This is a genomic window from Lysinibacillus composti, assembly GCF_016908465.1.
In the GTDB taxonomy this organism is placed as follows: domain Bacteria; phylum Bacillota; class Bacilli; order Bacillales_A; family Planococcaceae; genus Ureibacillus; species Ureibacillus composti_A.
Genome location: NZ_JAFBDY010000005.1, coordinates 115,344 through 173,014, shown reverse-complemented (window position 1 = coordinate 173,014; position 57,671 = coordinate 115,344). Strand labels below are relative to the sequence as shown.

The following is a 57,671-nucleotide window of genomic DNA, read 5'->3' as shown; positions in this document are numbered from 1 at the left end:
GGACTCCCACTGAATAAGAATCAAACCTTGTGCGGATGTCACAGATTATAGCTTATTCAAATCCGGACTCAGCTTAACCAAGGCGTAATTGTTTACTTCTTGAAAAATAGGGAACACGTGATTGTGCTCCCTACTTTAAACCATTGTGGTTTACACAATGAAATGTATTATTGTCCTTTAACTTGGTTCATAACTTCTTCAGCGAAGTTGTCTTCACGTTTTTCAATACCTTCACCAACAGCGAAGCGTACGAATGAAGTAATGTTACCACCAGTTGTTTTTACAAAGTCACGTACTTTTTGATCTGAGTTTTTAACAAAAGTTTGATCAAGTAAGCAAACTTCTTCGAAGAATTTGCCAAGGCGACCTTCAACCATTTTCGCAACGATGTTTTCTGGTTTACCTTCGTTAAGTGCTTGTTCAGTTAAAACTTTGCGTTCACGTTCTACTACATCAGCAGATACTTCATCACGAGATACATATTGTGGGTTGATTGCAGCGATGTGCATAGCTACGTCTTTAGCAGCATCTGCATCAGTTGAACCTTCAAGAACTACTAATACGCCAATTCTTCCGCCCATATGTAGGTAAGAACCGAAAGCGTCTGCATCAGTTTTAGTTTTTAATTCGAAGCGACGAAGAGTGATTTTTTCACCGATTGTTGCTACAGCTGTAGAAATTTGATCAGAAATTTTTACACCTTCAGCGTTTGTTAATTCTAATGCAGCTTCTACTGATTCTGGTTTACCAGCTAATAATTGTTTTGCTAATTCAGAAACTAAAACTTGGAATTTTTCGTTTTTCGCTACGAAGTCAGTTTCAGCGTTAACTTCTAATAGAATTGCTTCATTTCCTTCAACTAAAACATAAGTTGTACCTTCAGCAGCGATACGGTCAGCTTTCTTAGCAGCAGAAGAAAGACCTTTTTCACGTAAGAAGTCGATTGCAGCATCGATGTTACCATCAGTTTCTACTAACGCTTTTTTACAGTCCATCATACCTGCGCCTGTTTTTTCACGAAGTTCTTTTACTAATTGAGCAGTAATTGCCATTTGGAAGTTCCTCCTTGAGTAGATATTATTCTATTTATATTTGCCATTTTAGACATAGTACAAACACTTGTTTTCAAGTTTGTCGAAACATCACTGTATTTAACCAGAAAGTTAATTGGCGAACGACAAATTCTAACAACCATCTACATAAGTCTAAAAAGTTCTTAAAAAAAGGTGATAAGAGGGGTCATCCACTTATCACCTTTTGTTGCAGTGAATTACTCAGCAACTACTTCTTCAGCTGGAGCTTCTGACTCACCTTGTTTTGACTCGATAAGAGCATCAGCCATTTTAGCAGTTAATAATTTAACAGCACGGATTGCATCGTCGTTTGCTGGAATTACGTAGTCAATTTCATCTGGATCACAGTTAGTATCAACAATACCAACGATCGGAATGTTTAATTTACGTGCTTCAGCTACAGCGATACGTTCTTTACGTGGGTCAACCACGAACATAACGTCTGGAATATCTGCCATATCACGGATACCGCCTAAGAATTTAACTAGACGTTCGTGTTCTTTTTTAAGTTGGATTACTTCTTTTTTAGGAAGGACTTCGAAAGTACCGTCTTCTTCCATTTTTTCGATAGCTTTTAAACGTGCAACACGTTTTTGAATTGTACCGAAGTTTGTTAAAGTACCACCTAACCAACGTTGGTTGATGTAGTAGTTACCAGAGCGCTCAGCTTCTTCTTTAATAGCGTCTTGAGCTTGTTTTTTAGTTCCTACGAAAAGAACTTTACCGCCATCTTGGCCAACTTGACGCATGAAGTCATAAGCTTCCTCTAATTTTTTAACTGTTTTTTGTAAATCGATAATGTAGATACCGTTACGCTCAACAAAAATGTATTTTTTCATTTTTGGGTTCCAACGGCGAGTTTGGTGTCCGAAATGTACACCAGCTTCAAGTAATTGTTTCATTGAAATTACTGACATGAATATTTCCTCCTAATTTTGGTTTTGTTCCTCCGCATTTTTCATCTGAAATAAGCAACTTTTGTAGAAGCACCACTTATTACATCGAAATGCGTGTGTATTATTAACACCATTTGAAAATATAACATAATTACCTAACGTCTGCAATAAATTTACACATGAAATTTTAATAATAATTCAATTTCTGTTTTACCTTTTTGCGTAATTTTCGCAATTTCTTCAATAGACTTGCCATCATGATGAAGTTTTATGACTTGTTGTTCAAAACTTTTTTCACTTTCATCGACCAGCAGATGGTCTAGTGATCCCTTGTTTCTATCTTCTTTTTGTGGTTGATTTCCGGCAGTTTCAGCCTTAGCAGGTTGAGTTTTTTGTCGATTGTAAGCATTTTTCACAATACTTTTTGGTACTGCAATTTTAGGGGCGTGGGTAATTTCATTTTCTTGCGTTTCCTTTTGTACTTTTTGTTGTACAACTTCTGGCAATCCGACAATCTGCTCATTGTTAAATGGTTGCATAGATTGTTGACCATTTTTACTTTTCACTTTAGTAAGTTCCTGAATTAACCGATTATTTTCTTCGCGCATTTCCATTAAATAGACACTAATGGCATCGTCCATTTCACGAATTAGTTTGTCTTGACGAACTTCTAACTCCTTGAACTTCGCCACTTTTGTATTTAATAATATAATGAAATAAAACGAAATCAGCTGTGAAATGATGAGTAAAACAATTAAAATTGCGACCATTCGATCCAGTTCTCCTATCCACTATAGTCAATAATATTTCCTTTAAACGGATGATGCGCTCGACTTTGCTTTGATGAATTCCTTTGTTTGTTTTTTGAAGACTCTTCATCGTGTTCGTGATGTTGGTTTTCATCTTTTACCTTGTCGACTTTTTCCGTATCATTTACAGTTAACGCTTTCCGCTCAACTTCTTTTTTTAACGCTTCATTTGCATGAAGTTGCTGATGAATGACATGTTGTTGATGCTGCTCTACTGTTTTTCCAACATCAAAGGTTTTAGGAATGGCAATTTGTAACTCCACACCTTTTAAGCTCACAAAATCCCCTCCTTATAAGAAAAGCGAAGAACGCCCGTTTAGCTCCGCGACGGCAAAAACGCGACGTCCTGTCGCATTGCCGTCATGACTCACATCGTGTGAGCCTCAACAACTGGAGAAACCGACAAAAGGGTTTTTGCGCCTGTCGTTTCACTTTCGACGCAGAAAATTGTGTGTTTCATTGAAACTACACAATTTTTGCCCTTGAAGGCGGTTTTGAAGTTGTCGAGGAGCTGGCGTTCGTAGCTAGACACTGTTCTAACTTAAAATTTATATTTTCCTATTTATCACAAATACTCCTCGGTATAGTTGCGGAGGGTTAATTTTATTAAGATTCTTTTCATTCGTTCAAAAAACGATTTCGTCCGGATAGCAGAACTTTTCGTCCGTTTAACAGATTTTTCGTCCGCATCGTATGAGATTGCGTCCGTTCAGTTGACCTTTTTGTCCGCTTAGTATGACATTTCGTCCGTTCATCACAATTTACTGTCTACCTTGTTGACTGAAAAAAAGCCCGTCTAGGACTTGATCAGCTTAGACGAGCACTTCTTGAGTAAGTAGTTTTCTTAATTTAAATAATGCTTTGGAGTGAATTTGTGATATTCGTGATGTGGATAGCTCTAGCATTTCTCCAATTTCTGTTAACGTCAATTCTTCTGTATAAAATAAACTTAGGACAAGTTGTTCTTTTTCATTCAACTTTTTTATGTTTTCTGCTAAATCTGCAATTAATTCCACATGAACCGCTTCTTCTTCAGGCGTTCTTGTATTGTCGTCTCGAATGACAAAGGATTTCCCCTCTGCCTCTTCTTGATCAGGTGATTGCTCATTAATAGACAGTACATTTGAAAAGAAATGTTCTTGTATGGTTTGATAGACTTCATCTACTGGTAAATTGAGCGATTCTGCCAGTTCTTCAGGCGAAGGTTGGCGCATGAGTTGCTGCTCTAACTTCTCAATTTCCGCTTCCATTTTCTTTGCTTTCTCCCGTGCAGAACGTGGTAACCAGTCTTCTTTTCTTAATCCATCAATTATAGCACCACGTACACGGAAAGATGCATATGTATCAAATTTCAAGTCTCGATTAATATCAAATTTATTGAGTGCATCAAATAGGCCCATCATTCCTAGGCTCATTAAATCATCTCGTGAAACGTTTTTCGGTAAACCTGTACCGATTCGTTGTACATGATAAGTTACAAGTGGTTTGTACTTTTTTACTAATACATTTCCTGCATGAGGATCGCGATTATTTATCCAGCTATTCCAAATATTTTGTTCCTCTGTAAGCATCGACTGAACCACCGAATCCACCTCTCTCATTACTCGACATCATTTTACTTCATTCTAAGTGTCTACCAATTCTATATTTGTAAGTTGAAAGCCAAAGGAATTTACAATTCAAAAAGGGTAAACCTAGACTGAATGAAGTATGCCTCTGGCGGATGACACAGATTTTCAAAGGAAATTTAACGAGCTTACTCGGTAAAATCTGGGCCACATGTTTTGACTGAGACGAAAGCCTGCGACAGTCACAAATACGGCAAGCGCATTTGATTTTATTATACCAATATCGACAAAATATCGCATTGTTCGATAGGACTAAAATAATTATTTCTTATAGAAAAATTCCTGAAAAAATAAGAAAAAAGAGCCGTTTTTCGACTCTAGCAAGACTTTCACCCTACTTATGAAGGTTTTGTGACAGGTTCATCGTCATTACTCATCATCGATCTAACAACCTTGGCAATTTCTTCGGAAGCCTCATCATTAAATTCAACAGTTGATTGTTGTTGTCCTGAATTAGCCTCACCTCGGTTTAGTTCTTCAGACTCCATTCCTTCAACATATAGGAATAATTCATCATTTGGTGTGTACCATATGTATCCGACTAAAAAACGAATGCCAAACATCGCAACAAACGTAAGGATCCCGACGACAAATGACCAAAGTAATATTTGAAAAGGGAATAATGATTGTTGCAACACCATCACAACAAAGGTAATGGTAAATGTTATCAATGACGCCCAACAATTATAAAAAATTGAGCCCATCATCATATTTCGGTCACTCCTTGATTCACTGTTCGAATGCTTAGTTTACTAGTAGCAGGATCAAATTCAATGGTTCTGCCACTATTTCCGCCTGTATCTTCCGCAACAATTGATATGCCATTCTTCTTGAGCATATTTTTAACTGCTTCGACATTTCTTGGCCCAATTCTCATGGAATTTTTGTCTGATGTAAATTTAAACATTTGTGCCCCACCTGCAATTTTTGCTTTTAGCCTAAAGGGATGTGCACCTTCTCGCTTTAACCGTTGAATTAACTCTTCTATCCCAGTATCCGCGAACTTTGCAACGTTTATGGATTCTTTCCGTGCTAAGCTTGAATCCGGAAGCATCACATGCACCAAACCCGCGATATTCTTTGTTTCATCGTATAACACGACGCCGACACAGGAACCTAACCCTGATGTTCGAATCGTGTTTGGTGTTTTCACAATATCCATTTGAGCGATACCGACTTTCACCGTCTTATCTACATTAGAAGATTGCATTTACATAACTCCTAACGCTTTAAAAATGGAATCAAAGGAATCAGGATCTGGCAACAGTAAAAATTGTCCATGAACGGCATTACTTAAATCCTGATCTTCTTCAAATATCGATGTATTAATGACCATCACCTGATCACTAACTTGTGATATTTCAATTAAGCCAGTACTCACAATGGCACCAAACATGTCGACACTCAACCCAGGAACGGTTGGAAAAATATTTAACCCTGTAAAATCAGAAAGGGCTGAAAGATAGGAACCAGATAAAATATTCCCCATTTCTTGCATAGCGGATAAACCTAGCTCAGATATATCTGGACCATTAAAATCAAAGGTTTCATCTTGAATTAATCGGCGGATAAAGCGATTAGCTTGTTCAATCGGTAAAATGAAAAACATGCTACCTTGCGTTTCACCTTCTAGTCGGAGATAAACCCCCACCACAACGGTTTCCGAACCACCTGCAAGTTCCATCATTTCATGGAATGGGACCATTTCTACTTTTGGAACTTTCATATCAATCTTCTTACCAAGTAAATCTGAAAGTGCTGTCGCAGCATGGGCAGCACCGATATTGCCAATTTCTTTTAGCACATCTAAATGAAATGAAGTGATTTTTGAATTGTCATTCATACTCATCCCTACTTTTAAGGTTCTTGAATTGCTTTCCGTTACATCTTAAAAATTTCTACGGGTAACCGCAAGAGAGCAGAAGGAGGCGCATTCAGATTGCCCCCGCCTCCGCTTTTCTTTATTGTCTAGCTGCGGCGGCTACACCCTCGAGGTCACTTCGACAATACCAGCGAAGGCAAAAAGCGCCTTCACCGGTATTGTCTCCAGTGCTTGTCGGGTGTGGACGAGCCGCCTCCGCTTTTCTTTATTGTCTAGCTGCGAACGCCAGCTCCTCGACAACTTCAAAACCGCCTTCAAGGGCAAAAATTGTGTAGTTTCAAAGAAACACACAATTTTCTGCACCGAAAGTGTAACGACAGGCGCAAAAACGCTTTTGTCGGTTTCTCCAGTTGTTGGGGCTCACAGGAAGTGAGTCATGTCGACTATGCCACACGATGTGGCGTTTTAGTCGACGCGGAGCTAAACAGGCGTTCTCCGCTTTTCTTTGTTGTCTAGCTTCGGCGGCTAGGCTCTCGCGTCGCTTCGACTCCTCCTACGAAGGCAAAAAGCGCCTTCTTCTCGGAGTCTCCGCAGTACATGGATGTACAAGTGCCGACAATGCCACAGGACGTGGCGTAATTGTCGGCCAGCGCGTGAGGCTCACACGATGTGAGTCATGTCGTCGTTGCAACACGATGTTGCGTTCTCGACGACGCGAGCCTGGACGAGCCGCCTCCGCTTTTCTCTATTGTCTAGCTGCGGCGGCTAGGCTCTCGCGTCGCTTCGACTCCTCCTACGAAGGCAAAAAGCGCCTTCTTCTCGGAGTCTCCAGCGCGTGTCGAGCCTGGACGAGCCGCCTCCGCTTTTCTTGTTGTCTAGCTGCGGCGGCTAGCTGCTCGACAACTTCGAAAACCCCTTCGAGGACAAAAAGCGTCCTCTTGTGGTTTTCTCCAGTTGTTGTCGCAGCTGGACGAGCCGCCTCCGCTTTTCTTTATTGTCTAGCTGCGGCGGCTAGGCTCTCGCGTCGCTTCGACTCCTCCTACGAAGGCAAAAAGCGCCTTCTTCTCGGAGTCTCCAGCGCGTGTCGAGCCTTGACGAGCCGCCTCCGCTTTTCTTTATGGATTTAATACTTTTTCTAAGTGTAGAAGAATTAATAGGCGATTTTCGATTTTGGCAACGCCAGAAATAAATTCTTCTTCCGCTGTTCCTACTACTTCTGGTTGTTGTTCGATTGCGCTCACAGGGATATCCATTACGTCGTTTGCCGAATCTACCACAAATCCAACTTCTTTATCGTCAAATGTAATGATAATAATACGGGCAGTATCACCGTTATGGTTTACAGGTAACTCAAATCGTTCACGTAAATCAATGATTGGCGTAATGACCCCGCGCAAATTGATTACACCTTTTACATACTTTTCCGTTTTCGGCACACGCGTTATATGCATTAATTTTTCAATTCCTTGTACATTGGAAACGGGAATTGCGTATTCTTTGTCTGCTAATTGAAAGACAATCACTTTTACTTGTTCAAGTGCAGTTGTCATATTTTACACCTCTTATCAGTCATGTTTACTTCATTAATGCATTACAGTCCACAATTAATGCAACTTGACCATTTCCTAATATTGTCGCACCTGAAATGGCAAAAATATTTGTTAAATAGTTCCCAAGCGACTTCAGGACAATTTCTTGTTGGCCGATGAATGAATCCACGACTAAACCAGCAAGTTTGTCGCCTTTTCTCACGATGACAACTGATAAGAACTCATCGTCTATTTCTTGCTGACGTGGGACTTCAAAGATTTCATCTAAGAAAATTAATGGTACAATTTTTCCTCGGAAGTCGATTACTTTTTGTTTATGTGCATTTAGAATGTCCGATCTTTTAATAATCGAAGTCTCGATAATTGATGATAGAGGGACTGCATAAATCTCTGTTTCTATTTCCACTAACATAACGGAAATAATAGATAATGTTAAAGGTAATTGAATAGAGAAAATCGAACCAACATCTTGCGTCGATTCAATGGAAATACTACCACCTAATGATTCAATAGTTGATTTGACCACATCTAGTCCAACGCCACGGCCAGAGATATCCGAGATTTGATCTGCTGTCGAGAAACCAGAAGCAAGAATAAGTTCATTAATTTCCTTATCTGATAATCTCAGTGCAGCATCTTTCGTTACAATGCCTTTATCAATGGCTTTTTTCAGTACTTTATCACGATTAATTCCTGCACCATCATCTTCAATTTCAATGAAGACATAGTTTCCACTATGGTAGGCACGTAAAATGACCGTACCTTCTTCTGGTTTTCCTTTCGCTGCGCGCACTTCTGGACTTTCAATTCCATGGTCAAGGGAGTTTCGAATTAAGTGAACGAGTGGATCACCAATTTCATCAATCACTGTGCGATCAAGTTCTGTTTCTGCACCAATAATTTCAAGGTTAATTTTCTTATGTAAGTCACGAGATAGCGAGCGAACCATTTTAGGGAATCGATTGAATACTGTTTCAACAGGAACCATGCGCATTGTCAGAACAATATTTTGCAGATCTCCCATTACTCGACTCATCCGTTCAACCGTTTCGGTTAATTCTGAATGGTTCACCTCAGTCGAAATCGATTGAAGACGTCCTCTATCAATGACAAGCTCTTCAAATAGATTCATTAAAATATCTAAACGTTCAATACTTACACGAATCGTTTTACTTGAAGCATGTTTCTTTTCAGAAACTTGAGCTTTTGCTGGTGTTTCAGATTTTTGAGATATTACAGCATTACTAGAATTGGCACTTTGTGATGGTTCATTCACTTCTTGTAATGTTGGTGTTGATGGCGCAGTTTGAACTGTTTCTTCTGTAGTCGAAGGTTTTAATGTTTCTTGTGATAATTGTACAACGGTCACTTTATCTACTTCGGACACTTTCATGATTTTCTTTTGAAGTTCCTCAGCTGGTTCTTTTGTAATAAACGCTACATAAAAATCTTGATCAAACTGTTCTTCTTCTAGCTTGTCGACCGTTGGGTTTGATTTAATAACGTCCCCACTTTTTTCTAAAATATCAAATACCATATAGACACGGGCTGCTTTTAATAAACAATCCGCGCGAAGTGATATGGCAATTTCAATCGCATTAAAGCCTTGATCGATCGATTGAATTAAAACTGTTTTTTCAAAGTCGTCATATTCAAGTTTTGGAGCACTAGCTACAACGGTTGTTGCAGCAACTTCAGTATCCACTTTTTTGGGCTCTTGCTGTGTTGGAGTGACTGGATTACCTGATTCAATATTTTTTAATTTCTCTACCGTTTCTGCCACATTTCGTTTCCCGTCCCCACCATCGGCAATATCAAAAACCATCGCTTCTAAATGGTCAACCGATTCAAAAACGACGTCTAATATCTCTGGTGTAACATGAATCTTTTCATTTCGAATGGCATCTAATACATTCTCCATTTTGTGTGTTAAATCTGCTAAGTCTTCATAACCCATTGTTGCAGACATACCTTTTAACGTGTGTGCAGAACGGAAAATCTCATTTACCACGCTTAAGTCTTGGGGATTTTTTTCTAGTTCTAATAAATGTTCACTACATGCTTGTAAATGCTCTTTACTTTCTTCAATGAACATCTCTAAATATTGGTTCATGTCCATACGAGAACACTCCTTTTACGGCAAATATTTCATAATCGCTTGTGCAATTTCATCAACTTCTACAATTTCATCTACAAGCTCTGTTTCCACTGCAGCTTTAGGCATTCCGTAAACGATACAAGTCTCTTGGGATTCTGCAATCGCTATTGTGTTGCCAGTTTGCTTTAATGCAACTAAACCTTTTGACCCATCCTGGCCCATTCCAGTCATAATGACAGCAATTTTATCAACATGTTCAAATTGACTAACTGCTTCAAACAGCACATCTACTGCGGGTCGGTGCCCTGAACGAGGTGGCTCTTGACTATCTAATTCAATTTCAAATGCCGTACCTACTTTTTTAAGTTTTAAATGATAGCCTCCTGGTGCAATATAAGCCGTCCCATTTTGTAAAATTTCACCCTGTTCAGCTTCTTTTACTTGGATTTTACTTAAATTATTTAGCCGTTCTGCTAAAGATTTTGTGAACCCTGCAGGCATATGCTGGACAATTAAAATAGGTGCTTGAATTGTTGCAGGCAATTGGGTCACTACTTCTTGTAATGCTCGTGGCCCTCCAGTTGATGTACCAATACAAACAATTTTCTTCGATGTCGGTGACCAATCGTTTTTCACCTTACTTGTGTGACTTACGAGTTCTCTCTTTCTTTTAGATTGAATCAAAAAGTCAGCCGAAGAAGAAGTTTCTCTTACTAGATTCGTAGTTTTAACGTCAGGTGTTGTAAAACGCTTCTCTACAGACGCTGACTGTTTTTTTAATTTTGCAACTGATACGTGTACAGCTTGTTCAACTTTATGGACTAGTTCTTCTTTCACTTTGTGTAATTCAAGTGAAATCGTGCCACCAGGTTTCGTCACAAAATCTACTGCTCCATTTTCCATTGCAGCTAATGTACTTTCTGCCCCCTGTTTCGTTGAACTTGATAGCATAATGATTGGTAGAGGTTTAACTTCCATAATTTCTTTTAATGCATCAAGTCCATTTAGTTCAGGCATTTCAACATCCATTGTAACGATATCAGGGTTTAATTCTTCAATTTTCTTTAATGCATCTTTTCCGTTACGGGCAGTTCCAACGACTTCAATTGTTTTATTGCCATCGAAAAAGTCTCGAATCAGTTTTCTCATAAATGCAGAATCATCAACAATTAACAATTTACTTTTTTTAGGACTTACCAATTAATCACGTCCTTTCGAAAAGATCCTTCTTAATTTAGACAAAAACGGTTGATGATGAATTGGTGCGTGAACTTCTTCCATTTGTTGATGAATAAAACGGTCAACAATTGTTTGAAGTGTTTTGGTGATGGGCGCATTCGGATAAGAAATTGAAAAAGGAACTTGCTCCCTTACTGCTTTTCGAACCGATAAATCTTCTGGTAGGGACCCTAGGACGATTACATCTTTTGATAAAAACTTCATCATCGTATTTCTTAAACGACCTAAAGTCTCTTGTCCTTCTTCAGGAGAGATGACCCGGTTACATAGTAAATAGAAGGTTTTTTGTTGGTCTCGTAGATGAATATACTTCATCATTGAATACGCATCAGTAATGGAAGTTGGTTCTGCTGTAGTAATCACCATAATTTCGTCGATGGATGTTAATAAATCAATCGTCCAATTCGATGCTCCAGCACCCATATCAAATAAAATATAGTCGAAGTTTTTTTGTAAATGTTCAAATGCTTGAATTAAGGAATCGAACATTTCTTCTGTCCATTCCATGACTGAAGACATTCCAGAACCACCGGCAATATATTTTAAATCAAATGGCCCATCCAGCATGACATCCTCTAGTAAAACGTCACCTACTAAATAGTCTTTTAAATTGGAAGAAGCTGTTTTTCCAATTAAAATATTGATATTGCCCATACCAATATCCATATCAAGAATAACGACTTTTTTTCCAAGTTTCGCAAGTGTAATGGCAAAGTTGGTAGTAAAGTTACTTTTCCCTACTCCACCTTTCCCACTTACAACAGCGATGGCTCTTCCCAAAATACCTTGGCTCTCCAACATTTTTAATCTTAGTTTTTCAGCTTGGTCTCTCATTCGAATTCTCCTTGAAAGAACAATTCAAGTAATTTTTCTATTTTTGCCTCTTCAATATCTTCCGGGACTTCTTGACCATTCGTATAGTAAGCAAGTCCTTTATTATATTTAATCATTAAATTAAACATGGTGCCAATAGTATTTGTTTCGTCGATTTTGGTAAAGATGAACTTTTCGATTGGAATCTCCTCGAATTGCTCAGTAATTGTTTCCATATCTTTTTCTTTGGCAGTTAAGGATAGAACTAAGAACGACTCCACTTCCTCATCGAATTCGATTAATTTCTTTAAATCATTTACATATTTCGCTTCTTTATAATTGCGACCTGCAGTATCAATAAAGATGAGATCAAGGTGTTCAAATTTCTTAATTGCCGCCTTATAATCATCTGCATTGTAAACAATTTCAACGGGTGCCTGTAACAGATTGGCATAGGTCTTTAGTTGCTCAATTGCCGCAATTCGATAAGTATCAGTGGTGATGAATCCAATTTTTTTCTTTTTCTCTAAAACTGCTCGAGCAGCCATCTTCGCAATGGTTGTCGTTTTTCCTACACCTGTTGGTCCAAGTAAATTAATGTATTTTCTTTTATAAGAGAGTCCACCAATTGGAAGTGACATCATTTTTTCTTTTAAATATTGCTCTGCCACTTCTTTTATGTCTAGATTTAAAAGTGTCCCTTGTTTTTTATATAGCTGAAAAAGCTCATCACTTATAGCGGTGATGAGCTCTTCGTTTAGCTCTTGGCGCTTTAAAAAGTCGAGAAATGGTTTCATTTCCTGAGGGATTTGCGACTCCACTGACTGTCTTTGCATGGACTGTAGCATTGCTTTTAAATCCGCAATCTCACTTTTCAATTCACTTGTTAAAAGGGTATTTTCGCTATGTACCTCTTCTTGCACAGTTGACCGAGAAGGTTGGAAGTGATCAGGTTGTAGGTCCGGGAACATCGACCCGGTAGTTGGTTTTGTCTCAATTTGATCCACTCCGGCTAGCACTTCAAAGTTTTTATGTTTAATAAGCCCGAAGAGTTTTTTCGTTACCACTACTTTTGAGCTGATTATGACCGCATCTTCACCAAGGTCAGCTCGTATTCGCTTCATTGCTTCTGCGATTGAAGGTGCAGTATATTTTTTCATCTTCATTCTACATTCACCACTCCAACACTTTGGATTTCAACGTTTGAATCTAACTCATTATAAGAAAGTATAGGAATTTGCGGGAAATACCGTTCTGTTAACTGTCTTAAATACATGCGAATTGCAGGCGAGCAGAGAATAATTGGTGATTGTTCCATAAAGGACACCCGTTCCACTTCTTTTGCTACTGCTTCTAAAAGCTCCTGGGATTCTTGCGGATTCATAGCTAAGTAGTTTCCATGTTCCGTTTGTTGAATACTGTCTGCAATTAACTTTTCAATTTTCGCCGGAACCGTAATGACTTTTAAAGCAGGTTGTCCAGATACATATTGTGATGTGATTTGTCTCGCAAGTCCTTGACGAACATATTCCGTTAAAATATCCGGATCACTTGTAAGTTTTGAATAATCGGCTAATGTCTCAAAAATAATCGGCAAATTACGAATTGATACATTTTCTTGTAATAGTTTGGCCAATACTTTTTGAATTTCACCAATCGATAATGGTGTTGGCGTTAATTCCTCCACTAAGATTGGATAACTCTCACGTAGATGATCAATTAATTGTTTCGTTTCTTGACGGCCTAGTAATTCATGAGCATTCATGCGAATAATTTCTGTTAAATGTGTCGACACAACACTTGGCGGGTCAACAACTGTGTAACCTAAAATTTCGGCCTCTTCTTTTGTTTGTTCTGTAATCCATTTAGCAGGTAATCCGAATGAAGGTTCGATCGTATCAATCCCCTCAATTGAATTATCATCACTTGGACTCATCGCTAAATAATGGTCTAGCAAAAGCTCTCCCTTTGCCATTTCATTTCCTTTTATTTTGATACGATATTCGTTTGGTTGCAGTTGAATATTATCTCGAATACGTACTACTGGGATGACAATTCCAAGTTCTAACGCAAGCTGACGACGAATCATGACAACGCGATCTAGTAAGTCCCCACCTTGTCCTGCATCCACTAATGGAATTAACCCATACCCAAATTCAAATTCGATTGGATCGACATTCAGTAGGTTAATGACATTTTCAGGACTCTTCATCGTGTCAGTTGCTTCTTCCTCTTCCATCTCAAGCAGTTCTTCTGGGTCTTCGGGTTTCTTGCGATCCATGAAGTATGCTCCCGTAATTAATGAAGCTCCAATTGGAATTGTAATCCAATCAGGAATCGGTGTGAACAGACCTAGAAGAATCATTGTACCCCCTGCAACATATAAAAGCTTAGATTGAGCGAATAATTGGTTCACAATGTCTTCGCCAAGATTTCCTTCCGAAGCAGCACGTGTTACAACAATCCCTGTTGCTGTCGAAACAAGCAATGCTGGAATTTGTGCAACAAGTCCGTCACCAACTGTTAGCGTTGAGAAGTGAGATGCAGCATCTGCAAACGCATAGTCAAGTTGAAGCATCCCAATAACAATCCCAAATAAAAGGTTAATAAATACCATAATAATGGATGCAATGGCATCTCCTTTTACGAATTTCGTCGCACCATCCATTGCCCCGTAAAAATCTGATTCTCTTGATACTTTTTCTCGGCGAGTACGTGCTTCTTTTTCCGAAATCATGCCGGCATTTAAATCGGCATCGATACTCATTTGTTTCCCTGGCATTGCATCTAATGTGAATCGAGCAGCAACTTCAGCCACACGTTCCGAACCTTTTGTTATAACAATGAAGTTAATAACTACTAATAACAAGAAGATTACTAAACCTACTAAAATATTTCCGCCGGTAACAAACTGACCAAAAGTTTCAACAACATCTCCCGCATCTCCTTTTGCTAAAATCGCACGGGTTGTGGAAATACTTAGTCCAAGCCTGAACAAAGTTAATAACAAAATGACGGAAGGGAAAATAGCAAAATCTAATGCTTCTTTCATATTCATCGCCGTTAGTAAAACGATTAAAGATAACGTGATATTGATAATAATTAAAAAACTTAATAACCAAGTTGGTAGAGGGATGATCAGCATCGCTACTATTAATATGACTGCACCTAATACCCCTAAGTCGCGAAATTTCATGTAATACCCCCGTTTTTTTAAAGATTAGAAAATATAAATTTCGAGGTTAAAATAGTGTCTAGCTACGGCGGCTACACCCTCGAGGTCACTTCGACAATACCAGCGAAGGCAAAAAGCGCCTTCACCGGTATTGTCTCCAGTGCTTGTCGGGTGTGAACGAGCCGCCTCCGCTTTTCTTTGTTAAATTTTACGTTTTATACGATAAACATACGCAAGGATTTCGGCCACTGCTTTAAAAAATTCCTCTGGCACTTGATCACCAATTTCTACTTGGTCGTACATTGCTCGCGCTAACGGTCGATTTTCCACCATTACGACATTATTTTCTTTCGCAATTAATTTAATTTTTTGTGCAACATAATCGGTACCCTTGGCAACGACCTTTGGTGCATCCATACTTGTATCATCATATTTTAAGCAAATCGCAAAGTGCGTCGGGTTGGTAATGACTACGTCTGCATATGGTACATCTTGCATCATCCGGCGCATAGCCATTTCACGTTGACGTTGCTTAATCTTTGATTTAATGAGAGGGTCACCCTCACTATTTTTATATTCATCCTTAATGTCTTGCTTTGACATTTTCAGTTGTTTTTCATATTCAAATTTCTCATACATATAATCCAGGAGCGCAATTACGATCAATACTGCGGAAGCCGCAATACCCATTAATCCAGTTAATTGTGCCACCGTACTTAATGTAGAGAAAGGTTCTTGTACCGCTAGTGACAGAACATCTTCTAAATTGGTCCATATGACAATCGTTGTTACCGTACTAATAAATGCAACTTTTAAAAGTGACTTTAAAAGGTTAACAATGGCACGGACAGATATGATTTTTTTTATCCCTTTAATGGGATCCATTTTTTTTAAGTCTATTTTTAAGGATTCAGTCGTAAATAAAAATCCAAATTGAAAAAAGTTCGCTCCAACACTTGCAACAACGGTTACAGCTAGAATAGGTAGCAAAATAACAGCCATTTCTTTTAGCGAGTCCGTGTACATTTGCATAACTGTATCAGTTGTGAGCGTTTCAATAAGCATATTTTTTTCAAATGCTTGTATTAAAAAAGAAAAAAGGCCTTCTTGCATTAATGGTGCAGCAAAGATTAGAAATAAGAAGCTAAGTAAAAGAACAAATGCGGCCGAAACGTCTTGGCTCTTTAAAACTTGTCCTTTTTTCCTAGCATCTTGACGTTTTTTAGGAGTCGCTTTTTCCGTCTTTTCCCCTGCAAAGAGTTGTATATCTAACGTTAGTAATAACTTCATGTTAAGAACCACCTAAGTACTGCATCAAATCCCGCATTGCTAAAATCATCATCTCCACCACATTTTCCATTACCGTAATCATCAGCCCCATTACGATAAATAAAACAAGAAAGGCAACGGCGATATTAATAGGAAAACCAACAACGAAAATATTAAGTTGTGGCACTGTTTTCCCTGTAATCCCTAACGCTATGGTTACTAAAAATATCGTTGCAACTACTGGAGCAGACATTTGAAATGCAACCGCAAAAGCGTACGCAAATAACTTTGCAATAAACTCTACAGTATTTGCATCACCGAAGTTCGGTGTAAGTTGATCGATGGGGACAAATTGATAACTATAAAAGATTCCATCTAAAATGAGATGATGTCCATTTGTAGAAAGTAATACAAATAATAATAGGAAATTAAAAAATTGCCCCATTAATGGGCTTTGAGCACCTGTTTGTGGGTCAATAATATTAGCTAAGGCAAAACCCGTTTGAAAATCAATAAATCCTCCTGCAATTTGCACGGCAGAAGTAACTATGTACGCTACTAGTCCAATCGAAAGTCCAATAATCGCTTCTTTCATGATCAGTAGTAAATACTCACCATCAATTGGAAACGGCTCTACATTTAACGTGTAATACATCATCCACGATAAAATTAGGGCTAAAGCAATCCTTAATTGCGCTGGAATCGTTCGATAAGATAAAAAAGGGACTGATACAAAAAAAGCAGAAACTCTGACTAAAATTAATAATAATACGGATAGATCAGGAATAAGTTCTGTCATCTAATCACCCGATATATCGAGTCAGGTTATTAAAAATATCGTAAAGATAGTCTGTCAATTTAGTAATCATAAATGGCCCGAAGAAAATTATTGCAACGAATACCGCAATGATTTTCGGTACAAACGCCAGTGTCTGTTCTTGAATTGATGTTGTGGCTTGAAATATACTGACAATCAATCCTGTTATTAATGCTACTAACAATAAGGGCCCTGAAACTAAAAGGACGGTCCATATCGCTCTTTCTGCTATTGAAATGACCATTTCTTGACTCATTTGTATCAACCCCTAAAAACTTTGAAGTAAAGATTTAATTACTAAATACCAACCATCAACAAGGACGAATAATAGTATTTTAAACGGTAATGAAATCATAACAGGCGGTAGCATCATCATCCCCATCGACATCAGGACACTTGCTACTACCATATCAATGACTAAAAATGGAATAAAAATCATAAAGCCCATTTGGAATGCTGTCTTTATTTCACTTAATGCAAAAGCAGGGACAAGCATCGTTAATGGGATCTCTTCTACAGTATCAGGACGCTCAGCCTGGTTATAACTTAGAAACAGCTCTAAATCTTTTTGTCTCGTATGACTTGCCATGAACTCTTTAAATGGGATCGTTGCTCTGTTATATGCTTCATCTAGGTCGATTTCCTCTGCAAATAACGGTTGTAATGCTTCTTCATTTACCTCATTAAATGTTGGTGCCATAACGAAAAACGATAAAAACAACGCTAACCCAATGATCACTTGGTTCGGTGGCATCTGGTTTGTAGCAAGTGCAGTTCGCGTAAACGATAATACAATCACAATTCGCGTAAACGAGGTCATTAATATTAGAATACTTGGTGCTAATGACAATACTGTTAATACTAAAAGTAATTTAACAGAAGTAGAGACGTTCGTTGGATCACTGTCAGAAAAGAATGAGATAAAGTCTTGCATTATTTATCGTGCTCCTTTTCCTTCCATTTTTCCAATTCCTCGTGTCGCTCTTTATTTATTTCAGATAAACGATTTTTTAAGATTGCTCCAAAATCAGATTGTGACTCAGTTTCTTCAACACTTGGCTTCTTTTTAAGCTTTTTGAATAATTCAGTAATGTAAGGCGATGTAGAAACGATTGTTTGCTGCTTGTCTTGATAAATTTTGATAAGCTGTTCGATTTCTTCAGGGTCCTGAATTTCTTTGAGCAGCTGCACATCTTCACCAACTCCAACAATATAAAGAGAATTACCAATATGAAGGAGTTGAACAGATTTTTGTGAACCAACTGAAATCCCGCCAATATTTTTCACGACATTATTTTGCTGGTAGTTCGAGCTTTTTTTATTCAAGAACTTTAATACGAAAACCAATAAACCAAGGACAAACAGTAAAGATAACAACATCTTGATGTAATCCCCAGGTCCGAGGCCAACATTCTGGTTGTCAACCTCTTTTACGTCTGGGGATTCATCTGTGTTTGTGTCCGGATTTTGAAGGTATTCATCACTGATCATTTGATTACTTTGTGAAGCAGAAACTAGTTGTGTTGGCAATGTTAGAGCCATCATAACAAGTAATACAAAAACAATCGCTTTCTTATTTAAATGAATCCCTTGCATCTCATCAACCCAATGCTTTTTGGATGGCTTCAATTACACGATCCGCTTGGAATGGTTTTACAATAAAATCCTTTGCACCTGCTTGGATTGCATCGATTACCATTGCTTGTTGCCCCATCGCAGAGCACATAATAACAACTGCGTTAGGATTTGTTGATTTGATTGCTTTTAAAGCTGCAATTCCATCCATCTCTGGCATCGTAATATCCATTGTGACTAAATCCGGGTTTAATTCCGCATATTTTTCTACTGCTTGTTGGCCATCAGCAGCTTCTCCTACTACCTCGTAACCATTTTTCGTTAAGATGTCTTTAATCATCATTCTCATAAATGCAGCGTCGTCCACGATTAAAATTCTTTTTGACATTGTGTATTCCCCCAATAGATTATTTCAAATTATTTAAGCGTTCAGCTTGACTGATGATGTCCGTAATACGAACTCCGAAGTTTTCTTCAATAACCACAACTTCCCCTTTAGCGATTAAACGGCTATTGACTAAAATGTCAACCGGTTCACCAGCAAGTTTGTCTAATTCAATAATTGAACCAGAAGCTAATTGTAGTATATCTTTTACCGAATGTTTTGTTCTTCCGAGCTCTACTGTAACTTGTAATGGAATATCTAATAACATATTCAAATTTCGGGCTTCAGCAGGTGTAATGTTCGCTTGCTCAAACGATGTAAATTGTGCTTGTTGTACATTTACTGGTGGCTGTTGTTTTTGCCCGTGCGGTGCTTGATAATAAGGCATCGCATGTACAGGTGGTTCTTGATATGTCGTCGCCGCTTGTTGTTGGTACGTTGGCGGCTGTTGATACATCGGTTGTTGAACCATTTGTTGTTGAACCATTGGCGGTGCTTGTGGCATCGATTGTTGTTGCGCCATAGGATTTGCGTAACTCGATTGCTCAATAGGCGGCTCATAAACTGGTTGTTGTACTTGTGTAGTTTGTGGTACTACTTCCGGTACAACGTTTTGAATTGGTTGTTCCACAATTGTTTCTTCTTCTTCGCCAAGAAGTGTTTTAGCAATACCATGCGCAAACTTTAACGGCAGTAATTGCATAATATTTGAGTCAATTAATTCACCAATTTTCAATCTAAAGGATACTTTGATTAGTAAATCTTCATCAGGTATGTAGTCACGGCCTTCATCTTGTAAAATATTTAATAAGTCAATGGATGGTGGTGAAATATCTACCTTTTTATTAAAGACCGTTGACATAGATGTGGCAGCTGAACCCATCATTTGATTCATGGCTTCTTGTACCGCGCTTAATTGAATCTCGCCTAAATCCATATTTGGATGTAAGCCATCTCCACCTAACATAATATCTGCAATAATTGAAGCATCCGATTGTTTTATAACTAACAGGTTCATACCGTTAATCCCTGCTGTATATTCCACTTTTACAGCTACATATGGATGTGGAAATTCCTCTTCTAATTTATTGCGGTTAATCATTGAAACGACAGGTGTTGTGATCTCTACTTTTTGGTTTAATAAAGTGGAAAGGGCGGTAGCAGAACTTCCAAATGAAATATTTCCAATTTCACCTAACGCGGATTGTTCCATCAAATCTAAATAATCATCAATATTAATTGTTACTTCATTTGTTGATTGATCTAACTCATTAATTCGATCTTCTAAAGTTTCGCCTCTTAATAGAGCTTCAATTTCTTCTTGGGAGAGCATACCATCACTCATCTTCGTCTCCTCCTTTCACAGGTTCGATAATCTGAATTGCCATTTTTTTATTTAATTTACCTGGTTGAACCGTAAACTTCGGTATATTCCCCACTCTTAAAGTTAGTGGGTCATTAATATTTTGATCTAATTGAATGACATCACCAATGTTCATATAAAGAAAATCTTCAATGGTAATGTCCGATGTACCTAATTCGGCAACAAGATCAATCTGAGCCTGTTTAACGCGATTTTCAAGCATTTTCGTTTGTTCTGGAGTAGCTTCTTTCGTATTGGACTGCATCCAATATTGAACAGACAAATTGCGAATGATTGGTTCGAGTACAACATGTGGAATACAAATATTGATCATACCTGTATTTTCACCAATAATCGTATTTAATGAAATCACTACGACCGTTTCATTCGGTGAAATCATTTGTAGGAACTGTGGATTCACTTCAAGTTCGACGAGCATCGGGTCAATTTCAGCAACATTTTGCCAAGCCTCTCTTAAGTTGTCGAATGAACGCTCAAATAAATTGGTCATTATTTTTTGTTCAATTTCAGTTAAGTTATCCACGTTGCTATAGCTTGAGCCTTTTCCCCCCATTAAACGGTCTAGCATGGAGTACGCGATGTTAGGATTAATCTCCATTAAGATATTACCATCTAGAGGTGGTACTTCAAATATATTAATTAATGTCATTTTGGGAATTGAACGTACAAATTCTTCAAACGGGATTTGGTCCACAGAAACAACCGTTATTTGAACATAAGTTCTCAATTGAGCTGAGAAAAATGTTGTTAGTAGTCTGGCAAAATTCTCATGTATTCGAGTCAAACTTCGGATTTGATCTTTTGAGAAACGAAGCGCACGTTTAAAGTCATAGTTTTTAATCTTTTTAGTTTCTTCTTCTTTCTTGATTTCATCCGCTGACATTTCACCAGTGGAAATTGCAGATAGAAGAGCATCAATCTCGGATTGGGATAATACATCTCCTGCCATTTGCCCACCTCCATTTCACGTGTTACACATTGTTGTTCCGACTGTTACTGAATGACGTAGGAGGTAATGTAGATTTGTTCAACTTCGCCCTCTTGCATCAAATCATTTAGCTGAGCTTTAATAGTAGACTCAAATAATATTTTGCCTTCCTTACCCGCTAAGTCTTCCTCTGTCATTTCTGAAAGTTCACCGATGACAATATGATTGACTTGGAAATTACGCTTTTCTAATTCCTCAGCAGCTTTTTTACTTGTTGTCTGAATTTTTAATGTCAGTTTTACATAGCTATCATCTGCTAAATTAGTCATAATTTCAGGAACATCAACCGAAGCTTCTACTATTTGATCTATGGTTGGTTCATTTGCTGTAGATTGTTTATTGAATTGTGTTAAAAGGACAAAAATTACAATCCCAATTAACAGGATTGTCACTAGTATTATGAGCATTATTGTTAGCAATTTATTATTTTTCATCTAGATCACCTCTTAAGTGCGGGTTCGATAAAACCTGAATCGTTCTGTAGAAACTCATCACTCTTTTTCGCACTTCTTCTTCAGATTCTAACACAATAAATTTACGCCCAGTCGTCAGCGTAATGGTCGTATCAGGAAATGCCTCAACTGTCTCTATGTATAGTGCGTTTATTGAAAAAGGTTTCCCATTTAACCGTGTAAGTTCAATCATTGAAATAGGGCCGAGAATCCCAAGAGCCGGCCCGACCCTCCTTTCAAGAAAAGCTGAGCGCGTACGTTCAGCAGCGACAAGCGCTGGAACTAAAACTGGTGAGGGCGCTTTTTGCCCTCGACAGTTTTAGTGAAGCGTCTCGAGCTGCTAACGCGCGAAGCTAGACACTGTTCAAACTTCAAAATTTATCGATCTTCATTCAATTATCGTTTTAAGTTTACAAGCTCTTGAAGAATTTCATCGGATGTTGTAATAATACGAGAGTTTGCTTGGAAACCACGTTGCGCAACGATCATTTCAGTAAATTCTTCTGAAAGGTCTACGTTAGACATTTCTAAGAAACCAGATTGAATCGAACCTTTACCTGCTGCTTGTGGTGTAACATTATTGTTTGGTTCACCTGATGCAGGTGATTCCTTGAAATAATTCGAACCGACTTTTTCTAAACCTTCACTATTAGGGAATTTCGCTAAACTGATTTTTTGAGATGAACTTAAACTACCATTTTCTGAAACGATATTTACGCTACCATCTTGACCGATTGACATACTTTGAGAAGTAGTAGGTACATTAATTTTCCCTCCACTTGTACTTAGCAAATACATTCCATCGGCAGTTACTAAATCACCTGCTGCATCGATATAGAAATTACCAGCTCTTGTATAAGAGATGTTGGATAGTGAATTTCCTGGAGCCACTCGGAAATAACCATCACCTGAAACGGCTAAATCTAGTACTCGCCCAGTCGTTTGTAATGAACCTGCTGTTGCAACTGTATCAATTGCAGCGATTTGTGATCCTAAACCTACTTGTTTTGGATTTACACCACCACGAGTTGTAGATGGCCCTGTTGCTCCTGCAGTTGTTTGAGAAATTAAATCTTTAAATACTACGCGACCTTTTTTGAACCCATAAGTATTCACATTTGAGATATTGTTCCCGATTACATCTAATTTTGTTTGGAAGTTTTTTAAACCAGAAATACCTGAGTACATTGAACGTAACATGTGTCATCGTTCTCCCTTCGATTTTCATATTTTTATAATGTTGCATCTAATTGTTAGGAAGTTATTTTACTAATTCGAATTGATCCTTCGTTATTCGTGAACCATTATTTAATATGTATTCAATCACTGTATTGTTAGTTGAAACAGATTCTATTATCGCTTGTAACATTTCACCATTGTTGTCGTACTGAATCGTCTTACCAATTAAATTACTTGCCGTTACAAGTGGATTTTCAGAAATAGTAGAAGATGATTTATTTAATATTGAAGAGATATTACCTGGTGTAATTTCCTTTCCATCTTCAAGTATGAAAACGGGTTGACCATCAACAAATTTCAACTCATTAATAACATCAGTTCCTTCATTAACAGTTGAATTGCCTTCCTTATCTTTCGTCATTTCAAGCCACTTTACTTCTTTACCAATAAATGATGTATAGTTCATTAGCTGAGATTGTTGCTGAGATTCGAGTAAATCCTTTATACCAGAAGCGACATTTTGCATTTGCTCTAATGAAGAGAATTGAGCCATTTGCGATATAAATTGCTTGTCATCCATTGGTTGCGTGGGATCTTGATTTTGTAATTGTGTGATTAAGATTTGTAAGAAAGCATCTTTCCCCAACGCACTGCTACCTGTTTGACGCTGTGGTGCCTGATAACTTGATAAATAATAATCAGATGAAATCCCATTCGTATTAGCCATCTTTACACTTCCTCATTTTTTAGAAATTCACTAAATGAAATTGCTTCTTCATCATCTTGTTCTTTTGGCTCTGTATCTTCTTGTTCTTGTTGTTGCTTATATAAGTTACCAAACATGTTTTGGTCGCGGAAATTATGGTCTGTCTGTTGTAGACTTTGTGCGATATCAATTCGATCCATTTGAATATTCGCTTGCGCAAAAGCAGATTTCAATTGATTTAGTTGACTATCTAATAATTCTTTACCTGTTGAAGTGGAAGCAAGTAAACGCGCCGATAATACACCGTCTTTTTGTAACAATTCAATTCGAATGGAGCCTAGATTTTCAGGGTTCAACTTAAGTAATAGCTTCATTGTTCCTTGTGATTTAGCAATCTGACTTCGATTCAACAGACTCTGTATTTCTTTTACTAGAGCTTCTGACGCAACTGACTTTTCAGTAGTTGGTAAAGAAATCGTAATTGTTTTAGTTGTAGCTGTTGTTGTCGTCGTTGATTGGTTAACTGAATCGTTTACCGAATCCGCCTGAGTTTCGGTTTGTTTTACGACTTGCTGTACAACTTGTTGAAATCCTTGAATGGCCATTTTTCCAGTAGTTTGAGATGTTTGAGTTGTTTGAACTTCAGAAACCAAGTTTTGGAACAAATCTTTTAACTGAGCTAACTGAAGTGGTTGATCACCAAGTAGATCCGTATTCTTTCCAACTACTTGTGCTAACTTTAAAAATTCAAGAAATTGTTTTGCTTCATTTGGAGTTACATTGTGCTCACCTTGAAGCGCAGCAGTTAGTTGACTAATGACATTTGGTGCTTGTTCGTTCACTAAGCCAATCAACGACCAAATATCTGTTACTTCGGGTTGTTGTTCACTGCCTATGATTTGCTTAAGTGTCCCCATCAATTGCTGCGGATTCATATTGAATACTGCTAGTAAGTCATCCAAATTCATCATTTCATCAATTGCAACTGCTTGTCCTTCTTCGCCTGCCTGAATCATGAGTAACCCATCATCATGTGAGATTCCAAGTAAATCTAACACTTCTTCCATTGAATCTGTCTCTAACACTTCTCCTAATTGTTTTACTTCTACCTCTTCTGGAGAATGGCTCGTGGTTTCAGTTGAATGGGTCGTTTCCTTTGAAGCTACAAACTTATTAAATACAGCTTCAAATCCTTCTGTCTTTTTAGTCATGATTTGATTTTTTGTTGACATAATTGAATTCACTTTTGCAGGCATACTTACGTTCGACAATTGCATTATTCCGATATTCATGATTCACCTCATTTCTCACAATGCATGTTTTAATTCGATAAAAGCTCAGTGTATCGAGCTGCATCAGCTGGATTCATTTTGGAGAAGACCTCTGCTAACTTATCTGGCTTTAAATTAGATAAAATACGAACTGCTTGGTCGTCACTTAACTCAGTGATAATTGGCGCAACACTTTTAGCTGACATTTCTTCGTAGGTCGATAAGATTTCATCGAATTCTTTTTGAGAATTTTGGTTTGACCTTTGTAATTCATCAATTCGGAATTGTAATTGTTCTTTTTCAACTTCTGCGTCATGATTTTTTGCCTTTAAATCTTCCATTTCTACTTGCAATTTATCGATTTCTGCTTCTTTTTCTTTTATTTCTGCTTGAAGATTAACAATTTTTTGACTTTGATTAGCGTTTTCTTCCGATGTTTTTTCTTTAGACGAAATGGTATTTGTGACATTCATTGCCTTTTCAAAAACATTCGTACCTGTAAATTGAGCAACAACTAACAGAATTGCAATAACAAATAAAAGAGGAATAAGGAACCAAAAGAAGAACTTTTGAAATACCCCCGGTGATTTTTCTTCTTCGATCTGCTCGAACTTTTGTTGATTTTTATTATTTATACGGTTTACCATTCAATCACCTGAATTCTTTCTTACTGTACATAAGGGAAGATAACTCGTCTAATTGCACCATTTCTAAACGATCTTGCTCTACTTTAAATGCTTGAAAGTCTTTTTCACGCATTTTTTCAAACTTACGTACTTCCAAGTTTTTTTCTACTAATTTTTGTTCATGCCAATTCATTTTTGCGCGAGCTTGCATCACCTTTTGTTGCATATCTGCTATTGAATGCTCAAGACTGTCTATAAATTTTGCATAATGATGAATTTCATCTACAGTCGAACCAGAAGCTAAACGATCATTTTGATATGTAATAAGGTCTTCCTTCTTCTTTAATAGTTCATATAATCTATTTGCGAATTCTTCAAATGTACGAACTGATTCTTTGTAGGCCATTTCTGTTTGTTGTTTTTCTTGTTCTCGAATCGTTAGTATTTTTTCAAATCGATATGTGTACTGAACCATTATTTTCTACCACCATTCGATAATGCGATTAATTCATTGACTGTATCTTCTAATGTCACTTTGTCTCTAAAACCTTGTTTTAAGAAGCTTGTAATTAATGGCTCGTATTGAATGGATTCATCGATTTCTTTCGAAGTCCCTCGTTTATACGCACCAATGTTGATTAAGTCTTCAGATTTGGAGTAGGTATAGTAAAGTTCTCGTAACCTTTCTGCAGCACGGACATGTTCATTTGATGAAATATGATTCATTAGTCGGCTGACACTTTTTAACACGTTGATTGCCGGATATTGTCCTTTATTTGCAAGCGTTCGGTCTAGCACAATATGTCCATCTAAAATACCTCGGACTGTGTCAGCAATTGGTTCATTCATATCATCACCATCTACAAGTACCGTATAAAAGGCTGTGATGGAACCTTTTAAGTTTGTTCCTGTCCGTTCAAGTAATTTTGGTAAGATCGCAAATACAGACGGCGTGTACCCTTTTTGTGCAGGAGGTTCACCTGTTGCTAATCCAATTTCGCGTTGGGCCATGGCAACACGTGTTACCGAGTCCATCATTAACATGACATTTAATCCACGGTCTCGGAAGTATTCTGCAATTGCTGTTGCTGTGAAGGCACCTTTTATCCGCATAAGTGCAGGTTGGTCACCTGTTGCAGCCACAACAATCGAACGACTAAGCCCTTCTGGACCTAAATCGCGTTCAATGAATTCCCGTACCTCACGACCACGTTCTCCAATTAGTGCAATGACGTTTAAGTCTGCTCTCGTATTTCTTGCGATCATTCCAAGGAGAGTACTTTTACCAACACCGGAACCAGCAAAGATCCCGACACGTTGACCTGTCCCAACGGTTAGCATCCCATCTATGGCTTTGACGCCCACTTCAATTTGGTCATTGATAGGTGGACGAGTAAATGGGTTTGGCGGATCATTTTCTGTTGGCACAGTTACAAGTCCTTTCGGAAGGGTTGAGCCGTCAATGGGATTCCCCATTGAATCTAGTACTTTTCCTATAAGCTCAGGGCCTACTTTCACTTCAAGCGGTGAACCTGTTCCCTCAACTAAACATCCGATAGAAATTTCACGAAGGGATGTAAATGGCATTAACACCACATTTTCATCATTAAATCCAACCACTTCAGCTAAAATAATTTGGTGGCCGTTTTTCGGTGAATTGACATGAATTTTACAAACATCACCGATGGAACTTTCAGGACCTTGTGACTCAATCATTAAGCCAACAACTCGCGTTACTTTACCGAACTTTTTAAATGTTTCGATACCCTGAATGTGATTCATTAATTGAGCAGCAAGCATCCTATCATTCCTTACTATCTAAAATTTCGTGAAGCTTTAATCGTAATTCGTTTAATTGACTATCAATGGATACTACGATTCTTCCATGATTCGTTTCAATATAGCTTTCCGTATCGTTCAAATCCTCATTAACAAAAATGAGGAATGGAACATCTGTCGGGAACATCTCGACTAATTCATCACGATAACTTGTTATTAACTCATAGTACTTTGGCGAAATATATATTTTAACTTCTTTCATTTCACGAGCTTCTTTTAAGCCCTGCTTTATAATCGAAACAAACAATTCGTCCTGTCGTTCAAGTGAAACGCCTATAATCTTTTGCGAAGCTGTTAATGCTAAGTCTAAAATGACATGTTCTTGATCTTCAATGTACTTCCGCGCATTTTCAAGCGAGTGTTCAATTGTCTCATTCGCCATTTTTAAGCTTCCTGCCATATCAGCATTTGCTTTATTGATACCCTCTTCATAACCTTGCCCGAATCCTTGTTCATAAGCTTGTTGTTGTAAAACAAGTTTTTCTTCTTCCCAAAGCATTTTAAGTTGTTCGATTTGTTCGAGCTGCTCATGCCGATACTGTTCAAATTCCTGTCTTTGTGCTTCTATTTGAAGCCCCGCGTCAAAAAGGAGTTGGTCTCGTTCTGCATATATCTCCTCCAATGAAATCTGAGGTTCAGCGTGCTGTTGTTCTTCCTCCTCACCATCAAATGTTTTGGTGAAAAGATCACGAATTTGAATATTTACGGTCTGTTGTTCTTGTTGTTCAGATTTAATGGACCGGATTAATCTAGACAATGACGTCATCTCCTCCGCCGCGTGCGATGATGATTTCACCCGCATCTTCTAAGCGACGGATGACTGCAACAATTCTTGTTTGTGCTTCTTCCACATCGCGAAGACGAACAGGCCCCATAATCTCCATTTCTTCTCTAAATGTGTCTGCCATACGCCCAGACATATTTCGGAAAATAATCTCTTTTACTTCTTCACTACTTATTTTCATTGAAAGCAATAAATCTTCATTTTCACAGTCACGAATAACTCGTTGAATCGAACGGTTATCAAGCGTAACAATATCTTCGAATACAAACATGCGTTTTTTAATTTCTTCCGCAAGCTCAGGGTCTTGAATTTCAAGCGCATCGAGAATCGTTTTCTCCGTTTGACGGTCTACACCGTTCAACACTTCAACAACTGCATCTACTCCACCCGTTTCAGTGTAATCTTGCGTAACAGTTGATGAGAGTTTTCGTTCTAGCACTGCTTCAATTTCACTAATCACTTCAGGTGATGTAGAATCCATCACTGCAATACGCTTAGCAATATCTGCTTGTACTTCCTGTGGTAATGACGATAAAATCACACCCGCTTGTGCAGGATCTAAATAAGATAAAATAAGTGCAATCGTCTGTGGATGTTCATTTTGAATAAAATTAAAAATTTGTGCCGGGTCCGCTTTTCTAGCAAAGTCAAATGGGCGAACCTGTAACGATGAAGTTAATCTATTAATAATCGCTTGTGCTTGTTCTGCACCTAACGCTTTTTCCAAAATTGTTTTCGCGTACCCAATACCGCCCTGAGAAATATAATCTTGGGCTAATGCGATATGATGAAACTCTTCAATAATGTCTTCTTTCACACCAGGTTCCACTTTTTTTACACTTGAAATTTCCAATGTTAGACGTTCAATTTCTTCTTCATTTAAGTGTTTGTATACAGAAGCAGAAACTTCAGGTCCTAAAGAAATTAATAATAGAGCTGCTTTTTGCTTTCCCGTTAACTCTTTTTCTTTTCTGGACAAAGCCCGACCCCCCATTAATCTTCAGCAATCCAACTACGCAGTAATTTTGCAAAGTCTTCTGGTTTTTCCTTCGCCATTTTTTCTAGCTGTTTACGACGAACTGTACTTTCTGTTTCTACTTCACGATTTATATCTTCAACAATAATTTCTTCTTGCTGACGTTCAATAATCGCCATTTCCTCTTCTACTTCTCTACGTTTCTTACTTCGTAAAATATAGATAACAAGTAAAATAATTGATACAAATAAAATACCGCCGATTACCCAAATCCACCATGGAATGACAGAAGTTGGTTCAGCTGTCGTTGCATCATTTCCATAGAATGGTTGAACCGAGACAACTATTTTATCGTTAATTTGGTCTTCTGTTAGGTTACCAGCAGCTTCTTTATCGATTGTCGTACTAACTACAGTTGATAAAATCTGTTCGATATCTTCTACTACATCCTGAGATAAGGTAGTAGCATCATTTGGTACTGGTGGTTCCACCATTACTTGAATCCCTAAATCTCTAATTTTATATGGACTCTCTTGGATTTCTTTTTTAATTCGATTTACGTCATTGTTGATAGTTTCTTCAACGCGTTCGTAATCTCCATCATTACCTTGTGTTTCTTTGTAATTTGTAAGATTATCCGATCCTGTTTCAATTTCTGGTTCACCAGATGCAGTAGTAGGAGGTTGTCCTGTATAGGTTTCAGTAATACGTTGGGCACTAATTTCGATCCCTTCCATATTTTCCTCATTTACAGGCTCTACTAGATTTTCTTCTCGATTTTCTTGTTTAAAGTCAATATCAGTTGTGACCGAAACAACAACCTTATCTTGGCCCATCATCGTGCCAAGCATTTGTTGTACTTGACGTTGTAGATCACGCTCAATTGTCTTCTTCACTTGCATTTGACCTTCTACCGTATTAACAGAATTGCCACCTGCTGCTTGTGAATTTAAATCAAAATACTCTGAATACTGATTTGTAATAACGATATTATCAGTGCTTAAATTTGGAATACTTTTTGACACTAGATTGTATAACGTTTTAATTTGTTCTTCTGTGAATTTTTGGCCAGGTTCTGTATCTAAAACGATGGATGCACTTGCCTCTTGTCCTGCATCATTGATGAAAATGCCTTCTTCTGGCATTGAAATCATAACATTCGCATCTTTTACACCATCAATTTGCTTAATTAAATTTGCTAATTCAGTTTGAGTTGCAGCTAATTTAATAACGTTGAATTCATTGTCGGTCATACCGAATCCAGCATTTGACGTAAAGAAGGAATTATTAATATCCCCTGATTCAGGATAACCTTGGGATGCAAGAGAAACAGTTAATGTATCAACTTGATCTTCAGGAACAAGAATATTTGTGCCTCCCGGTGCAATCTCATAAGGGACTCCTTGTGCTGCTAATACTTCGGCAATTTCACCTGATTCTGAAGCCGATAGCTCAGTGAACAGAGGAACCATTGTCGTTCTGGTAAAGAAATAAGTAAGTATACTAGCTAATGCAATAACACCAATGATCGTCCCAATTAGCGCACCTTTTTGATTTTTCGTCCGACTTTGCCAAAACTGTGTCGAGTCGGATTTAACCTTTGTAAGTCGATCGTTCATTTAATATCCTCCGGTTTAGTGAATACACTAACAATTTCAATTCGCGTAACCAATCATTGTACCTGTCGTAACTCTTTTGGTACTTATAAGATTTTGCGACTGTCGCAAGCTTTCTTCGCAATAAAAGCTTGTTCCTGCGTTTACTTGTCGCAGAAAAAATTGCTAAGTGGATTAAACACTCATACGCATAATCTCTTGGTAAGCCTCGATCACTTTGTTACGAACCTCAATTGTCGCATTCAGTGTAATACTAGCTTTCTGAGAAGCAATCATTACCTCATGCAGCTCTACATCTTGACCATTTATTAACTTATTCGTTAAATTGTCTGAAGTGATTTGTTGATTATTAACCGATGCAATCGCATCTTTTAATGTATTCGCAAAAGACTGCTGGGCCTGAAATGGTGTTGCTGGAGCTGTTAATTTATTTGTATCGTTTGTTACCTGTGTCGGCATCATTAATGAAACTGATTCAATTGCCACTTGATTTTCATCCTTTCAAACTCAAATTCTATTTACCAATTTCTAATGCTTTTGTTAGCATCGATTTATTTGCATTAAATACCGTAACGTTTGCTTCATATGAGCGAGTTGATGAAATCAAATCAACCATTTCGGTTAAAATATCAATATTCGGCATTTCTACATACCCTTCTTCATTTGCATCAGGATGCGTTGGATTATAAACTAGCTTAAATGGTGTTTCTTGATCTTCATTAATTTTGGACACTGTCACACCTTGGCCGACTGATTTATTTGAAGTTTTCCCCATAGCTACTTGTAGAAAGTTCGAAAATTGCCCTTCCTTTGCAGTAAGCGTTACAGATTTACGGCGATATGGCTCCCATTCACCATTAACGAGTTTTCCTCGTGTTGTATCTACATTTGCTATATTCGATGAAATAACATCCATCCTAAGACGCTGCGAAGTTAATGCAGAAGCCGTTGTATTCATACTGCCAAAGATCGACATTACTATCTTCCTCCTTTAATGACTGTATTTAACGTATTTAACTTTCCATTTATACGGTCAATTAAGGCATTATAGTAAATTGTATTTTTAGCTAGTTCTGCCTGCTCTAAATCCATATCAACCCCATTGCCGTTCACTCGATAACGTAAATTGCCGTAGCTATACACACCTGGAGATTTTTGATTCATTTCAAACTTGTAATGTCTTTCATCCGTTTGATTAGCAGATATTGTCGAATCTTGCGCGTCAGATAACATTTGTTTAAAGCTTACATCCTTCGCTTTATAATTAGGAGTGTCGACATTTGCAATATTTTGCGCAATCGTTTTGTTTTTTAATGACGCGTAATTCAGTCCATTTTCTAGGCTACTTATAGTTCCACCGAACAAGCTCAAACCCGTTCACCTCGTTTATTTCATTTGTTATATAAATATTTCATTTTCATTTCCAAGTTATTACCCTTTATTAATTTTAATTAACTTAAGTCTTAGTGTCTATCGACTTTTGTCGATTTTTAGTAGTCAATACGGACTAATTTTCTTTACAATTATTTACGAAATGTTCATATTTAGAAAACAAAAGACTAAATTCTATAAGGAAACATCTGATTTTGTCTTCATTTCAGGCACTAGAAGCCGATATTAAGAAGATTGGACTATGATTTTTGAAGTAACTGTCATTTAATCCATTTAACAAATTTGTCATAATAAAAAGCCCTACTTCTGAATGAAGTAAGGCTTCCTTTTAAAAAAAAGTATAAATTTTCTATTTTGAACAGTGTCTAGCTCCTGTGGCTTGCTACTCGGGACACTTCAACTTCCTCCTACGCATGCTAGCATGCTTCTCGGAAGTCTCCAGTGCCTGTCGTAGCTGAACGAGCCACAAAAGCCTTTTCTTTATGTCTAGCTCCAAACGCCAGCTCCTCGACAACTTCAGAACCGCCTTCAAGGCCAAAAATTATGTACTTTCATTAAAACCACATAATTTTCTGCGCCGAAAGTGAAACCACAGGCGCATAAAGCGACCTTTTGTCGGTTCCTCCGACGCACAGGACGTGCTAGTGCCGACAATGCGACACGATGTCGCGTTTTTGTCGGCCAGTTGTTGTCGGAGCTTAACGGGCGTTTTCCGCTTTTCTTGTATTATTTCATTTTAATTTCTGCAAGTGCTGCAAGGAATTTATCGTTCAATACTTTGATATATGTTCCTTTCATACCTAGAGATCTTGACTCGATTACACCAGCTGATTCTAATTTACGTAATGCGTTTACGATTACTGAACGTGTAATCCCAACACGGTCGGCAATTTTAGAAGCTACTAGTAATCCTTCGTTTCCATCAAGTTCTTCGAAAATGTGTTCAATTGCTTCAAGTTCACTGTATGATAATGAATTGATCGCCATTTGAACAACCGCTTTACTACGTGCCTCTTCTTCAATTTCTTCTGATTTTTCACGTAGAATTTCCATACCTACTACTGTTGCACCGTACTCAGCTAAGATTAGATCGTCATCTTCGAATCTTGCAGAAAGACGGCCTAAAATTAAAGTACCTAAACGTTCACCGCCACCAATAATCGGTACAATCGTTGTTAAACCATTTTCGAATAATTCACGGTTTTCGATTGGGAAAATTGTATGCTCACTAGTTATATCAAGGTTTGGAGAAGTTTCATTAATGTCGAATAAGTGTTGTGCATAATCTTCTGGGAATTGACGTTCCTCGAACATTTTTTTAATACGTTCATTTTCAATATTTTGATGAATTGAAATGCCTAATAATTTTCCTTTACGACTTACGATAAATACGTTGCTATCGATAATATCTCCAAGCGTGTCTGCCATTTCTTTAAAGTTAACTGGTTTACCCGCTGATTCCTGTAACATTGAGTTAATTTTACGTGTTTTACTTAATAAATTCATTTAAAAAAATCCTCCTAGTAAGGTTGCATCTAAGTTTATTTAATATTCTAAAGGTTTTTACAATTTAATGATACTAAAAAACCCTATTATAAGATAAATTGCGACAAATCTTTGTTTTTAGAAATTGCACCGAGTTTTTGATCAACATAAGCAGGAGTAATATCAATATGTGCTGGTCCAATTTCTGACGCTTCGAAAGACAATTCCTCTAGCAATCGTTCTAAAATTGTATGAAGTCGTCTCGCACCAATATTATCTGTATCTTGATTTACTTCAGTTGCGATTTCTGCGATACGATCAATTGCTGCATCAGTAAATTCAATCGTTACGCCTTCTGTTTCTAATAATGCTTTATATTGCGTGATTAGGGATTGATCTGGTTCCTTTAAAATACGAACAAAATCTTGTTTCGTTAGTTTCTCTAGTTCAACACGAATCGGGAAACGTCCTTGAAGCTCAGGTATTAAATCACTTGGTTTCGACATATGGAATGCCCCTGCTGCAATAAACAACATAAAGTCCGTTTTAACAGGCCCATATTTTGTCGTAACAGTGGAACCTTCAACAATTGGTAAAATATCACGTTGCACGCCTTCTCTAGAAACATCTGCAGACGTCCCACCACTACGACTTGCAATTTTATCTATTTCATCAATGAAAATAATCCCTGATTGCTCAGCACGGCGAATAGCTTCCCCAGCTAATTCGTCTGAATCAATTAATTTATTAGCTTCTTCAATTGTTAGCACTCTACGTGCATCTTTTACTTTCAATTTACGTTTTTTAGTCTTTTTAGGCATCAAGTTTGATAGCATATCTTGCATACCAGATGACCCCATATCAATACCCATTCCAGGCATTGCATCAAATAAAGAGGTATTTTGTTCAGTAACTTCTACCGTTACCCATTCATCTTCTAGTTTGCCAGCTTTAAGGTCTTGTGCAATTTGAGAACGTTTTGAGCGTACTTCAACCTCATCTTGACTTGAATCTTCTACTGGTTTCTCTTTTTGACCACCAAATAACATTTCAAAGGGATTTTGAGCCATTTTAGCTTTCATCTTAGAAGGAACAAGTAGTTTGACAATGGCCTCATTTGCCAATTGCTCTGCTTGTTCTTTTACAGATTCCATCATTTCATCTTTGACAAGTCTTCTAGAAGATTCAACTAAATCACGAACCATAGATTCAACATCACGACCAACATAACCTACTTCTGTGAACTTTGTAGCTTCCACTTTAATAAATGGTGCATTGGTTAACTTGGCGATCCGTCGAGCAATTTCTGTTTTCCCAACACCAGTTGGACCAATCATTAATATATTTTTTGGAATAATTTCGTTTCTTATTTCCTCAGCCAATAACGAACGACGATAGCGATTACGCAATGCAATGGCAACCGCTCTTTTTGCGTCCTGTTGACCTACAATATGACGATTTAAGTGTTCGGTAATTTGTCTTGGCGTTAAATTTAGGTTTGTCATTCTTCAAGCGCCTCCACGATAATATTATGGTTTGTAAATACGCAAATATCAGCTGCTATTTTTAAAGAGTTCTCAGCAATTTCTTTTGCCGATAAATTTGGAGCATATTGTTTTAACGCACGTCCAGCAGATAAAGCATAATTTCCACCCGAACCAATAGCTAAGATCCCATCATCTGGTTCAATTACTTCACCTGTTCCTGAGATTAAAAGCAATGTTGATTGATCCATTACGAGTAATAACGCTTCCAATTGACGTAACATTTTATCGCCACGCCATTGTTTAGCAACTTCCACTGCAGCACGTTGCAAGTTGCCATCATATTTCTCTAATCTTGATTCAAACATATCAAACAATGTAAAAGCATCCGCTACAGAACCGGCAAAGCCCGCTAATACTTTCCCATTAAATAGTCGTCTTACTTTTTTTGCCGTATGTTTCATTACAACTGAGTTTCCTAAAGTTACTTGACCATCGCCTGCCATTGCACATTTACCGTTATGATGTATGGCAAATATTGTCGTCGCATGAAATTGTTCCATTCATTTTCCTCCTAACATTATGCTCTTGGGTGAGAGTTCATATAAGTTTTTCGAAGGTGCTCTTTCGTTACATGTGTATATACTTGTGTCGATGCTAAACTTTTATGACCTAATAATTCTTGCACCGTTCTTAAATCGGCACCATTATTTAACAAGTGTGTCGCAAATGTATGTCTAAGCATATGCGGATAAATCTTTGTATGCATAGAAGCTTGACTAATCATTTCATTTAAAATGTAACGTACACCTCGGGATGTAAGTTCTCCACCGTGCATATTAACAAATAATTGATTATGGTTGGTACGTTTCATTAACATAGGCCGGGCTTCATTTATATACCTTGTTAAAGCAAGATTTGCGTAATGACCAAAAGGAATTATTCTCTCTTTCCGTCCTTTTCCCATTACTCGTATGATGGAATAACGGAAATCAATATCTCCCATTTCTATCGATGTGCATTCACTGACACGCATGCCAGTTGCGTATAAGAGTTCGAGAAGAGCGATGTTACGAATCGATTTTGGATCATCACCAACATTCGCTTCAAACAACTGGGAAAGTTCTTCCTCATAAAAAAAGTTAGGTAAGTGTTTTTCCTTTTTTGGATGATATAGCGATCGAAATGGCGCATCATCTAATTCAAACTCGCGATTCAGAAATCGGAAAAAGGAGCGGATGGAAGAGATTTTTCTAGAAATGGTTGTTCTAGCTTTCTGTTCGTCATACAGCCTAGTTACAAAAATCCTTGCATGTATGTATTCTACTTCGTCTAAATCCACAACACCTTCAGCTTGTAAAAAGGAAAGAAATTCTTTCAAATCCGCTTCATATTCTTTTACAGTATGTACTGAGAAGTTTTTTTCTAACTGAATGAACCGAATAAATTGCTCAAATGCTTCATTTGGAGCGATATTCATCACCAGTACACCTCCTGAATTCATTCGAATTTACTTTTTACAAAGCTATAAGCTGATTTACTATGTTAGTCTGAGAAAACACACTCGAGAACGACTCATCTTAAGTACCGAAAGACATCTATAATATTAAATTTATTTAGTAGTTGGAGAATGAATGATGTAAAAAATAGAAAAAATTCACTTTAAATTCAGTTTTTGCAGACATCCATAATGACACTATACCTATATACGAAAATTAGCAAGAGAAAAATTAATAAAAATATTGTTAAAATATTGTAAATGTTAACAAATTCGTAACAAGAACTTTTAAGCACAGATTTCATTCACGAAACCCACTTAAAATTAAAGAAAGCTAGTATATACTGATTGAATAATTATAGTTTACAATAACGTTGCTAGACATCAGACATCAATATATCAAAAAGCATTGCTCATCTGCAAATAAATTAATTAGAAAAGCCTCTCAAATTATAACAATTTGTAGAGGCTTAAATCAATCATATTGTTTGAGAATTCACAAAATTTTGAATTGTTGCTAATGCGCGATCTGCATGCTTTTGCGCTCTTTCTTGTTTTGATTTCACTCTTTCGCCTAACTCTGGGAATAATCCGAAGTTTACGTTCATTGGTTGGAAGTGTTTTGCTGGTGCTTCTGTTATATAACGCGCCATACTACCTAATGCCGTTTCAGCTGGGAAGATGATTGGTTCCTCACCTTTTGCTAACCTTGCAGCATTGATTCCAGCAAGTAATCCGCTTCCTGCTGATTCAACATATCCTTCGACTCCAGTCATTTGTCCAGCAAAGAAAAGAGTTGGACGTGCCTTTAATTGATATGTCGGTGCAAGTACTGTAGGTGAATTAATAAATGTGTTACGATGCATAACCCCATAACGCACAATCTCTACATTCTCTAAACCAGGAATTAAGCTGAACACTTCTTTTTGTGGTCCCCATTTTAAGTGTGTTTGGAAACCAACGATATTGTATAAAGTACCTGCAGCATCATCTTGTCTTAATTGTACAACTGCATAAGGTCTTTTACCTGTTTTCGGATCTTCAAGACCAACAGGTTTCATCGGACCGAATAAAAGTGTTTTACGACCGCGCTCTGCCATAACTTCTACTGGCATACAGCCTTCAAAATACTTTTCTTTCTCAAATTCTTTTAAAGGAGCTGTCTCGGCAGATACAAGTGCATCGTAAAAACGATTAAATTCTTCTTCTGTCATAGGACAGTTTAAATAGGCCGCTTCACCTTTATCATAACGTGATTTTAAATATACTTTATCCATATCAATACTATCTTTTTCAACGATTGGAGCTGCAGCGTCGTAGAAGTATAAATACTCTTCTCCCGTTAAAGCTTTAATTTGTTCTGCTAAAGCTGGTGAAGTCAGTGGACCCGTAGCAATAACTGTAATCCCTTCTGGAATTTCCGTTACTTCTTCATTCACAACTTCTACTAACGGATGATTACGAACTTTATCTGTAACATAACCAGCAAACTCATGTCGGTCTACAGCTAATGCTCCACCTGCTGGCACGGAACAATTGTCAGCAGCGTCGATAATTACTGAGTCTAAAATACGCATTTCTTCTTTAATTACGCCGACTGCATTTGTTAACGTGTTCGCACGTAATGAATTCGAACAAACTAGTTCTGCAAATTTTTCTGTATGATGTGCAGGTGTTTGTTTAACTGGTCGCATTTCAAATAAACGAACCTTTACCCCACGTTCGGCAATTTGCCAAGCTGCTTCACTTCCTGCAAGGCCTGCACCAATTACGTTTACAATTATTTCTGTCATGTTTAAACTACCAACCTTCTCTATATCAATTACATCTTTAGTCATTCTACTTTTTATTCAGCACTAGTGGATTTCCTCAAGTAATACAGGATAAGCTTGGAAAGACGATCACTTCAACAGCTCAAATGATCGCCTCTCCTCTAGTTAATTAGATTTAAGAATTCTTGTTACTGTGTTGGCGCTTCCTCATAGTCACATTTTGTACACTGAATTTGAATACCTTTTTTAATTTTCTTCTCAACTAATAATGCACTACATTTCGGACATGGTCTACTAATTGGCTTATCCCAGGATACAAATTCACATTCTGGGTAATTATTACAGCCGTAGAATAAGCGCTTAGTTTTACTCTTACGTTCAACGATTTCGCCAGTTTCACAATTTGGACATTTTACGCCAATTGGCTTCATAATGGCTTTTGTATTTCGGCAGTCAGGGAAATTTGAACAAGCCATAAATTTACCATATCGCCCAAGCTTATAAACCATTGGAGCGCCACAGTTTTCACAATCTTCACCTGCTGGCTCATCTTTAATTTCAATTTTCTCCATGACTTCATCCGCATGTTTAACACGTGGTTCAAAATCTTTGTAGAAGGCATCTATTACTTCTACCCATTTTGTAATCCCTTCCTCAATGGCATCTAAATCATGTTCCATTTGAGCAGTAAATTCAATATTAATGATTTCAGGGAAGAACTCAAGTGTAGCTGCATGTACAATTTCTCCAAGTTCAGTTGGAACAAATCGTTTTGTTTCTAATTGTACATATCCACGTTTCTGAATAACGTCTAACGTCGGTGCATATGTTGATGGTCGACCGATGCCTAACTCTTCTAGCTCCTTAACTAGACGGGCTTCCGTATAGCGTGGAGGTGGTTGAGTGAAATGTTGAATCGGATCAATATCAAGTGACGTTACTTTATCGCCTACTTCCATTTCAGGGAGTAGTTTTGTTGTTTCTTCCGTCGCATCATCTGTTCCTTCAATATAAAGCTTCATAAACCCTGGAAACTTCACATGCGATCCATTGGCACGGAATAATACATTTTCATTCTTTAGATCAACTGAAACAGTATCTAAAATCGCTGGGGCCATTTGACTCGCAACAAAACGTTCCCAAATTAAGCGATATAGTCGCAATTGATCACGACTTAGCACTTCTTTTAACTCGTTTGGCGAACGTAGCACACTCGTCGGACGAATTGCTTCGTGGGCATCTTGAGCATTTGTTGCTTTTTTCGCCTTTTTTGCCTCACCAACAATATATTCTTTACCGTATTTTTCATTAATATAATCGAATGCTTCGGATTTTGCAGTTTCGGAAATACGAGTGGAGTCGGTACGCATATACGTTATTAACCCGACCGTTCCCTCTTTCTTACCGAGATCAATTCCTTCATATAATTGTTGTGCAAGCATCATTGTTTTTCTTGCACGGAAATTTAGCTTTCGGGCAGCTTCTTGTTGTAACGAAGAAGTTGTAAAGGCAGGAGCTGCATTTCGTTTTCTCTCTTTCTTTACAACATTCGTTACTTCAAATTTATTGCCTTTAAGATTTTTTAAAATATCTTTTACTTGTTGCTCATTTGTTAGTTTTACTTTTTCATTTTCAATGCCAAAGAAAACTGCATTGAACTGTTTTGTATCTTTTTCAAACTTTCCATCGATTGTCCAATATTCTTCAGGTACGAAATGCTTTATTTCGTTTTCACGGTCAATAATTAATCGTAGTGCAACCGATTGCACACGTCCTGCAGACAATCCTTTTTTTACTTTCTTCCATAAAATAGGGCTAATATTATAGCCTACAAGGCGGTCTAAAATTCGTCGTGCTTGTTGTGCATCTACTAAATTCATATCTATTGGTCGTGGATGCTTAAACGACTCTAAAATTGCATCTTTTGTTATTTCATTGAAAACCACTCGACATTCAGAATTTGTATCGATATTTAGAGCAGTTGCTAAATGCCAAGCAATTGCTTCCCCTTCGCGGTCAGGGTCGGATGCAAGAAAAACTTTTTTTGCTTTTTTAGCAGCTGTTTTTAATTCCTGCAGCACGGGTCCTTTCCCACGAATCGTAATATATTTCGGTTCATAGTTATTTTCTACATCAATCCCCGTTTGACTTCGCGGTAAGTCACGAACATGCCCAATTGAAGCCTTAACTTTATATTTCTTTCCTAAATATCGTTCAATCGTTTTTGCTTTTGCCGGTGACTCTACGATTACTAAATAATCTGCCATCTATACTTCCCCCTTATAGAGGTTAAATTGATAAATTTTATAAATAAATACCTGTTGCAAAATGTATAACAGATTTTATAATAATGCAACTTTTTTTCAATATTTACCTTAAAACAATTTGATTTCCTCTATGATTTGATACCCGTTCCATACTGGAATTGCCCCGTCTTTTAACAATTTATTTGTCCCTTTTGATTGTTCTGAATGTATTGGTCCAGGAACAACAAATACATCTTTCCCATGTTCCAATGCATGGTCTGTTGTAATTAGTGTACCACTTTTTAAAGAAGACTCAGTGACAACAAGCGCATTGCTAATACCGCTAATAATACGATTTCTCATTGGAAAATGCCATTTTTGAACCCCAACATATGGAGGATATTCTGTAATTAGTAAATGATCAATCGCCATTTTAGCAGCTAGTTCACTATTTTCCCTTGGGTAGAGGTGAAATAAACCATGTCCTAATACCCCAATTGTTCTTCCACCAAATTGAAGGGCTGCACGATGAGCGAAACTATCCGCCCCTTTTGCTAGTCCGCTTACAATGACAAAATTTTGCTCAATGAGTGGAGGGACAATGCAATCTAGGGCTTGTTTGGAATAATTTGTCGCTTTTCTTGAACCAATTATGGCAATTTTATTAGGATTTTGTAATAAAGAAATGTCTCCTCTTCCATATAAAATGGTAGGTGGATCAACTAATTCTAACAATTTTTTAGGATACATTGGATGATTATATGGTACCACATGTATCTTTTGGGAATTATATGCAAAAATTAAATCATTCTTTAAAATCATAGAGTATTTTTCTAAAATGGCGTTTGCAGTATTTGTTGTAATTTGTAGAATATTAGCTAATTCTGTTGAAGTCACTTGCGGAAGATTGTCGAGAGAACCGATCTCAAGAAGTAATTTTTGAAATTTATTTAAAGTTAGGGGATAAATATAATGGAGGGAAAGCAATTGTTCTAATCGAAATAAAGACTGATTCATTTAAACACTTCCTTTAATTTAGAGGAAGTTGGGGTGAACTTAAGGATGCAGGGAATAAGAAAAGGATGTTAAACTGTTGACCCACATTTGATTTGATTGAAATGAAATGGACAACAAGAAAAAAGGTGCAACACATCTTTTAATGTGTTACACCTCTATTTTAATGTGTCTTACATTTTTCGTATAGACCTTTTTCTTTTAAAACTTTAATTAATGTTTCACCGATAACAGATGGTGTTTCAGCAACTTGAATATCTGCTGCATTCATAGCTTTAATTTTTTCTGCAGCTGTCCCTTTACCACCAGAGATAATCGCACCTGCATGTCCCATACGCTTTCCTGGAGGTGCTGTTTGACCACCGATAAAGCCTACGACAGGTTTTGTCATATTTGCTTTAATCCACTCTGCAGCTTCTTCTTCTGCAGTTCCACCAATTTCACCAATCATCACGACTGCATATGTTTCTGGATCATTATTAAACTCAGTTAAAACATCAATAAAGTTTGTCCCATTCACAGGGTCTCCACCAATCCCAACAGCTGTTGTTTGGCCGATTCCTGCTTGTGAAAGTTGGTGTACAGCTTCATATGTAAGCGTACCAGAACGAGAAACGACACCTACATGACCTTTTGTATGAATGTAACCTGGCATAATACCAATCTTACATTCATCCGCTGTAATAACACCTGGACAGTTTGGACCCACTAAGCGAGTCTTTTTCCCTTCCATATAACGCTTAACTTTCACCATATCTAAGACAGGAATATGTTCAGTTATACAAATTGTTAAATCTAACTCCGCATCTACTGCTTCCATAATTGCATCTGCTGCGAATGGTGCCGGAACATAAATAACCGAAACGTTTGCACCTGTAGCGTCAACAGCGTCTTTTACCGTATTAAATACAGGAACACCTTCTGCTTCTTGACCCGCTTTACCAGGCGTAACCCCTGCAACAATTTTTGTACCGTATTCTAACATTTGCTTTGTATGGAAAAGGGCTGTTTCCCCTGTGATCCCTTGAACGATTACTTTCGTATCTTTATTAATATAAACACTCATGCATTTTTCCCCTGCCTTCCTTTGGTTATACTAGTTTTACAATTTTTTGCGCGCCATCAGCCATTGAGTCTGCGGCTACAATGTTTAAGCCAGAAGCGTTTAATAATTCTTTCCCAAGATCTACGTTTGTTCCTTCTAATCGAACAACTAAAGGCACTTGTAATCCAACTTCTTTTGCAGCTGTAATAACCCCTTCTGCAATAACATCACATTTCATGATGCCTCCAAAGATGTTAACAAAGATCCCTTTCACATTTGGGTCAGATAAGATAATTTTGAATGCTTCTGTTACTTTTTCGGCTGTAGCACCGCCCCCAACGTCAAGGAAGTTCGCGGGTTGTCCGCCGTAATAACTAATTGTATCCATAGTAGCCATAGCAAGACCTGCGCCATTTACCATGCAGCCAATGTTGCCATCTAAAGGAATATAGCTTAAATCATATTTTGATGCTTCAATTTCTTTTGGATCTTCTTCATCGTAATCACGTAATTCTACAATGTCTTTGTGACGATATAATGCATTTGCATCGAAGTTAAATTTCGCATCAAGTGCCACTACTTCATCATTACCTGTCACAACTAGAGGATTAATTTCAACAATTGACGCATCTTTATCGACAAATGCTTGATATAAGCCAAGCATTAATTTGGCTGCTTTATTTACTAACTTAGGTGGGATATTCATGTTAAACGCCATTCGACGTGCTTGGAATGGTGTTAACCCTGTAACTGGATCTACAACTTCTTTAAAGATCTTCTCAGGAGTAGCTTCAGCTACTTCTTCAATATCCATTCCGCCTTCTTCAGAACCCATTAGAGTCACTCTAGATGTAGCTCTATCTAAAACAAGACTTAAATAATATTCTTTTCTAATATCAGATCCTTCTTCAATATAAAGACGTTTTACTTCTTTACCTTCTGGACCTGTTTGGTGAGTTACTAGTATTTTCCCTAGTAATTCTTTTGCATAAGCACGAACTTCTTCTAAGTTCTTTGCAATTTTCACACCGCCCGCTTTACCGCGGCCACCTGCGTGGATTTGTGCTTTTACAACAGTAACGCTAGCACCTAACTCTTTTGCAACTTTTACTGCTTCTTCCGGTGAAAAAGCAACGCTACCATTCGGTACTGCTACTCCGTATTTTCTAAGTATTTCTTTCCCCTGATACTCGTGGATATTCATATAAATCCTCCCATCCGCCAATTGAAAATCATTTCCTCAAATACTATTTTATACAAACATTCTGACAATGTCTATCATTGTAATAAAAACAAGTTTTTTCTCGTTTTATTACATAATACACTCTCAAATAAGAGAAAACTAGTTTTATTTTCAATCTTATAGTTTTGATTTCTTTTGAAATGACTGATGCTGCTGATCTAATCTGTAAATAAAAGCAAAAACCTCTGCCACTGCTTGATATAATTCTTCAGGAATCGACTCATTTAAATCCAGTTGTCCTAATAGTTGAACTAGATTTGGATCTTCATAAATAGGTACATCATGCAATGTTGCTTGCTCCAATATGTTATTTGCAATTTTCCCTTTTCCCTTTGCAACAACGACGGGACCGCTAGTTGTTTCAGGATTATAGGACAATGCAATTGCCTCGTTACGGACAAATTTTTTCCCACTCATATCCGTATATCCACCCCGGTTTGTTGTAAATTTTTTTGTTGAATAGGAATTGTTTTGCCATGACTTTGTTTTGGAATCATTGGCTTCAGAAAAACTCCCGAGAGCTGATATTCCTTCTCTCGGAGACCTTCCTTTAATGAAGCTTTTAATGGTTCAGCTAATAAATTTAGATGTTCGTTTTCATTAAAAACAGTAATCGTCACAATTCGATTTTGAACGTGCATATCAATCACTGTTTCGTTAAGAGAATCCATATCTAGATAAAATAATATTCTTGCATAATTTGAATCTATTTTTCCATCCTCTTTCATCCTGCCATTCCATTGCAAAGTTGCATCCATTTGTTTCCCGAAAAATTGTAACGGAATCTGCATGACGATTTGGTGTTGATGACCGTTTTCACCTGAAAGGAGTTGCATTCCGTTTAACCTAGCCATCAAATGATCTGCCGACTCTCTTAATCCTTGAGATATAACAGGGTCTTGTAACAGAGATAATAGTTGAGGTTTTAACGTTTGATTGATTGTTTGAGTGTTTGACTCTTTTTGATTTAATGCTGCTTCATAGCTTAGTCCTAAATCTTTTAATACAGATTTAATGGCTTGTTCCATTGCACCCCGATTTATACCATCTTGAACCTGAGCCTCGACTTGCAGCATCATATTTTGCACGGGTGGTTGTGAAGAGTCATTTCCTTTTTGGGCAACGTTCAATAAAAGAGCGCTATTCACATGATTTGGTTGTAAAAGTGAGGCAAGATGCTCCTTGGAAGACAAACCTGCCTGATCCGTAGTAAACAATTGACTAGTAGCATTTGTAGAAAAAGCTTTCATCAATTGTTCATGTACCTGTTTTGCAAATAGTTCACTAGAATTCCCTACATGAGGCAATTTTTCAAACCGTGCAATGACTTGCTGCAGTTCTACTTTTTGACTTGCCGTTAATAGTTGTTGATCACCTATCCATGATTTCACTTGGTTCAACGTTTGAGAAATATTTTCTCCATTAATTTTAGAAATTAATTGAATTAATTGTCCTGCAGTTGATTGATTTGTAGCATCATTATTCTGCGATGTGATTTGCCCGAAACTATGAGACAACCAATTTTGAACAGTTGCACTTTTTGGTATAACCCCCGCTTCTTTCATTAAATTCAATGCTTGAAGCTTATTGGCATTTGTTTCAGATGGATTCGTTAACACCTGTAAAGTTCGGGCTAGTGCCACTCCTCCAACCTCTTGTTCTAAAGGTTTCGTTATCTGTTGAAGCTGTTGCATAAGATTTGATTTCGTTTGTACTTCTATATTGGTTTCGTTTGCTAATTGTTGCATGAAAGTTTGCAACGAAGCAGACATCCCACTTGTCTTTGTTCCCATTATTAAAGCTTTAAACACTTCATTTGTATAAGGCATTTTTAATTCGATCATTTTTTGTAAAGCCGACATCGCCTCGTCTTTTGTCATTCCATTTGATAAATTCTTGATCCACACTTCCGCATTTAGTAACTGATCTTTTGAAATAGGAATTTGTTGTTTGACAAAATGTGAAAGAATTTGCTGTATTTCAGTAGATTTAGGCAAGTTCATCACATCTAAAAGTTGCTGAATTTGCTGGGTTTGACCTAAACTTGGCGACATTGGGCCAGAAACGACTTTCAGCTCCGCTTGAGGGTTCATGTTCGACACTTGAAAAAAATGCGAATCTCCGGCTTTCAATGGTGTTTCTAGCTTTGCAAAAAGTTTATGTGAGCCTATTTGTATCTCAGCCATTTGATCCGGATACAATTTTTTGATCGTCCCATGAAACACTTGTCCTTGCTTTAATGTTAGTGGTTGATTTTGTTGCACCGTAGTTTGTGTTTGTATCGGATTAAATGATGTATATGTCATATAGGCAATGCCCCTTGTTTAATAAACATAGATTTGATTGGTTCAAAGCTTTTCCGGTGATGCTCAGTTGGGCCATATTGATCAAGTGCTTCTAAATGCTGTTTTGTTCCATAGCCTGCATTTTGGTCAAAACCATAGTGAGGGTATTGTTTATGTAAGTCTTCCATATATTGATCACGGGCTTGTTTGGCTAAAATAGAAGCCGCCGCAATGGCTAAACTTTTTGCATCACCTTTGATGATAGACTTTTGTGGAATCTGTATTGGTAAAGTCATTGCATCAATAATGACGTAATGTGGTTGTATGTCCAATGTTTCAATACTTGTTTTCATCGATTGTTTCGTTGCTTCGTATATATTCAAACGATCAATTTCTTCTGGACTTTGAAAATGAATCGAGTAGCTAATGGCATGTTCTTTAATAGTCTTCGCAAATGCTTCTCTCATATTTTTTGATAATTGTTTAGAATCGTTAATTCCGATTAACGCTTCACAGTCAGTTGGTAATATTACGGCTGCCGTTACGACCGGTCCTGCTAATGGGCCACGCCCCGCTTCATCAACCCCTGCAACAAACGCTCCCTCAAAAGGTGAAAATGAAGCATCAAATGACACCTTATGACGATGTTCTTCTTTCACTTTTTCTCGTTTTTCCATTCGATTCTTCCATTGTTGCCACGCTTTTTGAACACCGGAACGTTCGTCTTTTTGAATGTCTTCCATCCATTCTTCGTAAGCTGTTGCTTCATTCAAAAGCTGGGTTATTTCCTTAATTGTTTTAGCCATATGTACTTGCACTTCCTTAACTTTTCTATTGTTATTATCGACATCAATTGGAGAGTTTGAATGAACTCCTATAAACCAAAATATACTTTCTTCTACCAAATCCGGGTTAGAATCGAAGCCTCACTAAATCTTTAGAGCAGAGGACTTTACTAAAAGTAGATAATTTGACATTATTATGTATATTAATTCAAATATATTTTTTCTTAAAACATCTCCACTATAATGAAGACATAGTTACCGTACCTATTGTAACAATTCAAAATCGATCTGTACTACAATTAGGAGGATTTATTCATGAAAAAACTAGTACCTCTTTTTGCCATATTTATTTTAATATTATCCGCATGTAGTAATGCATCTGATCCTGAACATGAACACCATGAAGAGAAGTCGGGAGAAAATTCATCCGCAGAAGAGATGCACAATCATCTTTCTGGTGATTTACAGGAAGTGACGGCTTCAGCTGAGGAATTACCGAAGTTTTTAGATTCGAAACATGAAGATATTCGCCTTGTTTATCAAGTAGCGGGAAAAGCTACGGATATTTTACAATGGATGCCTTGTTATTGTGGATGTGGAGATTCAGCTGGACATCGCAGTAATTTAAATTGCTTTATCGCCGAAACACGTGATGATGGTTCAATTGTTTGGGACGACCACGGCACACGTTGCCAAGTATGTCTTGAAATCGCGGTTGAATCTGTCCAACTATATCAAGATGGAAAATCTTTAAAAGAAATCCGCGAAGCAATTGATGCCAAATACTCGAACGGTCAATATGCAGCACCAACACCAACTGAAATGCCAGCATAATGTAAGCTGATGTGTGGTGGTAGACGTTTCTTTTGTAGTTCATCACTTTATGCTTTATCTATTATGGTCTTCACTGATAGGGTGAAGGCCTTTTCTCATGATTGTGTTTCCTTTTTGGGTCTTCATGGTCTGCATGAAGACCTTTTTCTTAATTACTTTTCCTATTTAGGTCTTCATCGCCTATATGAAGACCTTTTTTCATAGCTACTTTTCTTTTTCGGGTCTTCTCTTCATCACCTAAATGAAGACCTTTTTCCATACTGGTTTCTCCTGTTTGCGTCTTCATTGCCTACATGAAAACCTTTTTCCATACTGGTTTCTCCTGTTTGCGTCTTCATTGCCTACATGAAAACCTTTTTCCATAATTAATTTGCCTGTTTGGGTCTTCATTGCCTATATGAAGACCTTTTTTCATACTTGTTTCTCCTGATTGGGTCTTCATAGACCCTACTTCATAAAGGTTACTCCTGTTTGGGTCTTCATTGCTTACATCCTTGTATTTGCAATTGCCTCCCAACTAGCAGAGTAGCCTGAACTGCTCCTATAAAATAAGAAAACCCCTTAGAATGTTCATCTTTCTAAGGGGCATTTATTTATTGTTCTAATGCTTCTTTTTCTAATTGCTCGGCCACATGGTCAAAAGATAAATTTCCTAGATGTTGGTTACGAATATCGCGTACGATAATTTCGGCAACTTGGTCATAGTCAATTTCTCCACCTGGTCCAAAGACTCTTCGTAACTTTCCAATATGGTCAAATGTTTTTACTAAATCTTCGTCGACAAATGTAATACCATATCGTTCTTCCATTCGGTTAGGATAGTGGATGGATAAGAAGCGAAGTCCGTACACTGCTAAATCTTCCATATTAATAATCGTATCTTTTATGGCACCTGTAATAGCAAGTTTTAAACCAACTTCTTGATCTTCAAATTTCGGCCATAAAATACCCGGTGTATCCAGGAGTTCAATTTCCTGCCCTACTTTAATCCATTGCTGCGATTTAGTTACACCTGGAGTATTACCCGTTTTTGCAATGTTTTTCTTTGCTAAACGGTTAATGAGTGTTGATTTCCCTACATTGGGAATCCCCACTATCATCGCACGAATCGCTCTAGGTTTCATCCCTTTCGCTCTCATACGCTCCCATTTTTCGGCTAAAATTTCTTGCGCTGCTTTAACAACCTTTTGTAGTCCTTTACCTTCAAATGAATTGATTGCTACGGCTGTGTGGCCCTTACTTGCAAAGTACTCAATCCATTTTCTTGTTTCAGAATCATCGGCCATGTCTGCTTTATTTAATATTAAAAGTCGGGGCTTTTGATTAATTACTTGATCAATCATTGGATTACGCGAAGAAAGCGGTAATCGCGCATCAATCAGTTCAAATATAATATCGACAAGTTTTAGTTTTTCTTGTACTTCCCGACGAGCTTTTGCCATATGCCCAGGAAACCATTGTATTGTCATAGTTATTCTCCTCCTATATGTATTTTTGCAAAAAGAAAAGGAGATTACACCGAACCTCCTTAAAAATTCCGCCTTATTAGTTTAATCAATTACGCTTACTAACCTGAATCTAGATTTCGAAATCACAGAGCTGAGCTAAAACCCTTAACGAAAACGAAATCTGCGAAATTCATGGTGAAGTTAACATTAGTACATGACTTTGTTAACTCTACTTTACTAATTTCATATCACTTAGCGGCCAAAATACAACGTTCGTATTTCCGATTATTTTTTCCTCACTTACAACTCCGATATGTCGACTATCTTTACTGTAACGACGATTGTCACCCATTACAAATACGTACCCTTCAGGAATAACCTCTAAGCTAGGGTCAATGTCCTTTAATGTAAAGTCCTGTGTAAGTGTACCGTCAGTAATTTCGGATTTGTATTCGTCAAGATACGGTTCATCGAATGGTTCACCATTAATGTATAATTGATCATCTTTATATTCAATGTAATCACCCGGTAGTCCAATCACTCGTTTAATATAATCCTTACCTTCTGGTGCATGGAATACGACAATATCAAAACGATCCGGCTTTCCAATTGTATAACCAATCTTATTTACAATCATGCGATCTCCATCTTTTAAGGTCGGCATCATCGATTCACCATCAACAACAATAGGTGTAAATAAAAAGTAACGAATGATCACAGCAATTGCAAATGCAATTACAAGAGCTTTTGTCCATTCCCAAAGCTCACTTTTTTCTTTTTTTGTATTTTCCACTCCGATGTCCCCCTTGACACCATTTTATTGTATATTGACTATTATTGACAAGCAAAAAGAAAGGGAGCTTGATTATTCCAAGCCCCCTCTTTTAAAAAGTTATTAGCGAATTTCTTTAATACGTGCAGCTTTACCACGTAGGTTACGTAAATAGTAAAGTTTAGCGCGACGTACTTTACCACGGCGAACAACTTCTAAGTTAGCGATTTTTGGAGTGTGTACAGGGAATGTACGTTCAACACCAACACCGTAAGAAATTTTACGAACTGTGAAAGTTTCGCTGATTCCGCCACCACGACGTTTGATTACAACACCTTCAAAAAGTTGGATACGCTCACGAGTACCTTCAACTACTTTTACGTGTACACGTACAGTGTCTCCTGGACGGAATGTTGGAAGATCAGAACGAAGTTGATCTTTAGTAATTTCTGCGATAATGTTTGACATATAATTCTCTCCTCGTACAGATGCTCTTATAGTCCTCTAACGGCCACAGCGGAACACCGTAATATAAGTGCCTCTTATAGAAGCACAGAATGTATAATAACATAAATTCACTATTCTTTGCAATGTTTTATCTTATTCTTTTTCTTTTTTTAGACTTTCAATATAGGCTAATTGTTCTTTAGTTAAGTCCATTTCTTCAAGTAAATCTGGTCGTCTTTCAAATGTTCGTTTTAAAGACTGTTCTTCACGCCACAGATCAATTTTTGCATGGTTGCCTGACATTAAGATATCTGGCACCTTCATCCCTCTAAAATCAGCAGGACGTGTGTAATGAGGATGTTCTAATAAACCTGTAGAGAACGAATCATGAATATGTGAATCTTCTTGACCTAACACCCCAGGAAGTAATCGAACAACAGCATCAATGACCGTCATCGCTGGCAACTCGCCACCTGTTAACACAAAATCACCAATCGAGATTTCATCTGTTACCAGGTATTGACGGATTCTTTCATCATACCCTTCATAATGGCCACATAAGAAGACAAGTTCCTCTTCTTTAGCTAATTCCTCTGCTTTTTTTTGCGTAAAGCGTTCACCTTGGGGACACATCAAAATGATTCTTGGGTTACGACCTTCTGTAATTTTTTCGACTGCATGGAACATCGGCTCTGGTTTTAGAACCATTCCTGCACCACCACCATATGGATAATCATCTACTTGGTTATGTTTATTATTCGAAAAAGTACGAATATCGGAAACCGCTAAATTCACTGCTCCCTTTTCTTGAGCTTTTTTAAGAATGGATGCTCCAAAAACGCCTGTAAACATTTCTGGGAACAAACTTAAAACATGTATATTCATTAAAATAACCCTTCCATCACGTGAATGGTGATTTTCTTTTCATCTAGGTTAATATCTTTCACAACGTCTTCAATGTATGGAATATAGTGTTTTTTTCCATTTGAATCTTTCACTTCCCAAACATCATTGGCGCCCGTTTCTAGTATTTCTGTGACAACACCCATGTGCTCACCTTCTTCTGAAACTACGACACATCCAATGATTTCAAAATAGTAGAACTCATTTTCTTCAAGCACATCTTCATCTAATTGATCTTTCGTGATTTTTAACATACCCTCTTTAAAGTGTTCTACGAGGTTAATGTTGTTTAATCCTTCAAATGTTAATAGGATAAAGTTTTTATGTCTACGAGCGCTTTCAACTGTTACCCAAATTGGTTTTTTATCATCTTTTTTAAATACTGCTAACTTACTGCCCGGTGCAAATCGAACATCTTCAAAGTCGGTTGATGAAATAACACGCACTTCCCCACGAATTCCGTGTGTATTCACAATTCTTCCTACGTTAAACCATTCCAAGTAATTCACCTCTTTTGTCACGATTAATCCCGTGAAGCTATTTATAATTTTTATGTTAAAAAGTCTATTTATCCATTATGTGACGAATTCACTTTCATTATAATAAAAAGGAGAGAACAGCATAAGTTCCCTCCTTGGTTTCAGTCTAATATATCGACATATGTCTTTTTCTTATGGTAACCGCTAGCTGCTGAGTAAACAATTGTACGAATCGCCTTTGCGACACGACCTTGCTTGCCTATTACTTTTCCTCGATCCTCTGGATTAACAAAAAGCTTATAAACAATTCGACTCGAATTCTCGTCCGTTTCGATCCGAACGTCATCTGGATAATCGACTAATGGTTTTACGATTGTTTCAATCAGCTGCTGCATAACGGCACCTCCGATTATTTACTGAATTTTTGGTTATGGAATTTTTCCATGATCCCTTGTTCTGAGAACAGGTTACGTACAGTATCAGATGGTTTTGCACCATCAGTTAACCATTTAAGAGCTTTCTCTTCATCGATGTTAACTGTTGCTGGTTTTGTAAGTGGGTTGTAAGTACCTACTGTTTCAATTTGACGTCCGTCACGTGGTGAACGAGAGTCAGCAACTACGATACGATAGAAAGGAGATTTTTTAGCTCCCATACGTTTTAAACGAATTTTTACTGCCATTTTATTTGCACCTCCGAATAAGTTTCACACAAGATAGTATATTATCAATGTTTGTGTTGTTTGTAAAGTGTTTTTTCTTAACACATATATTTTTAACAAAAAATTTGAATTCTTGCAAGTAAAATTGATGATTCAATATTACTTAAATAGCGAGTCTAAGCCTGGTAGCTTCATCTTTTTCTTACCTTTACCTTGAGTCATACCAGTCATCTGTTTCATCATTTTCTTCATGTCTTCAAACTGTTTTAGTAAACGATTGACTTCCTGAATTGAAGTACCAGATCCTTTTGCAATACGTTTTTTGCGGCTTGCATTCATAATCTCTGGGTTCTTTTTTTCAGCAGGCGTCATGGAATAAATGATGGCTTCAATACGCCCCATTTGCTTTTCATCTACTTTAACATTATCAAGGCCCTTAATTTTATTGGCACCTGGTAACATTTTCAGAATGTCTTCAAGCGGACCCATCTTTTTCACCTGTTGCAATTGCTCAACAAAATCATCTAGAGTGATGGATTGAGTCATTAATTTAGTTTCAAGCTCTTTCGCCTTTTCCATATCGACGTTTGCTTGAGCTTTTTCAATTAATGATAAAACGTCACCCATTCCTAAAATACGAGAAGCCATACGTTCAGGGTGGAATGGTTCAAGAGCATCCATTTTTTCACCCATACCGACAAATTTAATTGGCTTTTCTGTTACAGAACGAATAGATAATGCAGCACCACCACGTGTATCTCCATCAAGTTTTGTTAGAACAACACCTGAAATGCCTACTGTTTCGTTAAAGCTTTGTGCAACATTGACAGCGTCTTGACCTGTCATGGCATCAACAACTAAAAAGACTTCATCTGGCTCTTTTAAAGCGCGAATGTTTTTTAATTCATCCATTAGTTCTTCATCGATATGTAATCGACCTGCTGTATCGATAATGACCACATCTAAATGCTCTTCTTTTGCATGTTCAATCGCCTGACGTGCAATTTCTACAGGAGAAACATCGGTTCCAAGCGAGAAAACAGGAAGGGAAAGCTGCTTTCCTAATGTTTGAAGCTGTTGAACCGCTGCAGGACGATACACGTCAGCTGCAACCAATAATGGTTTGCGGTTATATTTTTTTCTTAAAACGTTTGCTAGTTTACCAGAGGTAGTTGTTTTCCCCGCCCCTTGTAAACCAACCATCATAATGACTGTTGGTGGCTTTGTATTGAATTTAATTGGACTTTGTTCTCCACCCATTAACGAAGTCAACTCATCTTGTACAATCTTAATGACTTGTTGACCAGGTGTTAAGCTTTTCAAAACTTCTACACCGACTGCACGTTCACTTACTTTTTTAACAAACTCTTTTACAACTTTTAAGTTAACGTCAGCTTCAATTAACGCGAAACGAACTTCACGCATCATTTCTTTAACGTCTTGTTCGGTTACTTTCCCTTTACCTTTAATCTTTTGGATTGTCCCCTGGAGTCGTTCCGCTAATCCTTCAAATGCCATTGTTTCGCCTCCTAATCCGTTTCTTTCAATTGTCCTATTAGGGCTAAACATTCTTCATTAGATGAAGAACCTTGTTGAATCACAGCTGCCAATTGATCTAAAATCACTTGACGTTGCTGAAATTTTTCAAATAAACGTAATTTTTCTTCATATTCTTCAAGCATCGACTCTGTTCTACGAATATTATCGTAAACAGCTTGACGTGAAACTTTATAGCTTTCAGCGATTTCTCCTAGAGAATGGTCGTCTAAATAATAAAGTTCCATATAACTACGTTGTTTATCAGTTAGAAGTGCTTGATAAAAGTCGAAGAGAAAGTTCATGCGTGTTGTCTTTTCAAGTAGCATCAAATATCTCTCCAATCATATTTTGTCTATTGTATCATATCTGTTTTGATGAGTTACTGTCAAGGGAAATTCCTTGATTTGATAGAGGAATACAGAGTGTTTCGAACAAGCTTGAAACGTACTGGGGTTTCTGACTTGAGGGCGATTTTTGCCCTTGCAGGCGTTATGAAGTTGTGGAGAAACTGGTGGCGGTCCCAACCGGAGAATAAAGGAAGAAAGCTATAGTGACACATGCAGCGAGAAATGGATGCAAAATGTTTTAGTGCGCCGTTCACAGGAGCAAGATCGATTCTGTAAAGAGTAACCGCAGGAGTATGACTGACATCGTGTCGGGATTAACCGAGGAAGCTTGTTTAGCTGAAGTTTTGTGAGAAGCTATACGGTTTGCCATTACCGGTATGACTTAGCACTCGAAAGGTAGATGTTTACCTCTCTATGAAGTTCATTTTCAACTAATCTACGTCTATTTTTAAACTTCATTCACTTGATGAAGTTTAATTTCAGTCATGCTCCACCTATTTTAAACTTCATTGCCTAGATAAAGTTCAAATTCAACCATGCTCCATCTATTTTTGAACTTCATTGCTTGGATGAAGTTCAAATTCTACCATGCTCCATCTATTTTTGAACTTCATTGCTTGGATGAAGTTCATTTTCAACCATGCTCATCTATTTTTGAACTTCATTGCTTGGATGAAGTTCATTTCCAACTAAACTACGTCTATTTTTAAACTTCATCGCCTAGATGAAGTTTATATTCAACTATACCCCACCTCTTTTTAAACTTCATTCACTTGATGAAGGGGATTTAGATTGCTCTACATCCCATTTTCCTTTTCATCGCTTTGATGAAGAGGGTTTTCATTACGCATTCCCCTCATTTTCCTTCATCACCCTTATAAAGAGGATTTCACCCACTCTCATGTCCCAATTTCCCTCTAACTCTTCCTCTTAATTCGTTCGTTCAATTAATGGATTTTCAGACGCTCATCCACTTTTCCAATTGCTTTTTTCCGCCCAAATAGCAATAACAACTACCGTACGAACACAAAAAAGGCGCCCGTTGATTCAACAACGGGCGCTTATTATTATTCTTCAGTATCTACCTTTTGCAGTTCTTTTTCTAATCCTTCTGCAAACAATCCGTAAACGTAACGTTCAGCATCGAATGGTTGAAGGTCGTCCATTTTTTCACCTAGACCGACAAATTTAACTGGAATGTGCAATTTGTTGCGGATGGCAAGGACAATACCACCTTTTGCTGTACCGTCTAATTTCGTTAAAACGATTCCTGAGACATTTGTCGCTTCTTTAAACGTTTGAGCCTGGATTAGGGCATTTTGACCTGTTGTTGCATCAAGCGCTAATAATACTTCGTGTGGCGCATCAGGAATCTCACGAGTAATGACGCGATGAACCTTTTCTAGCTCTTTCATTAAGTTCACTTTATTTTGCAGACGGCCTGCTGTATCGCAAATTAATACATCCGCACCGCGCTTTTTCGCTGCATGAATGGCATCATAAATGACTGCAGCTGGGTCACTACCTTCTGATTGTTTAATAACTTCACAACCAACGCGGTCTCCCCATACTTGTAATTGGTCAATCGCTCCTGCACGGAATGTATCACCTGCTGCCAGTACGACTGATTTACCTTCAGATTTTAAACGGTGAGCAAGTTTCCCAATTGTTGTCGTTTTCCCTACACCATTTACTCCAACGAATAAAATAACCGTTAATTCACCTTTAGGTTGTAGATTTAATTCGGCAATATCATCTTCGCCAGCTTCATAAATCTCAACTAACTTTTCAGAAATGATCGTTTGGATCCCTTCTGTGTCTTTAATGTTTTTACGTTGCACTTCAAAACGCAATTTATCCATTAATTCCATTACAGTTTCGAACCCAACGTCTGCTTGTAACAACACGTCTTCGAGTTCTTCAAAGAAGTCTTCGTCAACTTTACGGTAACGGGCAACTAAATCATTTACTTTTGACGTAAATGAATTACGAGTTTTGGCTAAGCCCATTTTGAATTTCTGCGTAATTGACCAAGCTGAAGGTTTCTTTTCTTGAGTTTGAGTTTCAGTTTCTTCTTCAGCTGTCTCTTCCTCTTCAACAGCTGGGTCCAATTCTACATCCGGTTCTTCTTCGAATTCAATTTTAGTTGGTTCTTCTAGTTCTTCAAGAGTAGGGTCTGTTTCAACATCTGGTTCTTCCGTTGTCACTTCCTCAATTTGAGCGGGCTCTTCTATTTTCGCCTCAGCTTCATCTTGTTCAACTTTTTGAACCTTTTCTTCTTCGGAACTGCCTACTAATTTTTCTTTTAATCGTTTAAAAAAGCTCATGATTTCCGCTCCTTTACTGCAATACGGCTTCTTCTTCAAGTTTTACTGAAACAAGCTTAGACACACCGGATTCCTGCATAGTAATACCGTATAATACGTCTGCGCCTTCCATTGTTCCTTTACGATGGGTAATAACGATGAATTGAGTTTCACTACTTAATTTGTTTAGGTATGAACTATATCGCTCAACATTCGCTTCGTCTAGCGCTGCTTCTACTTCATCTAGAATAACAAATGGAACAGGACGCGTATTTAAAATCGCAAATAAAAGCGCAATGGCTGTTAATGCTCTTTCTCCACCAGATAACAAACTTAGGTTTTGAAGTTTTTTACCAGGTGGTTGTGCTACAATTTCAACACCAGTTTCCAAAAGATTTTCTGGATCAATTAAGATTAAATCAGCTTGTCCACCGCCAAAAAGTTCACGGAATACGTGTCTAAATTGTACACGAATGTTTGTGAAAGATTCTATAAAACGAGTCGTCATTTCTTCATCCATTTCTTTAATGGCTTCGTGTAATGTATCTTGGGCAGCTAGTAAATCATTACGCTGTTCCGTTAAGAATGTATGCCGCTCTAACACTCGATCATACTCATCAATGGCTGATAAATTGACTGGACCAAGCTCTTCAATTGATTGTTTGAGTAATTTTACTTTTCTTCGTATTTGATCAATATTTTCAATTTCTATAGCT

At 37.5% G+C, this 57,671-nt stretch carries 60 protein-coding genes (1 of these 60 only partly in view); 1 reads left to right on the top strand and 59 read right to left on the bottom strand.

Annotated features, from left to right (window positions below; translation table 11 throughout):
- Positions 1–167: 167 nt before the first annotated feature.
- The 48 genes from tsf to JOD29_RS07845 all read right to left on the bottom strand — a co-directional run bounded on the left by tsf (position 168) and on the right by JOD29_RS07845 (position 47,240).
- Positions 168–1,052 (bottom strand): translation elongation factor Ts, encoded by an 885-nt coding sequence (gene tsf / locus JOD29_RS08080; RefSeq protein WP_124763983.1) that lies wholly within the window; start codon positions 1,050–1,052, stop codon positions 168–170.
- A gap of 218 nt (positions 1,053–1,270) precedes the next feature.
- Entirely contained in the window at positions 1,271–1,990 is a 720-nt protein-coding gene (gene rpsB / locus JOD29_RS08075; RefSeq protein ID WP_124763984.1) for a 30S ribosomal protein S2, read from the bottom strand.
- Between the two features lie 152 nt (positions 1,991–2,142).
- Complete coding sequence (locus JOD29_RS08070; RefSeq protein ID WP_124763985.1) at positions 2,143–2,739, bottom strand: hypothetical protein; 597 nt, start codon at positions 2,737–2,739, stop codon at positions 2,143–2,145.
- Between the two features lie 14 nt (positions 2,740–2,753).
- On the bottom strand, positions 2,754–3,056 hold the full coding sequence (locus JOD29_RS08065) for an RNA polymerase subunit sigma (RefSeq protein WP_124763986.1): 303 nt from the start codon (positions 3,054–3,056) through the stop codon (positions 2,754–2,756).
- A gap of 534 nt (positions 3,057–3,590) precedes the next feature.
- The gene (locus JOD29_RS08060) at positions 3,591–4,349 is read right to left on the bottom strand and encodes a FliA/WhiG family RNA polymerase sigma factor (RefSeq protein ID WP_124764137.1); all 759 of its coding nucleotides are present in this window, start codon (positions 4,347–4,349) and stop codon (positions 3,591–3,593) included.
- Between the two features lie 395 nt (positions 4,350–4,744).
- Positions 4,745–5,116 (bottom strand): hypothetical protein, encoded by a 372-nt coding sequence (locus tag JOD29_RS20415; RefSeq protein WP_239585621.1) that lies wholly within the window; start codon positions 5,114–5,116, stop codon positions 4,745–4,747.
- Positions 5,113–5,616, bottom strand: a complete 504-nt coding sequence (locus JOD29_RS08050) for a chemotaxis protein CheD (RefSeq protein ID WP_124763987.1) — start codon at positions 5,614–5,616, stop codon at positions 5,113–5,115. Before JOD29_RS08050 ends, JOD29_RS20415 begins: the two co-directional genes overlap by 4 nt.
- Positions 5,617–6,249, bottom strand: a complete 633-nt coding sequence (locus JOD29_RS08045; protein WP_124763988.1) for a chemotaxis protein CheC — start codon at positions 6,247–6,249, stop codon at positions 5,617–5,619.
- A gap of 1,094 nt (positions 6,250–7,343) precedes the next feature.
- Positions 7,344–7,778: a chemotaxis protein CheW gene (locus JOD29_RS08040; protein ID WP_124763989.1), complete on the bottom strand. Its 435-nt coding sequence runs from the start codon at positions 7,776–7,778 to the stop codon at positions 7,344–7,346.
- A 25-nt stretch (positions 7,779–7,803) separates the two neighbouring features.
- Entirely contained in the window at positions 7,804–9,897 is a 2,094-nt protein-coding gene (locus tag JOD29_RS08035) for a chemotaxis protein CheA (RefSeq protein WP_124763990.1), read from the bottom strand.
- Positions 9,898–9,912: 15 nt separating this feature from the next.
- Positions 9,913–11,025: a protein-glutamate methylesterase/protein-glutamine glutaminase gene (locus tag JOD29_RS08030; RefSeq protein ID WP_239585630.1), complete on the bottom strand. Its 1,113-nt coding sequence runs from the start codon at positions 11,023–11,025 to the stop codon at positions 9,913–9,915.
- A 51-nt stretch (positions 11,026–11,076) separates the two neighbouring features.
- Positions 11,077–11,949: a MinD/ParA family protein gene (locus tag JOD29_RS08025; RefSeq protein WP_124763992.1), complete on the bottom strand. Its 873-nt coding sequence runs from the start codon at positions 11,947–11,949 to the stop codon at positions 11,077–11,079.
- Positions 11,946–13,094, bottom strand: coding sequence for a flagellar biosynthesis GTPase FlhF (flhF, locus tag JOD29_RS08020; protein ID WP_124763993.1), 1,149 nt, complete (start codon positions 13,092–13,094; stop codon positions 11,946–11,948). Before flhF ends, JOD29_RS08025 begins: the two co-directional genes overlap by 4 nt.
- On the bottom strand, positions 13,091–15,124 hold the full coding sequence (gene flhA / locus JOD29_RS08015; protein ID WP_124763994.1) for a flagellar biosynthesis protein FlhA: 2,034 nt from the start codon (positions 15,122–15,124) through the stop codon (positions 13,091–13,093). Before flhA ends, flhF begins: the two co-directional genes overlap by 4 nt.
- 180 nt (positions 15,125–15,304) lie before the next feature.
- Positions 15,305–16,393 (bottom strand): flagellar biosynthesis protein FlhB, encoded by a 1,089-nt coding sequence (gene flhB / locus JOD29_RS08010; protein ID WP_124763995.1) that lies wholly within the window; start codon positions 16,391–16,393, stop codon positions 15,305–15,307.
- A gap of 1 nt (position 16,394) precedes the next feature.
- Positions 16,395–17,171: a flagellar biosynthetic protein FliR gene (gene fliR, locus JOD29_RS08005; protein WP_124763996.1), complete on the bottom strand. Its 777-nt coding sequence runs from the start codon at positions 17,169–17,171 to the stop codon at positions 16,395–16,397.
- A gap of 4 nt (positions 17,172–17,175) precedes the next feature.
- Positions 17,176–17,445: a flagellar biosynthesis protein FliQ gene (gene fliQ / locus JOD29_RS08000; RefSeq protein ID WP_124763997.1), complete on the bottom strand. Its 270-nt coding sequence runs from the start codon at positions 17,443–17,445 to the stop codon at positions 17,176–17,178.
- Positions 17,446–17,457: 12 nt separating this feature from the next.
- Complete coding sequence (gene fliP / locus JOD29_RS07995; protein WP_124763998.1) at positions 17,458–18,123, bottom strand: flagellar type III secretion system pore protein FliP; 666 nt, start codon at positions 18,121–18,123, stop codon at positions 17,458–17,460.
- Complete coding sequence (locus tag JOD29_RS07990) at positions 18,123–18,818, bottom strand: flagellar biosynthetic protein FliO (RefSeq protein WP_124763999.1); 696 nt, start codon at positions 18,816–18,818, stop codon at positions 18,123–18,125. The genes fliP and JOD29_RS07990 overlap by 1 nt, the downstream gene beginning before the upstream one ends.
- A complete protein-coding gene (locus JOD29_RS07985; protein WP_124764000.1) occupies positions 18,790–19,152 on the bottom strand; it encodes a response regulator in 363 nt (120 codons plus the stop codon). The genes JOD29_RS07990 and JOD29_RS07985 overlap by 29 nt, the downstream gene beginning before the upstream one ends.
- Positions 19,153–19,171: 19 nt before the next feature.
- Positions 19,172–20,494, bottom strand: coding sequence for a flagellar motor switch phosphatase FliY (fliY, locus tag JOD29_RS07980; RefSeq protein ID WP_124764001.1), 1,323 nt, complete (start codon positions 20,492–20,494; stop codon positions 19,172–19,174).
- Complete coding sequence (fliM, locus tag JOD29_RS07975; RefSeq protein WP_124764002.1) at positions 20,487–21,482, bottom strand: flagellar motor switch protein FliM; 996 nt, start codon at positions 21,480–21,482, stop codon at positions 20,487–20,489. The genes fliY and fliM overlap by 8 nt, the downstream gene beginning before the upstream one ends.
- Before the next feature lie 44 nt (positions 21,483–21,526).
- Positions 21,527–21,955, bottom strand: coding sequence for a flagellar basal body-associated protein FliL (gene fliL, locus JOD29_RS07970; RefSeq protein ID WP_124764003.1), 429 nt, complete (start codon positions 21,953–21,955; stop codon positions 21,527–21,529).
- Positions 21,945–22,166 (bottom strand): flagellar FlbD family protein, encoded by a 222-nt coding sequence (locus JOD29_RS07965; protein ID WP_124764004.1) that lies wholly within the window; start codon positions 22,164–22,166, stop codon positions 21,945–21,947. Before JOD29_RS07965 ends, fliL begins: the two co-directional genes overlap by 11 nt.
- Positions 22,167–22,369: 203 nt before the next feature.
- On the bottom strand, positions 22,370–23,173 hold the full coding sequence (gene flgG / locus JOD29_RS07960; protein WP_124764005.1) for a flagellar basal body rod protein FlgG: 804 nt from the start codon (positions 23,171–23,173) through the stop codon (positions 22,370–22,372).
- A 61-nt stretch (positions 23,174–23,234) separates the two neighbouring features.
- Entirely contained in the window at positions 23,235–23,879 is a 645-nt protein-coding gene (gene flgD, locus JOD29_RS07955) for a flagellar hook assembly protein FlgD (RefSeq protein ID WP_124764006.1), read from the bottom strand.
- Positions 23,880–23,881: 2 nt separating this feature from the next.
- Positions 23,882–25,150, bottom strand: a complete 1,269-nt coding sequence (locus tag JOD29_RS07950) for a flagellar hook-length control protein FliK (protein WP_124764007.1) — start codon at positions 25,148–25,150, stop codon at positions 23,882–23,884.
- 29 nt (positions 25,151–25,179) lie between these two features.
- Positions 25,180–25,776 (bottom strand): MotE family protein, encoded by a 597-nt coding sequence (locus JOD29_RS07945; protein WP_124764008.1) that lies wholly within the window; start codon positions 25,774–25,776, stop codon positions 25,180–25,182.
- A gap of 4 nt (positions 25,777–25,780) precedes the next feature.
- Positions 25,781–26,230, bottom strand: a complete 450-nt coding sequence (fliJ, locus tag JOD29_RS07940) for a flagellar export protein FliJ (protein ID WP_124764009.1) — start codon at positions 26,228–26,230, stop codon at positions 25,781–25,783.
- Complete coding sequence (fliI, locus tag JOD29_RS07935) at positions 26,230–27,555, bottom strand: flagellar protein export ATPase FliI (protein WP_124764010.1); 1,326 nt, start codon at positions 27,553–27,555, stop codon at positions 26,230–26,232. Before fliI ends, fliJ begins: the two co-directional genes overlap by 1 nt.
- A 4-nt stretch (positions 27,556–27,559) precedes the next feature.
- A complete protein-coding gene (gene fliH, locus JOD29_RS07930) occupies positions 27,560–28,360 on the bottom strand; it encodes a flagellar assembly protein FliH (RefSeq protein ID WP_338088296.1) in 801 nt (266 codons plus the stop codon).
- On the bottom strand, positions 28,344–29,357 hold the full coding sequence (gene fliG / locus JOD29_RS07925; RefSeq protein WP_124764012.1) for a flagellar motor switch protein FliG: 1,014 nt from the start codon (positions 29,355–29,357) through the stop codon (positions 28,344–28,346). Before fliG ends, fliH begins: the two co-directional genes overlap by 17 nt.
- Before the next feature lie 14 nt (positions 29,358–29,371).
- The gene (gene fliF, locus JOD29_RS07920) at positions 29,372–30,973 is read right to left on the bottom strand and encodes a flagellar basal-body MS-ring/collar protein FliF (RefSeq protein WP_124764013.1); all 1,602 of its coding nucleotides are present in this window, start codon (positions 30,971–30,973) and stop codon (positions 29,372–29,374) included.
- A 171-nt stretch (positions 30,974–31,144) separates the two neighbouring features.
- A complete protein-coding gene (gene fliE / locus JOD29_RS07915; protein ID WP_124764014.1) occupies positions 31,145–31,456 on the bottom strand; it encodes a flagellar hook-basal body complex protein FliE in 312 nt (103 codons plus the stop codon).
- A gap of 28 nt (positions 31,457–31,484) precedes the next feature.
- Positions 31,485–31,946, bottom strand: coding sequence for a flagellar basal body rod protein FlgC (gene flgC, locus JOD29_RS07910; RefSeq protein WP_124764015.1), 462 nt, complete (start codon positions 31,944–31,946; stop codon positions 31,485–31,487).
- Positions 31,947–31,948: 2 nt separating this feature from the next.
- On the bottom strand, positions 31,949–32,341 hold the full coding sequence (gene flgB / locus JOD29_RS07905; RefSeq protein ID WP_124764016.1) for a flagellar basal body rod protein FlgB: 393 nt from the start codon (positions 32,339–32,341) through the stop codon (positions 31,949–31,951).
- Between the two features lie 747 nt (positions 32,342–33,088).
- Positions 33,089–33,868: a GTP-sensing pleiotropic transcriptional regulator CodY gene (codY, locus tag JOD29_RS07900; protein WP_124764017.1), complete on the bottom strand. Its 780-nt coding sequence runs from the start codon at positions 33,866–33,868 to the stop codon at positions 33,089–33,091.
- An 86-nt stretch (positions 33,869–33,954) separates the two neighbouring features.
- Positions 33,955–35,352 (bottom strand): ATP-dependent protease ATPase subunit HslU, encoded by a 1,398-nt coding sequence (hslU, locus tag JOD29_RS07895; protein ID WP_124764018.1) that lies wholly within the window; start codon positions 35,350–35,352, stop codon positions 33,955–33,957.
- Positions 35,349–35,894, bottom strand: coding sequence for an ATP-dependent protease subunit HslV (gene hslV / locus JOD29_RS07890; protein ID WP_124764019.1), 546 nt, complete (start codon positions 35,892–35,894; stop codon positions 35,349–35,351). The genes hslU and hslV overlap by 4 nt, the downstream gene beginning before the upstream one ends.
- A gap of 17 nt (positions 35,895–35,911) precedes the next feature.
- On the bottom strand, positions 35,912–36,811 hold the full coding sequence (gene xerC / locus JOD29_RS07885) for a tyrosine recombinase XerC (protein WP_124764139.1): 900 nt from the start codon (positions 36,809–36,811) through the stop codon (positions 35,912–35,914).
- 497 nt (positions 36,812–37,308) lie between these two features.
- Positions 37,309–38,622: an FADH(2)-oxidizing methylenetetrahydrofolate--tRNA-(uracil(54)-C(5))-methyltransferase TrmFO gene (gene trmFO / locus JOD29_RS07880; RefSeq protein WP_124764020.1), complete on the bottom strand. Its 1,314-nt coding sequence runs from the start codon at positions 38,620–38,622 to the stop codon at positions 37,309–37,311.
- 167 nt (positions 38,623–38,789) lie between these two features.
- Positions 38,790–40,868 (bottom strand): type I DNA topoisomerase, encoded by a 2,079-nt coding sequence (gene topA / locus JOD29_RS07875; RefSeq protein WP_124764021.1) that lies wholly within the window; start codon positions 40,866–40,868, stop codon positions 38,790–38,792.
- Between the two features lie 108 nt (positions 40,869–40,976).
- Positions 40,977–41,864 carry a DNA-processing protein DprA gene (gene dprA / locus JOD29_RS07870; RefSeq protein ID WP_124764022.1) on the bottom strand — a complete coding sequence of 296 codons (888 nt, stop codon included), beginning with the start codon at positions 41,862–41,864 and terminating at the stop codon, positions 40,977–40,979.
- Between the two features lie 160 nt (positions 41,865–42,024).
- Positions 42,025–42,927 (bottom strand): succinate--CoA ligase subunit alpha, encoded by a 903-nt coding sequence (gene sucD, locus JOD29_RS07865; protein WP_124764023.1) that lies wholly within the window; start codon positions 42,925–42,927, stop codon positions 42,025–42,027.
- A gap of 25 nt (positions 42,928–42,952) precedes the next feature.
- Positions 42,953–44,110 carry an ADP-forming succinate--CoA ligase subunit beta gene (gene sucC / locus JOD29_RS07860; RefSeq protein WP_124764024.1) on the bottom strand — a complete coding sequence of 386 codons (1,158 nt, stop codon included), beginning with the start codon at positions 44,108–44,110 and terminating at the stop codon, positions 42,953–42,955.
- A 156-nt stretch (positions 44,111–44,266) separates the two neighbouring features.
- Positions 44,267–44,566, bottom strand: a complete 300-nt coding sequence (locus tag JOD29_RS07855; RefSeq protein WP_124764025.1) for an EscU/YscU/HrcU family type III secretion system export apparatus switch protein — start codon at positions 44,564–44,566, stop codon at positions 44,267–44,269.
- Positions 44,563–46,455 carry a hypothetical protein gene (locus tag JOD29_RS07850; protein ID WP_124764026.1) on the bottom strand — a complete coding sequence of 631 codons (1,893 nt, stop codon included), beginning with the start codon at positions 46,453–46,455 and terminating at the stop codon, positions 44,563–44,565. The genes JOD29_RS07855 and JOD29_RS07850 overlap by 4 nt, the downstream gene beginning before the upstream one ends.
- Positions 46,452–47,240, bottom strand: a complete 789-nt coding sequence (locus JOD29_RS07845; protein ID WP_124764027.1) for a ribonuclease HII — start codon at positions 47,238–47,240, stop codon at positions 46,452–46,454. Before JOD29_RS07845 ends, JOD29_RS07850 begins: the two co-directional genes overlap by 4 nt.
- Before the next feature lie 294 nt (positions 47,241–47,534).
- On the opposite strand from JOD29_RS07845, the gene JOD29_RS07840 reads away from it, so the two are divergent.
- The gene (locus JOD29_RS07840) at positions 47,535–48,053 is read left to right on the top strand and encodes a PCYCGC motif-containing (lipo)protein (protein WP_124764028.1); all 519 of its coding nucleotides are present in this window, start codon (positions 47,535–47,537) and stop codon (positions 48,051–48,053) included.
- Positions 48,054–48,646: 593 nt separating this feature from the next.
- On the opposite strand, the gene ylqF is transcribed toward JOD29_RS07840, so the two are convergent.
- From ylqF to smc, 11 genes are all read right to left on the bottom strand, one after another.
- Positions 48,647–49,522 carry a ribosome biogenesis GTPase YlqF gene (ylqF, locus tag JOD29_RS07835; RefSeq protein WP_124764029.1) on the bottom strand — a complete coding sequence of 292 codons (876 nt, stop codon included), beginning with the start codon at positions 49,520–49,522 and terminating at the stop codon, positions 48,647–48,649.
- Positions 49,523–49,730: 208 nt separating this feature from the next.
- The gene (gene lepB / locus JOD29_RS07830; RefSeq protein ID WP_124764030.1) at positions 49,731–50,294 is read right to left on the bottom strand and encodes a signal peptidase I; all 564 of its coding nucleotides are present in this window, start codon (positions 50,292–50,294) and stop codon (positions 49,731–49,733) included.
- Between the two features lie 102 nt (positions 50,295–50,396).
- Positions 50,397–50,741: a 50S ribosomal protein L19 gene (rplS, locus tag JOD29_RS07825; RefSeq protein WP_124764031.1), complete on the bottom strand. Its 345-nt coding sequence runs from the start codon at positions 50,739–50,741 to the stop codon at positions 50,397–50,399.
- A gap of 132 nt (positions 50,742–50,873) precedes the next feature.
- Positions 50,874–51,605, bottom strand: coding sequence for a tRNA (guanosine(37)-N1)-methyltransferase TrmD (gene trmD, locus JOD29_RS07820; RefSeq protein ID WP_124764032.1), 732 nt, complete (start codon positions 51,603–51,605; stop codon positions 50,874–50,876).
- Positions 51,605–52,123 (bottom strand): ribosome maturation factor RimM, encoded by a 519-nt coding sequence (rimM, locus tag JOD29_RS07815; RefSeq protein WP_124764033.1) that lies wholly within the window; start codon positions 52,121–52,123, stop codon positions 51,605–51,607. The genes trmD and rimM overlap by 1 nt, the downstream gene beginning before the upstream one ends.
- Before the next feature lie 140 nt (positions 52,124–52,263).
- Positions 52,264–52,497, bottom strand: coding sequence for a KH domain-containing protein (locus JOD29_RS07810; RefSeq protein ID WP_124764034.1), 234 nt, complete (start codon positions 52,495–52,497; stop codon positions 52,264–52,266).
- 14 nt (positions 52,498–52,511) lie between these two features.
- The gene (gene rpsP, locus JOD29_RS07805) at positions 52,512–52,784 is read right to left on the bottom strand and encodes a 30S ribosomal protein S16 (RefSeq protein WP_124764035.1); all 273 of its coding nucleotides are present in this window, start codon (positions 52,782–52,784) and stop codon (positions 52,512–52,514) included.
- 138 nt (positions 52,785–52,922) lie between these two features.
- Positions 52,923–54,281: a signal recognition particle protein gene (ffh, locus tag JOD29_RS07800; protein WP_124764036.1), complete on the bottom strand. Its 1,359-nt coding sequence runs from the start codon at positions 54,279–54,281 to the stop codon at positions 52,923–52,925.
- A gap of 11 nt (positions 54,282–54,292) precedes the next feature.
- Entirely contained in the window at positions 54,293–54,628 is a 336-nt protein-coding gene (locus JOD29_RS07795) for a putative DNA-binding protein (protein ID WP_124764037.1), read from the bottom strand.
- Between the two features lie 1,088 nt (positions 54,629–55,716).
- Entirely contained in the window at positions 55,717–56,976 is a 1,260-nt protein-coding gene (gene ftsY, locus JOD29_RS07790) for a signal recognition particle-docking protein FtsY (protein ID WP_124764038.1), read from the bottom strand.
- Between the two features lie 13 nt (positions 56,977–56,989).
- On the bottom strand, positions 56,990–57,671 hold the 3' end of the coding sequence (smc, locus tag JOD29_RS07785; protein ID WP_124764039.1) for a chromosome segregation protein SMC. It continues 2,876 nt past the right edge of the window; only the last 682 of its 3,558 coding nucleotides appear in the window; its start codon lies beyond the right edge, outside the window — the gene reads right to left on this strand; it ends in the stop codon at positions 56,990–56,992.

What these genes read in the sequence shown, in the direction of transcription:
- tsf (WP_124763983.1), bottom strand. Translation starts at nt 1,052, where the DNA reads ATGGCAATTACTGCTCAATTAGTAAAAGAACTTCGTGAAAAAACAGGC.
- rpsB (WP_124763984.1), bottom strand. Translation starts at nt 1,990, where the DNA reads ATGTCAGTAATTTCAATGAAACAATTACTTGAAGCTGGTGTACATTTC.
- JOD29_RS08070 (WP_124763985.1), bottom strand. Translation starts at nt 2,739, where the DNA reads ATGGTCGCAATTTTAATTGTTTTACTCATCATTTCACAGCTGATTTCG.
- JOD29_RS08060 (WP_124764137.1), bottom strand. Translation starts at nt 4,349, where the DNA reads ATGCTTACAGAGGAACAAAATATTTGGAATAGCTGGATAAATAATCGC.
- JOD29_RS20415 (WP_239585621.1), bottom strand. Translation starts at nt 5,116, where the DNA reads ATGATGATGGGCTCAATTTTTTATAATTGTTGGGCGTCATTGATAACA.
- JOD29_RS08050 (WP_124763987.1), bottom strand. Translation starts at nt 5,616, where the DNA reads ATGCAATCTTCTAATGTAGATAAGACGGTGAAAGTCGGTATCGCTCAA.
- JOD29_RS08045 (WP_124763988.1), bottom strand. Translation starts at nt 6,249, where the DNA reads ATGAATGACAATTCAAAAATCACTTCATTTCATTTAGATGTGCTAAAA.
- JOD29_RS08040 (WP_124763989.1), bottom strand. Translation starts at nt 7,778, where the DNA reads ATGACAACTGCACTTGAACAAGTAAAAGTGATTGTCTTTCAATTAGCA.
- JOD29_RS08035 (WP_124763990.1), bottom strand. Translation starts at nt 9,897, where the DNA reads ATGGACATGAACCAATATTTAGAGATGTTCATTGAAGAAAGTAAAGAG.
- JOD29_RS08030 (WP_239585630.1), bottom strand. Translation starts at nt 11,025, where the DNA reads ATGAGAAAACTGATTCGAGACTTTTTCGATGGCAATAAAACAATTGAA.
- JOD29_RS08025 (WP_124763992.1), bottom strand. Translation starts at nt 11,949, where the DNA reads ATGAGAGACCAAGCTGAAAAACTAAGATTAAAAATGTTGGAGAGCCAA.
- flhF (WP_124763993.1), bottom strand. Translation starts at nt 13,094, where the DNA reads ATGAAGATGAAAAAATATACTGCACCTTCAATCGCAGAAGCAATGAAG.
- flhA (WP_124763994.1), bottom strand. Translation starts at nt 15,124, where the DNA reads ATGAAATTTCGCGACTTAGGGGTATTAGGTGCAGTCATATTAATAGTA.
- flhB (WP_124763995.1), bottom strand. Translation starts at nt 16,393, where the DNA reads ATGAAGTTATTACTAACGTTAGATATACAACTCTTTGCAGGGGAAAAG.
- fliR (WP_124763996.1), bottom strand. Translation starts at nt 17,171, where the DNA reads ATGACAGAACTTATTCCTGATCTATCCGTATTATTATTAATTTTAGTC.
- fliQ (WP_124763997.1), bottom strand. Translation starts at nt 17,445, where the DNA reads ATGAGTCAAGAAATGGTCATTTCAATAGCAGAAAGAGCGATATGGACC.
- fliP (WP_124763998.1), bottom strand. Translation starts at nt 18,123, where the DNA reads ATGCAAGACTTTATCTCATTCTTTTCTGACAGTGATCCAACGAACGTC.
- JOD29_RS07985 (WP_124764000.1), bottom strand. Translation starts at nt 19,152, where the DNA reads ATGTCAAAAAGAATTTTAATCGTGGACGACGCTGCATTTATGAGAATG.
- fliY (WP_124764001.1), bottom strand. Translation starts at nt 20,494, where the DNA reads ATGAGTGATGGTATGCTCTCCCAAGAAGAAATTGAAGCTCTATTAAGA.
- fliM (WP_124764002.1), bottom strand. Translation starts at nt 21,482, where the DNA reads ATGGCAGGAGATGTATTATCCCAATCCGAGATTGATGCTCTTCTATCT.
- fliL (WP_124764003.1), bottom strand. Translation starts at nt 21,955, where the DNA reads ATGAAAAATAATAAATTGCTAACAATAATGCTCATAATACTAGTGACA.
- JOD29_RS07965 (WP_124764004.1), bottom strand. Translation starts at nt 22,166, where the DNA reads ATGATTGAACTTACACGGTTAAATGGGAAACCTTTTTCAATAAACGCA.
- flgG (WP_124764005.1), bottom strand. Translation starts at nt 23,173, where the DNA reads ATGTTACGTTCAATGTACTCAGGTATTTCTGGTTTAAAAAACTTCCAA.
- flgD (WP_124764006.1), bottom strand. Translation starts at nt 23,879, where the DNA reads ATGGCTAATACGAATGGGATTTCATCTGATTATTATTTATCAAGTTAT.
- JOD29_RS07950 (WP_124764007.1), bottom strand. Translation starts at nt 25,150, where the DNA reads ATGAATATCGGAATAATGCAATTGTCGAACGTAAGTATGCCTGCAAAA.
- JOD29_RS07945 (WP_124764008.1), bottom strand. Translation starts at nt 25,776, where the DNA reads ATGGTAAACCGTATAAATAATAAAAATCAACAAAAGTTCGAGCAGATC.
- fliJ (WP_124764009.1), bottom strand. Translation starts at nt 26,230, where the DNA reads ATGGTTCAGTACACATATCGATTTGAAAAAATACTAACGATTCGAGAA.
- fliI (WP_124764010.1), bottom strand. Translation starts at nt 27,555, where the DNA reads ATGCTTGCTGCTCAATTAATGAATCACATTCAGGGTATCGAAACATTT.
- fliH (WP_338088296.1), bottom strand. Translation starts at nt 28,360, where the DNA reads ATGACGTCATTGTCTAGATTAATCCGGTCCATTAAATCTGAACAACAA.
- fliF (WP_124764013.1), bottom strand. Translation starts at nt 30,973, where the DNA reads ATGAACGATCGACTTACAAAGGTTAAATCCGACTCGACACAGTTTTGG.
- flgC (WP_124764015.1), bottom strand. Translation starts at nt 31,946, where the DNA reads ATGTCGATCTTTGGCAGTATGAATACAACGGCTTCTGCATTAACTTCG.
- codY (WP_124764017.1), bottom strand. Translation starts at nt 33,868, where the DNA reads ATGAATTTATTAAGTAAAACACGTAAAATTAACTCAATGTTACAGGAA.
- hslU (WP_124764018.1), bottom strand. Translation starts at nt 35,352, where the DNA reads ATGACAAACCTAAATTTAACGCCAAGACAAATTACCGAACACTTAAAT.
- hslV (WP_124764019.1), bottom strand. Translation starts at nt 35,894, where the DNA reads ATGGAACAATTTCATGCGACGACAATATTTGCCATACATCATAACGGT.
- xerC (WP_124764139.1), bottom strand. Translation starts at nt 36,811, where the DNA reads ATGAATATCGCTCCAAATGAAGCATTTGAGCAATTTATTCGGTTCATT.
- trmFO (WP_124764020.1), bottom strand. Translation starts at nt 38,622, where the DNA reads ATGACAGAAATAATTGTAAACGTAATTGGTGCAGGCCTTGCAGGAAGT.
- topA (WP_124764021.1), bottom strand. Translation starts at nt 40,868, where the DNA reads ATGGCAGATTATTTAGTAATCGTAGAGTCACCGGCAAAAGCAAAAACG.
- dprA (WP_124764022.1), bottom strand. Translation starts at nt 41,864, where the DNA reads ATGAATCAGTCTTTATTTCGATTAGAACAATTGCTTTCCCTCCATTAT.
- sucD (WP_124764023.1), bottom strand. Translation starts at nt 42,927, where the DNA reads ATGAGTGTTTATATTAATAAAGATACGAAAGTAATCGTTCAAGGGATC.
- sucC (WP_124764024.1), bottom strand. Translation starts at nt 44,110, where the DNA reads ATGAATATCCACGAGTATCAGGGGAAAGAAATACTTAGAAAATACGGA.
- JOD29_RS07855 (WP_124764025.1), bottom strand. Translation starts at nt 44,566, where the DNA reads ATGAGTGGGAAAAAATTTGTCCGTAACGAGGCAATTGCATTGTCCTAT.
- JOD29_RS07850 (WP_124764026.1), bottom strand. Translation starts at nt 46,455, where the DNA reads ATGACATATACATCATTTAATCCGATACAAACACAAACTACGGTGCAA.
- JOD29_RS07845 (WP_124764027.1), bottom strand. Translation starts at nt 47,240, where the DNA reads ATGGCTAAAACAATTAAGGAAATAACCCAGCTTTTGAATGAAGCAACA.
- JOD29_RS07840 (WP_124764028.1), top strand. Translation starts at nt 47,535, where the DNA reads ATGAAAAAACTAGTACCTCTTTTTGCCATATTTATTTTAATATTATCC.
- ylqF (WP_124764029.1), bottom strand. Translation starts at nt 49,522, where the DNA reads ATGACAATACAATGGTTTCCTGGGCATATGGCAAAAGCTCGTCGGGAA.
- rplS (WP_124764031.1), bottom strand. Translation starts at nt 50,741, where the DNA reads ATGTCAAACATTATCGCAGAAATTACTAAAGATCAACTTCGTTCTGAT.
- trmD (WP_124764032.1), bottom strand. Translation starts at nt 51,605, where the DNA reads ATGAATATACATGTTTTAAGTTTGTTCCCAGAAATGTTTACAGGCGTT.
- JOD29_RS07810 (WP_124764034.1), bottom strand. Translation starts at nt 52,497, where the DNA reads ATGCAGCAGCTGATTGAAACAATCGTAAAACCATTAGTCGATTATCCA.
- rpsP (WP_124764035.1), bottom strand. Translation starts at nt 52,784, where the DNA reads ATGGCAGTAAAAATTCGTTTAAAACGTATGGGAGCTAAAAAATCTCCT.
- ffh (WP_124764036.1), bottom strand. Translation starts at nt 54,281, where the DNA reads ATGGCATTTGAAGGATTAGCGGAACGACTCCAGGGGACAATCCAAAAG.
- JOD29_RS07795 (WP_124764037.1), bottom strand. Translation starts at nt 54,628, where the DNA reads ATGCTACTTGAAAAGACAACACGCATGAACTTTCTCTTCGACTTTTAT.
- ftsY (WP_124764038.1), bottom strand. Translation starts at nt 56,976, where the DNA reads ATGAGCTTTTTTAAACGATTAAAAGAAAAATTAGTAGGCAGTTCCGAA.